At 68.0% G+C, this 57671-nt stretch carries 42 protein-coding genes (1 of these 42 cut by a window edge); 28 read left to right on the forward strand and 14 right to left on the reverse strand.

Going from position 1 to position 57671, the window contains the following annotated elements:
• The first annotated feature begins 168 nt into the window (after positions 1-168).
• The 4 genes from NM2_RS09725 (at position 169) to NM2_RS09740 (ending at position 22466) form a co-directional block, all read left to right on the forward strand.
• Complete coding sequence (locus tag NM2_RS09725) at positions 169-5340, forward strand: AMP-binding protein (RefSeq protein WP_084530649.1); 5172 nt, start codon at positions 169-171, stop codon at positions 5338-5340.
• Between the two features lie 284 nt (positions 5341-5624).
• Entirely contained in the window at positions 5625-19787 is a 14163-nt protein-coding gene (locus NM2_RS51480; protein ID WP_067666821.1) for an amino acid adenylation domain-containing protein, read from the forward strand.
• A 261-nt stretch (positions 19788-20048) separates the two neighbouring features.
• Positions 20049-21044: an alpha/beta hydrolase gene (locus tag NM2_RS09735; RefSeq protein WP_067666905.1), complete on the forward strand. Its 996-nt coding sequence runs from the start codon at positions 20049-20051 to the stop codon at positions 21042-21044.
• Positions 21045-21224: 180 nt separating this feature from the next.
• Positions 21225-22466 (forward strand): Nramp family divalent metal transporter, encoded by a 1242-nt coding sequence (locus NM2_RS09740; protein WP_245717934.1) that lies wholly within the window; start codon positions 21225-21227, stop codon positions 22464-22466.
• A 272-nt stretch (positions 22467-22738) separates the two neighbouring features.
• Here NM2_RS09740 and NM2_RS09745 read toward each other — a convergent pair whose 3' ends face one another.
• The 3 genes from NM2_RS09745 to NM2_RS09755 are packed head-to-tail and all read right to left on the reverse strand — an operon-like array spanning position 22739 to position 25394.
• Positions 22739-23578: an ABC transporter permease gene (locus NM2_RS09745; protein ID WP_067666908.1), complete on the reverse strand. Its 840-nt coding sequence runs from the start codon at positions 23576-23578 to the stop codon at positions 22739-22741.
• An 11-nt stretch (positions 23579-23589) separates the two neighbouring features.
• Positions 23590-24405, reverse strand: coding sequence for an ABC transporter permease (locus NM2_RS09750; RefSeq protein ID WP_067666823.1), 816 nt, complete (start codon positions 24403-24405; stop codon positions 23590-23592).
• Complete coding sequence (locus NM2_RS09755) at positions 24402-25394, reverse strand: daunorubicin/doxorubicin resistance ABC transporter ATP-binding protein DrrA (RefSeq protein ID WP_067666825.1); 993 nt, start codon at positions 25392-25394, stop codon at positions 24402-24404. The genes NM2_RS09750 and NM2_RS09755 overlap by 4 nt, the downstream gene beginning before the upstream one ends.
• A 420-nt stretch (positions 25395-25814) precedes the next feature.
• Here NM2_RS09755 and NM2_RS09760 point away from each other — a divergent pair, with 420 nt between their 5' ends.
• Entirely contained in the window at positions 25815-27329 is a 1515-nt protein-coding gene (locus tag NM2_RS09760; RefSeq protein ID WP_067666827.1) for an aldehyde dehydrogenase family protein, read from the forward strand.
• 14 nt (positions 27330-27343) lie between these two features.
• Here NM2_RS09760 and NM2_RS09765 read toward each other — a convergent pair whose 3' ends face one another.
• Positions 27344-28570: a TetR/AcrR family transcriptional regulator gene (locus NM2_RS09765; protein WP_067666829.1), complete on the reverse strand. Its 1227-nt coding sequence runs from the start codon at positions 28568-28570 to the stop codon at positions 27344-27346.
• 132 nt (positions 28571-28702) lie between these two features.
• Between NM2_RS09765 and NM2_RS09770 the strand changes: the two genes are divergently transcribed.
• Together NM2_RS09770 and NM2_RS09775 are read left to right on the forward strand one after the other, a co-directional pair.
• Positions 28703-29506 (forward strand): enoyl-CoA hydratase-related protein, encoded by an 804-nt coding sequence (locus NM2_RS09770; RefSeq protein WP_067666831.1) that lies wholly within the window; start codon positions 28703-28705, stop codon positions 29504-29506.
• Positions 29507-29859: 353 nt separating this feature from the next.
• Entirely contained in the window at positions 29860-30888 is a 1029-nt protein-coding gene (locus NM2_RS09775) for an SDR family oxidoreductase (protein WP_067666833.1), read from the forward strand.
• A 258-nt stretch (positions 30889-31146) separates the two neighbouring features.
• Here the strand turns inward: NM2_RS09775 and NM2_RS09780 are convergent, their stop codons facing one another.
• Together NM2_RS09780 and NM2_RS09785 are read right to left on the reverse strand one after the other, a co-directional pair.
• On the reverse strand, positions 31147-32361 hold the full coding sequence (locus NM2_RS09780; protein ID WP_067666835.1) for a lycopene cyclase family protein: 1215 nt from the start codon (positions 32359-32361) through the stop codon (positions 31147-31149).
• Between the two features lie 266 nt (positions 32362-32627).
• Positions 32628-33104, reverse strand: coding sequence for a hotdog fold domain-containing protein (locus NM2_RS09785; protein ID WP_067666837.1), 477 nt, complete (start codon positions 33102-33104; stop codon positions 32628-32630).
• 141 nt (positions 33105-33245) lie between these two features.
• On the opposite strand from NM2_RS09785, the gene NM2_RS09790 reads away from it, so the two are divergent.
• The 17 genes from NM2_RS09790 (at position 33246) to NM2_RS09870 (ending at position 45170) form a co-directional block, all read left to right on the forward strand.
• Positions 33246-33608, forward strand: a complete 363-nt coding sequence (locus NM2_RS09790) for a hypothetical protein (RefSeq protein ID WP_067666839.1) — start codon at positions 33246-33248, stop codon at positions 33606-33608.
• 212 nt (positions 33609-33820) lie between these two features.
• Positions 33821-35749, forward strand: a complete 1929-nt coding sequence (locus tag NM2_RS50650) for a hypothetical protein (protein WP_245717938.1) — start codon at positions 33821-33823, stop codon at positions 35747-35749.
• A gap of 211 nt (positions 35750-35960) precedes the next feature.
• Positions 35961-36431, forward strand: coding sequence for a FixH family protein (locus NM2_RS47330; protein WP_084530644.1), 471 nt, complete (start codon positions 35961-35963; stop codon positions 36429-36431).
• Between the two features lie 129 nt (positions 36432-36560).
• Positions 36561-37715 (forward strand): hypothetical protein, encoded by a 1155-nt coding sequence (locus NM2_RS09805; RefSeq protein WP_067666845.1) that lies wholly within the window; start codon positions 36561-36563, stop codon positions 37713-37715.
• A 65-nt stretch (positions 37716-37780) separates the two neighbouring features.
• A complete protein-coding gene (locus NM2_RS09810; protein ID WP_218025883.1) occupies positions 37781-38302 on the forward strand; it encodes a hypothetical protein in 522 nt (173 codons plus the stop codon).
• A 422-nt stretch (positions 38303-38724) separates the two neighbouring features.
• A complete protein-coding gene (gene rpsJ / locus NM2_RS09815; protein WP_003938093.1) occupies positions 38725-39030 on the forward strand; it encodes a 30S ribosomal protein S10 in 306 nt (101 codons plus the stop codon).
• A gap of 14 nt (positions 39031-39044) precedes the next feature.
• Positions 39045-39710: a 50S ribosomal protein L3 gene (gene rplC / locus NM2_RS09820; protein WP_067666847.1), complete on the forward strand. Its 666-nt coding sequence runs from the start codon at positions 39045-39047 to the stop codon at positions 39708-39710.
• Positions 39707-40393, forward strand: a complete 687-nt coding sequence (gene rplD, locus NM2_RS09825; protein WP_067666849.1) for a 50S ribosomal protein L4 — start codon at positions 39707-39709, stop codon at positions 40391-40393. The genes rplC and rplD overlap by 4 nt, the downstream gene beginning before the upstream one ends.
• Positions 40390-40695: a 50S ribosomal protein L23 gene (rplW, locus tag NM2_RS09830; RefSeq protein ID WP_067666854.1), complete on the forward strand. Its 306-nt coding sequence runs from the start codon at positions 40390-40392 to the stop codon at positions 40693-40695. The genes rplD and rplW overlap by 4 nt, the downstream gene beginning before the upstream one ends.
• Positions 40696-40728: 33 nt before the next feature.
• Positions 40729-41559 (forward strand): 50S ribosomal protein L2, encoded by an 831-nt coding sequence (rplB, locus tag NM2_RS09835; protein WP_067666856.1) that lies wholly within the window; start codon positions 40729-40731, stop codon positions 41557-41559.
• Between the two features lie 14 nt (positions 41560-41573).
• A complete protein-coding gene (gene rpsS, locus NM2_RS09840) occupies positions 41574-41855 on the forward strand; it encodes a 30S ribosomal protein S19 (RefSeq protein ID WP_025347177.1) in 282 nt (93 codons plus the stop codon).
• Positions 41852-42250, forward strand: coding sequence for a 50S ribosomal protein L22 (gene rplV / locus NM2_RS09845; RefSeq protein ID WP_067666858.1), 399 nt, complete (start codon positions 41852-41854; stop codon positions 42248-42250). Before rpsS ends, rplV begins: the two co-directional genes overlap by 4 nt.
• Entirely contained in the window at positions 42251-43054 is an 804-nt protein-coding gene (gene rpsC, locus NM2_RS09850; protein WP_067666860.1) for a 30S ribosomal protein S3, read from the forward strand. It abuts the gene before it with no gap.
• A 3-nt stretch (positions 43055-43057) separates the two neighbouring features.
• Positions 43058-43474, forward strand: a complete 417-nt coding sequence (gene rplP, locus NM2_RS09855) for a 50S ribosomal protein L16 (protein ID WP_067666862.1) — start codon at positions 43058-43060, stop codon at positions 43472-43474.
• The gene (rpmC, locus tag NM2_RS09860) at positions 43471-43710 is read left to right on the forward strand and encodes a 50S ribosomal protein L29 (RefSeq protein ID WP_040818715.1); all 240 of its coding nucleotides are present in this window, start codon (positions 43471-43473) and stop codon (positions 43708-43710) included. Before rplP ends, rpmC begins: the two co-directional genes overlap by 4 nt.
• On the forward strand, positions 43707-44003 hold the full coding sequence (rpsQ, locus tag NM2_RS09865; protein ID WP_067666864.1) for a 30S ribosomal protein S17: 297 nt from the start codon (positions 43707-43709) through the stop codon (positions 44001-44003). The genes rpmC and rpsQ overlap by 4 nt, the downstream gene beginning before the upstream one ends.
• Before the next feature lie 186 nt (positions 44004-44189).
• Complete coding sequence (locus tag NM2_RS09870) at positions 44190-45170, forward strand: DUF6585 family protein (RefSeq protein WP_174575623.1); 981 nt, start codon at positions 44190-44192, stop codon at positions 45168-45170.
• Between the two features lie 94 nt (positions 45171-45264).
• Here the strand turns inward: NM2_RS09870 and NM2_RS09875 are convergent, their stop codons facing one another.
• The 4 genes from NM2_RS09875 to NM2_RS09890 all read right to left on the reverse strand — a co-directional run bounded on the left by NM2_RS09875 (position 45265) and on the right by NM2_RS09890 (position 50372).
• A complete protein-coding gene (locus NM2_RS09875) occupies positions 45265-46509 on the reverse strand; it encodes an acyltransferase (RefSeq protein WP_067666868.1) in 1245 nt (414 codons plus the stop codon).
• 180 nt (positions 46510-46689) lie between these two features.
• The gene (locus tag NM2_RS09880; RefSeq protein WP_067666870.1) at positions 46690-47370 is read right to left on the reverse strand and encodes an SGNH/GDSL hydrolase family protein; all 681 of its coding nucleotides are present in this window, start codon (positions 47368-47370) and stop codon (positions 46690-46692) included.
• A 110-nt stretch (positions 47371-47480) separates the two neighbouring features.
• Positions 47481-49331, reverse strand: a complete 1851-nt coding sequence (locus NM2_RS50150; RefSeq protein WP_067666872.1) for a hypothetical protein — start codon at positions 49329-49331, stop codon at positions 47481-47483.
• 240 nt (positions 49332-49571) lie between these two features.
• Complete coding sequence (locus NM2_RS09890) at positions 49572-50372, reverse strand: CPBP family intramembrane glutamic endopeptidase (RefSeq protein ID WP_084530646.1); 801 nt, start codon at positions 50370-50372, stop codon at positions 49572-49574.
• Positions 50373-50612: 240 nt separating this feature from the next.
• On the opposite strand from NM2_RS09890, the gene NM2_RS09895 reads away from it, so the two are divergent.
• Complete coding sequence (locus NM2_RS09895) at positions 50613-51080, forward strand: EXLDI protein (protein ID WP_157121000.1); 468 nt, start codon at positions 50613-50615, stop codon at positions 51078-51080.
• 10 nt (positions 51081-51090) lie between these two features.
• Here NM2_RS09895 and NM2_RS09900 read toward each other — a convergent pair whose 3' ends face one another.
• Together NM2_RS09900 and NM2_RS09905 are read right to left on the reverse strand one after the other, a co-directional pair.
• The gene (locus NM2_RS09900; RefSeq protein WP_067666876.1) at positions 51091-52050 is read right to left on the reverse strand and encodes a pseudouridine synthase; all 960 of its coding nucleotides are present in this window, start codon (positions 52048-52050) and stop codon (positions 51091-51093) included.
• A gap of 109 nt (positions 52051-52159) precedes the next feature.
• A complete protein-coding gene (locus NM2_RS09905; RefSeq protein ID WP_245717935.1) occupies positions 52160-52969 on the reverse strand; it encodes an AraC family transcriptional regulator in 810 nt (269 codons plus the stop codon).
• 55 nt (positions 52970-53024) lie between these two features.
• Here NM2_RS09905 and NM2_RS09910 point away from each other — a divergent pair, with 55 nt between their 5' ends.
• Entirely contained in the window at positions 53025-53597 is a 573-nt protein-coding gene (locus tag NM2_RS09910) for a class I SAM-dependent methyltransferase (protein WP_067666880.1), read from the forward strand.
• A gap of 225 nt (positions 53598-53822) precedes the next feature.
• Here the strand turns inward: NM2_RS09910 and NM2_RS09915 are convergent, their stop codons facing one another.
• Both NM2_RS09915 and NM2_RS09920 read right to left on the reverse strand, forming a co-directional pair.
• On the reverse strand, positions 53823-55193 hold the full coding sequence (locus NM2_RS09915; RefSeq protein ID WP_067666913.1) for an amidohydrolase family protein: 1371 nt from the start codon (positions 55191-55193) through the stop codon (positions 53823-53825).
• Positions 55193-56365: a nitrate ABC transporter substrate-binding protein gene (locus tag NM2_RS09920; RefSeq protein ID WP_067666883.1), complete on the reverse strand. Its 1173-nt coding sequence runs from the start codon at positions 56363-56365 to the stop codon at positions 55193-55195. Before NM2_RS09920 ends, NM2_RS09915 begins: the two co-directional genes overlap by 1 nt.
• A 252-nt stretch (positions 56366-56617) precedes the next feature.
• On the opposite strand from NM2_RS09920, the gene NM2_RS09925 reads away from it, so the two are divergent.
• Both NM2_RS09925 and NM2_RS09930 read left to right on the forward strand, forming a co-directional pair.
• Positions 56618-57436, forward strand: a complete 819-nt coding sequence (locus tag NM2_RS09925; RefSeq protein ID WP_245717936.1) for an ABC transporter ATP-binding protein — start codon at positions 56618-56620, stop codon at positions 57434-57436.
• On the forward strand, positions 57433-57671 hold the 5' portion of the coding sequence (locus NM2_RS09930) for a hypothetical protein (RefSeq protein WP_157121001.1). The gene runs 28 nt beyond the window's last position; 239 of the gene's 267 nt are visible here — the first part of the coding sequence; its start codon is at positions 57433-57435; its stop codon lies beyond the right edge, outside the window. Before NM2_RS09925 ends, NM2_RS09930 begins: the two co-directional genes overlap by 4 nt.

Below are 57671 nucleotides of genomic sequence, written 5' to 3' on the forward strand. Positions count from 1 at the left end.
GTGCGAGCGGCCGATTCCATACGGTTCGTCGCAGGTTCAGGGTAGGTACATTCCGCAGCGGCAACACCGAGATCCGCAGCCGTATATGCTTTCTCGGACCGTGCGAGTGGGGCTCGACCTTTGTTCGGCGGTGCGGACCTGCCGACCGCGAGAGGTGACACCGCTCGAATGCATACAGCTCGTCGTACCGTACGGGGAAATCGTCGCCGACGTTCCGGCAATCCTCTCTTCGGTCAATTGCTCACCGCTGCAGTGGAATCGGCCGCCGATGCGGTGGCGATCCGGGCGGGTTCGAGTGGTGATCCGGCCGGTGCGCGCGAGCTGAGCTATCGGGAGTTCGACGAGGCGTCCTCGCGCCTGGCCCGCGAGTTGATCGCGCGCGGCATCGGGCCCGGCGATGTGGTGGCCGTGGGTATGGACCGCTCGATCGAATCGGTGCTGTCGGTCTGGGCGGTCGCCAAGTCCGGTGCGGCCTGCGTGCCGGTGGATCCGGCCTGCCCGCCGGAACGCCTCGCGCGCGTCCTCGCCGAATCCGGTGCGGCACTTGGCTCGACGATCACCGCATACCGTGCCGGCCTCGGCGACGACGTGGAGTGGCTCGAACTCGACGATGTGCGGACGAGTGAACGCATCGCCGCGCGCGCCGCGCATCCGATCTCCTATACCGATCGGGTGCGCCTGCTCACCGAGCAGCATCCGGCCTATCTCGTGGCGCCCTCCGGTTCGTCGGGGAGCGTCGTTGTCACCCACACCGGTCTGGCCACCGTGGTCAACGCGATGCGCGAACAGCTCGGGGTGGACGGGGAGTCGCGCGTGCTGCATCTGGGCGCGCCGGATTCCGACCTCGCGGTGCTGGAGTTGATGCTGACCTTCTCCTCGGGTGCGATGCTGATCGTCGCCCCGCCGGAGTCGTCCGGTGACGAGCTCGCGGAACTGCTGCGGCGCGAACGGATTACGCACCTGCTGATCACCTCGGACGTACTCGAGTCGGTGGACCCGTCGGACCTCGACGACCTCGAGGCCGTCGCGGTGATCGGCGACAGGTTCGATCCGGAGGCGATCGGGCGATGGGCCCGCGACCCACACGCGGTGCACACCGCGTACGGGCTTGCCGAGGCGACGATTCTGGATACCATCAGCGGCGTCGTGCAGCCGGGCGAGATCACGACGATCGGCACTCCGATCGCGGGAATCGGTGCGTTCGTGCTGGATTCGCGTCTGCGCCCGGTGCCCGCGGGCGTGGCGGGTGAGCTTTACCTGTCCGGACCGATTCTCGCGCAAGGGTATTCGGGCCGCCCGGGGCCGACCGCGGGACGGTTCGTGGCCAGCCCGTTCGGCGCGGAAACCGGACAGCCCGGCCTGCGCTTGTTCCGGACGGGAGATCTGGTGCGGCGCAACGACTCCGACGGTTCCATCGAATTCGTCGCGCGATTGCCCGAGCCGACCTCCGCGATGCGCGGGCCGGTCGCGTCCGCGTTGCTGGAGCGGACCGTCGCGGAGACGTTCGCCGCAATGCTGAGTCCCGCCGACGCCGAGCCGCGCCGAATCGAGACCACCGACGACTTCTTCGAACTGGGCGGGGATCCACCGCTGGCCGCCGTGGCCGCGGCGCGGATCGGCGCCGCGCTGGGGTTGTGGATACCGGCCCGGTTCGTCTTCGAGGCCTCCACGGTGCGGGGCCTGGCCGAGCGGATCGCGCGGCACGTGGACGCGGTGTCCGCCCGGGAGCTGCGGCCCATGCCGCGTCCGGAGCGGATCCCGCTCTCCTACGCGCAGCAGCGGATATGGTCCCGCAACCGGTTCGATCCGACGAGCGCGACCGACAACATCCCGGTGGCGATGCGGCTGGGCGGCCGGTTGGACATCGAGGCACTGCGCGCCGCCGTCCGGGATCTGGTGATGCGGCACGAGATACTGCGCACCGTATTCCCCGAATTCCGGGGCACCGGTTACCAACTCGTCCTGCCGATCGCCGACCCCCGTGCGACGCCGGATGTTCCGGTGGTCCGAGCGGCCGAGAGCGAACTGCTCGGTTCGGTATCCGAAATCGTCGGCGCCGGATTCGATGTGACCACCGAACCGCCGATCCGGCTGCGCGTGCTCACCTCCGGCGAGACCGATCACGTCCTGGTGTGCGTCCTGCATCGCATTGCGGGAGATGGCTTTTCGATCGGTCCGCTGACCCGGGACCTGTTGACCGCCTACCGGGACCGCGCCCGGGGCGAGCGCCCGGAGTGGGCGGCGCTGGAGGTGCAGTACGCCGATTACGCGCTGTGGCAGCGTGAGGTGCTCGGCCCCGACGACGATCCGGATTCGATTCCGGCACAGCAGATCGAGTTCTGGCGCGGGGAATTGACCGGACTCCACGAGCAGGGTGAGCTGCCCGCGGATCAGCCGCGACCGCCGATCGCCTCCCAGCGTGGCGCGACGCTGGAATTCGAGATCGACGCCCGGGTGCATACCGTGCTGAACCGGGTGGCGCACGAGCACGGCGCGACCCTGTTCACCGTCCTGCACGCGATGCTGGCCATCCTGCTGGCGCGATTGTCCGGCACCCGCGACATCGCGATCGCCGCCCCGGTCACCGGACGCGGTGCGGTCGCGTTGGACGAGCTCGTCGGCATCTTCGCCAATACGCTGGTGTTGCGCGCGAGTATCGATCCCGGGGTCGGATTCGCCGATCTGCTCACCGCGGTGCGCGATACGGACCTGGCGGCGCTCGGCAACGCCGATGTACCGTTCGAGCAGTTGGCGGAGGAGCTGGATCCGGTGCGTTCCGCGGCGCGGCATCCGCTGTGCCAGGTCGCGTTGACCCTGCGGAACACCGGTCACACCCGTCCGGAACTACCGGGCCTGACCGTCGACGATATCGAATTCGACACCGCGCGAGCCGAATTCGATCTACAGCTGACGATGACCGAACGCCTCGACGAGCACGGCGTCGCCGAGGGGATGACGGCCCGGTTCACCTATGCCACAGATCTTTTCGACGACGCGACCGTGCGTGATTTCGCGCATCGTTTCGGCCGGGTCATCGACGCCGTCACCGCCGACGACCGCGTCGTCGTCGGCGATATCGACGTGCTGATGCCGGGTGAGCGCGAACTCGTACTGCGCGAATGGAATACGTCCGGGGCTGCCGTGCCGCCGGTGACGCTGGTGGATCTGATCATCGACCGGGCACGCGAACGTCCCGGTGCGATCGCGATCCGGTCCGGGGAGATCACGCTGAGTTTCGGGGATCTGATGCGGCGCGCGAACCGGGTGGCGCGGGCGTTGATCGACCGAGGTGTCGGGCCGGAATCGCTGGTGGCCGTGATGGTCGAACGGACCGCGGAACTGCCGGTGGCGTTGCTCGGTGTGCTCGTGGCCGGGGCCGGATACGTCCCGATCGATCCCGACTTGTTCGTACAGCGGTCCCCGGGAACTGCCCCCGGGCCGGACTCGCTCGAGTTCGTGCTCGCCGATACCGCGCCGGTCTGCCTGCTGACCACGGGCGACTTGCGGGATTCGCTGCCGCACAACGGAACTACCGTCGTCCTGCTGGACGAGGCCGAGCGTTTCCCCGACACCCCGGTGACCGACGCCGATCGGATCTCCGCACTGCGTCCGGCGAATACGGCCTACCTGATGTACTCCGCCGGTGTGTCCGGGGCCGCGGCCGTCACCCATCGCAATGTGCTCGAGCTGTTCGTGAACGCCCGGCCGCTGTTCGACGTCGTCGAGACCGATGTGTGGGCGCTGTGCCATTCGTATGCGGTCGATCTCTCGGTGTGGGAGTTGTGGTGTGCCCTGGCGACCGGCGCGGCGGTCGTGGTGGTCGACCAGCCGACGTCACTGTCGCCGGAGACGTTCCGGGAGTTGCTGATTCGTGAGCAGGTGACGGTGTTGCAGCAGACGCCGGCGGAGTTCGACGGGCTGGTCGAGGCCGATCGGGCCGCGAGCGGCAGCGAATCGGGCGGCTCTGCCAGGCTCGCGTTGCGCTATCTGGTGCTGGGCGGGGTGGGATTGAATCCGTGGTCGGTGCGGCGCTGGTACGAGCGGCACATGTCGCATGCGCCGCAGCTGGCGAACATGTACGGACTCGCCGAGTCCACGGTGCACGCGTCGTGCCTGGCGGTGGACGAGCATCTGGCGGACGATCCGGTGAGCGCGATCGGGCGGGCGCTGCCGGGTCTGGCCGGTTTCGTGCTGGACGAGCGGTTGCATCCGGCTCCGATGGGTGTGGCCGGGGAGATGTACCTCGCGGGTGGGCAGCTCGCTCGCGGTTATCCGGGGCGCGCGGGGCTGACCGCGACGCGGTTCGTGGCGAATCCGTTCGGCGAGCCGGGATCTCGGATGTATCGCACGGGTGATGAAGGGCGATGGATCGGCTTCGGTGGCGAGGCCGTCCTCGAGTACGTCGGGCGCAGGGAGCGGATTCGGCCGGATGCGCCGGACATGCCGGTCGGATTCGCGGACGAGGTTCTCCTCGACATGCCCGAATCAGACGATTTCACAACGGAATCCATACCGAGGGACGGTTGGACGGCCAGTGGCGCCGGACCCGCGCTGTCGCAGACGCTGGCGACGATCGTCGAGAACGATCCGGATGGCCCCGCGCTGGTGTCCGGTGCGGCCCAGGTGTCCTACGCCGAACTCGACGCGCGGTCCTCACGGTTGGCGCGGCTGCTGATCGACCGCGGCTGCGGTCCGGGCGTCGGCGTGGCGGTCCGGTTCGATCGCGGGATCGATGCCGCGGTGGCCGTCTGGGCGGTGCTGAAAGCCGGTGCGGCAGTGGTCTTCACGGGAGACGCCGAGCCGGGGCCGGAGGTGGCGGTCGGGTTGTCGGACCTGCCGATGTGGGATCCTCGCATCGAATGGCTGGTTCCGGCGGAGCCGCAGGTCGCCGCCGAGATCGAGAGCCGATCCGCCCATCCGGTCACCTATGCCGATCGCACCCGTGCCCTGCGCGGTGGTGATCCGGCATTCGCCACCCCGGGCACCGTGCTCGGCTACGACGAATTGGCCGCGGTGGTGGATCGATTGCGTTCGGGCACCGAATTGGATATCGAATCGCGCACCTTTCATCGGGGGTCGCCGCACTCCCCGGCCGCATTGCTGGAAATCGTGGCGGCCGGTGTGGCGGGGGCCGCGCTCGCGCTGCCGGAGAATGAGGATGCCGCGGCGCTGGCCGCGGAATGGGTGACGCATCTGTTCACCGATCCGGCCGGGCTCGCGGGGCTGGATCCGCACCCCCTGGTGGATTTGCGCGCGGTCGTGCTGGACAATGGTCCGGTGCCGGTCGGGGGCTTCGGGGTCGTCCAGGCGTTCATGGTGCTCGACGAGTTGATCCGGTGAATTCCGGCCCACCGGGTGACCATCGGGGCTCCGTACTCCACAATGGTCTGGTTCCGCGGGCGGCTACCCTCCGCCACGGAATATCCGTACGACGGTGATTATCGGACGCCGTCGTGCTCGATTGATCGAGGGTGGCGTCCCAGCGGCGCATGAGCAACAACAGGCAGGGTGTGAGGCAACGTGCTTCGGGTGTTCGGACGGCGCAACGTGACCCGGCAAGGGATTCCGGCATGAGCGTTCCGAGTCGCCCCCGCCCCCGGCCGTCCCGCAGCCGCCGGACCCGCGTGGTCACCCTGCCCCAGCTGATGTCGACCGCGGTCGAGGCCGATCCGGACGGCATCGCGATCGTCCTGGCGGATGCGACGGGCACGCTCGCCGAGCTGACCTACGCCGAACTGGACGAACGATCCACCCGCCTGGCGCGACTGCTGATCGCCCGCGGGATCGGCCCGGAAGACCTGGTGGCCGTGGCTTTTCCGCGGTCGCTCGAGGCGGTGGTCGCGCTGTGGGCGGTCGCCAAATCGGGCGCGGGCTTCGTGCCGGTGGATCCGGACGACCCGGCCCAGCGCATCGCGCACATCGTCGTGGATTCCGGGGTGGTGCTGGGCCTGACCGTCGCCGCGATCCGTCCCGCACTGCCCGGCACGACGCCCTGGCTGGCCGTCGACACCGCCGGAATCGCCATCGAGCTGGAGCAATTCGCCGCCGACCCGGTCACCTACGCCGATCGGCTGCGGCCGCTGCGCGCGGAACATCCGGCCTACGTGGTGTACACCGTCGACGCGATCGGCGCACCGCACGGCGTCGTCGTCGCCCAGGCAGGACTATCGGTGCTGTCCGATGCGCAGCGGGCGCGTTATCAGGCCGACGGCGATTCGCGGACGTTGGCCTTCGCGGCCCCCTCGGACGACGCGTCGGTGCTGGAACTGCTGCTCGCCGTCGGCGGGGCTGCCACGATGGTGGTGGCCGCGCCGACCGTGCGCGGCGGCGAGGAACTGGCTCCGCTGCTGTCGCGCGAGGACGTCACGCACGCCTATCTGCCGTCCGAGGTGCTGGAGGCGATGGATCCGGACGGGCTGGACGAGCTGCGCGTGGTGATCTGCGCGGGCCGGGAGTATCCGCCGGAGCTGGTGGACCGGTGGACGCAGCCGATCGGTGCGGGCCCGTTCGGTGCGGCCGTGCGCCGTTTCCTGCACGGATACGGCTCCGCGGAGACCACTGTTCTGACCAACGTCGGCGCGCCGCATTCGCCGGCCGAGGCGCGGGGAATCGGTGCGCCGAACCCCGGGGTCACCGAATACGTTCTGGACGAACGGCTTTCACCGGTCCCGGACGGGGAAATCGGCGAGCTGTACGTCGCCGGTGCGCAGCTGGCGCGCGGATATCTGCGGCGACCGTCGCAGACCGCGGCGCATTTCGTGGCGAATCCGTTCCTCGGCGGTCCCGACGGTGTCGGGCTCTCCGCGGCCGATTCCCGGCTGTTCCGCACCGGGGATCTGGTGCGTCGCTCGTCCGACGGATCCGTCGAGTACATCGGGCCGGCCTCACCGGTGGTGGCGGCCGGCGTCATGCCCGGTGCGCGGAACCGGCTCGAGCGGGCGTCGGGCGGGGGCTCGTCCGATCCGAGCGTCGAAGGTGCGGGTGTCGGCGGGGAGAGTGTCGCGTCGGACGCGGTTTCCGGGGATGTCCCGTCCGATGTGACGGTTGATCGTCCGCGGACGGTGCAGGATTCGTCCGGCGGGTGGAATTCGGGCTTGCGGCTCGGGGATTCGGCTCAGGTCGGTTCGAGCGTGACAGGTGCGGGTCCTGCCGAGGCGTCGTCGGACGTGTCGGGGGTTGATCGGCCACTGACAGTGGAGAATTCACCTGCTGGGTGGGGTTCCGGTCGGGGGCTCGGTGATTCGGCTCAGGTCGGTTCGAGCGTCACGGGTGCGGATCCCGCCGAGGCGTCGTCCGATGTGGCGGTTGATCGGCCGTTGGCGGTGGAGGATTCACCTGCTGGATGGGGGCCGGATTCGCGGCTCGGGGATTCGGCTCAGGCTAAAGTTGCGCTCGCGGGTTCGGATTCGTCCGTTGGGGCGGAGAGCGATCGGTCGCTCGCCGTGCAGGATTCGCCCGGCGGGTCGGGGTCTGCGGATTCTCTGGGCGGCGAAAGTGCCGATTCGGTTGCGCGCACGGCTGACGTATTGCCGGAGGCGGAGAGTGGGATCGATCCGCTGCCGGTGGAGAGTGCGCACGACCAGTGGGGGCGGACTGCGGAAAGTGCCGGTGCGGGTTCGGTTCTCGCCGATATTTCATCGGGCGTGAAGTCGGAGAGCGATCGGCTCGCTGAAAGTAATTCGGTCGATTCGGAGGAATCGGGCGTGCGGCGGGAAGAAGTTCCGGACGGAGAAATCGCCGCTGCGGAAGGGAATTCCGCGAATGTTTCGTTCGAGGCGGCGGAAGGCGTTCAGTCATTGGCGGATCCGGCCGGTGCGCGGGAGCCGGTTTCGCGCGACGCGGTGATTCCGTTGACGGCGATGCCGCGGCCCTCGACGACCGTGGAATTCGAGGACGCGGTATGGCCCGGGGCGCCGTTGTCGGCGGCGCAGGAGCGGATGTGGCGGCTCAATCGGGCCGATCCCGAGACCGTGGCGCACAACGTGTGCTTCGCGGTGCGGATCAGCGGGCGGATGCGGGTGGAGGCGCTGCAGGTCGCGGTGGTCGACGTCATCGAGCGGCACGAGATGCTGCGGACGGTCTATCCGGTGGCCGACGGCCGCGGCTATCAGGTCGTGCTGCCGCTGGATAAAGTGCTCGCGGATCTGACGCCGGAACCGCTGGCCGAATCCGAGATCGAGGACTGGCTGGGCGACTACGCGCGGCTCGCCTTCGACGTGACCACCGAGATCCCGGTCCGGATCGGCGTCGCCCAGATCACCGAGGACGAACACGTGGTCGTCGTCGTGGCGCATCGCATCGCCGCGGACGAGGCCAGCGTGACGCCGTTCCTGCGCGATCTCGCGGTGGCTCTGCTGGGGCGGCGCAACCGGGCCAGGCCGTCGTGGTCCCCGCTGCCGGTGCAATATGCCGACTATGCGCTGTGGCAGCGGTCGGTGCTCGGCGATGCGGCGCAACCGGATTCGCTGGCTGCACGGGAGATCGACTACTGGCGAACGACTTTGGCGGGGATCGCGGACGGGCCGGATCTTCCGGCGGACCGGCCCCGGCCCGCGACACCGTCGGGGCGCGGTGCGGCATATGCCTTCACGGTGGATCGCGGAGTGCACGCCGGACTCCTCGAACTCGCCCGTGCCGCGGGCGGCACGCTGTTCACCGTTCTGCACGCGGGATTCGCCGCACTGCTCGGACGGCTGTCGGGCGCCGGTGACATCGTCGTGGGCGCCTCGGCTCCGGGCCGAGAGGCGCATGAACTCGACAGCGCCATAGGCCTTTTCGAGAATCCGCTGGTGCTGCGCGCTCGGCTGGACCCGACCATGTCCTTCGCCGATCTGCTGGCGGCGGTGACCCGCGAGGATCTGTCCGCATTCGAGCATGCCGAGTTGCCGTTCGGGCTGCTGGCCGAGGCGCTGGGAGAATCCGCGCGGGCGTATCCGTCGTGGTTGCGGATCGCGCTGACGGTACGGGAGCGGGAACTCACGCAGGTGAATCTGCCCGGATTGTTGGCTACCGCAGTCGAATTCGACAGCGGCGTCGCGGAATTCGAGCTGCGGCTGAACGTTTTCCCGCGTGAGCGGGATGGTGCGCCCGACGGTTTGTCGGCCACGTTCACCTATGCCACCGACCTGTTCGACGAGATCACCGTCGCCGGATTCGCCGAACGTCTCGTCCTGCTGCTCGAGGCGGTCACGGCCGATCCGCGCCGTCCGGTCGGGGACGTGGAGTTGTTGCAGCCGGACGAGCGGATGCGAATCCTCGGCGACTGGAACAACACTCGGTACGCGGTCGAGCCGGGGCTGCTGCTGGACGGTTACCGGCGCGCGGTGCGGGAGCATTCGGACGCGATCGCGGTGTCGAGTGCCGACCTCGAGCTGACCTACGCCGAGTTCGACACTCGGGTGAATCAACTTGCACGCCTGCTGATCTCGCGCGGCGTCGGGCCGGAGACCATGGTGGTCCTGGCGATCGCGCCGTCGCTGGATCTGCTGGTCGGCATGTATGCGATCGTGACCGCCGGTGGTGCGTACGTGCCGGTGGATCCGGATCATCCGGCCGAGCGGATCGGGTACATCCTCGAGACGGTGCGACCGGTCTGTGTGGTGACCACCGTCGCGGATTCGGTTCCGGTGCCGCCCGATACGCAGGTCCTGAAACTGGACACCATGGATCTGAGCGGCTTCGATCCGAGCCCGGTTCGGCCCGAGGAACTTTCGCGTCCGCTGCGTCCCGCGCACCCGGCCTACGTCATCTTCACCTCGGGGTCGACCGGGCGTCCCAAGGGCGTGGTGGTCTCGCATGCGGCCATCGACCACCAGCTCGCCTGGATGCTCGCGGCATATCCGCTGGCCGGCGACGATGTGTACCTGCAGAAGACCCCGCCGACCTACGACGCCTCACTGTGGGGATACTTCCTGCCGCTGCGGGCCGGGGCGCGGCTGCGGTTGGCCGCGCCGGATCGATCCGATCCGCTGTACCTCGCGGAATCCATTATCGCGCACGGCGTTACGGTCACCGACTTCGTTCCATCGCAGCTCGCGGGATTCACCGACCGCACCGCGCCGGGGATCTGCCCGACGTTGCGGGAGGTCTTCGTGATCGGCGAGGTGCTGCCCGCACGGACAGTCACCGCGTTCCAGCGGATCAGCGACGCGCGGGTACACAACCTCTACGGTCCGACCGAGGCCGCGGTCTCGGTGACGTACTGGCCCGCCGGGAGCGCGGACGGTGCGAATGTGCCGATCGGGTTGCCGCAGTGGAACACTCGGGTCTACGTGCTGGACAACCGGTTGCGCCCGGTGCCGGTGGGCGTCCCGGGTGAGTTGTATCTCGCGGGCGCGGCACTGGCTCGCGGCTATGCGGACCGGCCCGATCTGACCGCAGATCGGTTCGTGGCGGATCCGTTCTCGGATCGGGACGCCGGAGCGCGGATGTACCGCACCGGCGATCTGGTCGTCTGGCGGGAGGGATCGGGCGAGTTGCCCGCGCGTCTGGACTTCCTGGGACGCACGGACTTTCAGATCAATCTCGGCGGTCGCCGGATCGAACCCGGCGAGATCGAGGCCGCCCTGCTCGCCCAGTCCTCGGTCGGGGATGCGGTGGTCGTGGCCCGGGACGACCGGCTCGTCGCCTATGTCGCGCCGCGCCCCGAGAAGCGGATCGTCACCGAGCGGGTGGCCGCCTCGCTGGCGGAAGTTCTTCCGGAGGAACTCATTCCGGACGTCGTCGTGCCGATGGAAGCGCTACCGCGCACGGCCGCGGGGAAACTCGACCGTCGCGCGCTGCCGGATCCCTCACTCGGCGTCGAAACGTCGTCCTCGCTGAAGGTCGTGCGGGTCGAGTCTCTCGAGCCGCGTCGCACGCCCGATTCCGTTTCGCCGTCGTCGGCGCAGAGCGGGGCTTCGGTGCAGAGCGAGTCGGATCCCGCCGCGGAGTCGGGGTGGTTGTCCAAGCAGTGGAAGCTCGGTCCGCTGCCGGATTCGGACGCGTCGGCGGGATCGGATTCGACGGAGTCGGAGTCTCGTGCGAAACTTCCGCGCCGGTCACGGGGTGAGGCTCGCCGCCGAGCCGTCGCCGACGAGGCCGACGCCACATCAGACTCGGATCATACTGCGCTGGAAGCGAATTCGCCAGAGTCGGAGTCTCGTGCGAAACTTCCGCGTCGCTCTCGTGGTGAGGCTCGTCGCCGAGCTGTCGACGACGAGGCCGACGCCACGTCGGACTCGGATGATACTGCGCTGGAGGCGGATGCGGGCTCGGGGCCGGATGATTCGGATGTATCCGAGCTGCGGTCCGGAGTCGATCGAGGGGCGCGATCGCGGGCCGGTTGGTCGCCGCGGGTGGTGTCCTCGCCGAAGTCCGAGTCGGCGGATGATGATCGGACGGATTCGTCTTCGCATTCGGTGTCCGGTCGGTTGCCGCGTCGGGCCGCGGGATGGTCGCCGCGGGTGGTCTCGTCGCGGGTGACCGATGCGACCGGCGACGGGCGTTCGAAGTCCGAAGAGCCTGTGTCGGCCGTGGAGCAGGATTCGGTCAGGCCGCAGTCCGGGCTGTCATCGCTGCGGGCGGGGTTCGATCGTGGATTGCGTTCGGGTGGCGGATCGCCGTCCCCGGCGGACTCGGAGCCGACACCGGAATCGTTGTCGGACGACGATTCTCGGCAGGAACCACAGACGATGCTGCTGCCTCGGCCCTCGGCGCCGCAGGAGCCGGAGTCGGATGCGGCGGTGCGGGCGGATGTCGAGCCGGTGGCGTTGTCGCCCGCGCAGGAGTGGCTCTGGGCGCTCGAGCAGTCGGACCGTGGTGCGGGCGGGCATGTTCCGGCGGCCTACCACCTGCCGTTCGCGTTGCGGCTGGCCGGAAGCCTGGATGTGGACGCGCTGGGTTCGGCGGTGGACGACGTGATCGCTCGGCACGAGGTGCTGCGCACGGTGTATTCCGCTGCGGAAGAAGCTGATTCGGATGTCGTACAGCGAGTGCTGCCCGCCGAGTCGCGCCCCCCGCTGACGGCGCGGCGCATCGCCGGGGCCGAGGTGGCGGCGGCGGTGCGGGAGTTGGCGGCCGCGCCGTTCGACCTGACCACCGAGCTGCCGCTGCGGACGCAGTTGTTCGAAATCGGTGATCCGGCACCGGGTTCGCGCCGGGAATACGTCCTCGCGGTGGTCCTGCACCGCATCGCCGCGGACAGCTCCGCGCTCGGCCCGATCGTCGGCGATCTGATGGCGGCCTACGCGGCGCGGACCGCCGATCATTCGCCGCGCTGGGCGCCGCTTTCGGCGCAGTACGCGGACTACGTCCGCTGGCAGCGGTCCATGCTCGGCTCGGCGTCGGATCCGGAATCGGTTGCCGCCCAACAGATCGCCTACTGGCGAGATGAACTCGCGGGGCTGCCCGAGGTACTCGACCTGCCCGGCGGACGCCCTCGTCCGGCGGTCGCATCGATGGTCGGCGCGTGGACCGGCATCCACATCGATGCCGCCACCCACACGGCCCTGCTGGAACTCGCGCACACCCATGGGACGACCCTGTTCACCGTCCTGGAGACCGCGGTCGCGGCATTCCTGGCCCGCCTCTCGAACGGTGACGACATCGCGATCGGCGCGCCGGTTCCGGGTCGCGCCGCGGGCGAATTCGAGGATCTGATCGGGGCGTTCGTCAATACCGTGGTGTTGCGCACGCGCCTGGATTCCGCGGAGTCGTTCAGCGATCTGCTGATTCGCCAGCGGGACAGGCAGGAGCAGGCGTTCGCGCACGCGGACCTGCCGTTCGCCAGCCTGGTGGAGGCGCTCGACGTCCGCCGGACCGCCGCACACAACCCCCTGTTCCAGGTGGGTCTGTCGGTGCGGGCCCCCGCGCACATCACGGTGGACCTGCCCGGCCTGACGGTCGAGGACATCGATACCCAGCTGGAGGTCTCGCCGGTCGATCTGAACCTGACCGTCACCGAAACCTACGACTCCGACGGCAACCCGTCCGGCATCGATGGCCGAATCACCTATGCCACAGACCTTTTCGACAGCACCGCCGCCGAAGCCCTGACCGCCGACCTGACCGGCCTCCTGACCACCCTCGTCACCGACCCCGCCCGACCGTTGGGCGCCATCGGCATCGGCACCCTCGAACCACCCGCGGGGTCACGCGACGCGGCCACACCAGCAGACACCGCCGAATCCCTTGCCGCCCTGACGATCCCGGCCCCGGCCCCGGCCGACGCCGAACGTGTTCCATTCGTACTCGGCGCAACACCGGCCGACACCGGCTCCCAGGATTCCGACCCCGACCATCGCCCTACTGCGCCCGCAAACCTCCCACGGTTGGCCCGGCGTCGCGGGAACCCATCTGCCGCAACGGAAACCGACAAGCGCCGCGGCGTCGATGAGGCGCAGTCACCCGGCGGCTCCACTCCGGTCGCCGACAGCGATGCCGATTCGGCCGACCGGTCTGATTCGGGTCGGTCGTTCACCTTGCCTCGCCGGGGTGCGGACGCGGATGACCGGCGCGCGAGTGGTGGTCCGCAGTCGCCGCGTGGTTTCGCATCGGTTGGTGACAGTGATGCCGATGAGCGTCATCGGGATGTCGATTCGGCGAGCCGGGTTGATGCTGGTGGGCAGGTTGCGCTGCCTCGTCGGGGTGTGGATGCGGATGACCGGCGCGCGAGTGGTGAATCGCAGTCGCCGCGTGGTTTCGCATCGGTTGGTGACAGTGATGCCGATGAGCGTCATCGGGATGTCGATTCGGCGAGCCGGGTTGATGCTGGTGGGCAGGTTGCGCTGCCTCGTCGGGGTGTGGACGCGGATGACCGGCGCGCGAGTGGTGAATCGCAGTCGCCGCGTGGTTTCACATCGGTCGGGGACGGCGTTGGCGATGAGGGCGGCGGGGAGGTTGACTCGGCTGACCGAATCGATGCACTTCCGCCGCTGGCTCGGCGTGGTGGTACTCGTGCTGCCGCGGCGGAAGCTGACGAGGGGAGCGGGAGTGGTGAATCGCAGTCGCCGCGTGGTTTCTCATCGGCCGGTGCGAGCGATGCCGAAGGGGACCGCCGGGACGTCGGCGCTGTCGATCGGATTGGTACCGGTCAGCGGTTCGCGTTGCCTCGTCGGGCAGCGGCGGCTGCGGCCGCGGCTGAGCGGCGCGGAGATGTCGGAACAGCCGACGAGCCGGGACGTTCTCGTGGCTCGGCGGCGGCCGAGGGCGATGCTGGTGATTCCGGTACCGGACAACAGGAATCCGGGACAGCCAGGGGATCGGTCTTCGGGCTTCGCGGCCTGCGACAGAATTCCGGGTCGGGTGATGAAGCCGAGTCCGTGGATCAGATCGGATACGGGTCCGATGATTCGGAGCCGGTGGACGAGTCTGTGGATGAGATCCATCGCGACGAATCCGGCAGCGGGCGCTGGGATTCGGCGGGCACGAGTGACGCTGCCCACGACGATTCCGTGCTCGACTCGCGGGGCGGTGCCGTCGATGAGAGCGACATTGTCGCCTCGGGGAGCGAATCCGACAGGAGCAGTTGGGGTTTCGAGTCCGGCGATGACGGACGCGCAGATCTGGCCGAGCATGGGATCGTGGATTCCGGATGGCGGCGAGAGGCCGAAGTAGGCCACGATGCGAGCTTCGGCGGGGCCGGTGACGGTCCGACTCTGGTCTCGATGCTGGAGGAGGTCGCGGAGGCCGGTCCCCAGGCGGTGGGGATCATTACCTCCTCGGCCGAGAATGCCGGTGGGGCAACGGGGTTCACCATCGGGGATCTGGATGCGTGGGCCAATCGGTTGGCCCGGTATCTGATCTCGCTCGGCGTCGGGCGGGGATCGGTTGTGGCGCTGGCGGTTCGGCGCTCGTTGGATCTCGGCGTGGCCGTGTATGCGGTGGCGAAGGCAGGGGGTGCGTCGCTGCCCGTCGATCCGGAGGGCGCGGTGGAACGCAACCGGGAGATCCTGGCGGGCGCCAGGCCGGTATGTGTCCTGGCCGACGCGGAGTACCCCTTCGTCGCCTCGAATCGCCCCGGTGGGGACGGGAGTTTCGACGCGCCGACCGAGCTGCTGAGCCCGATCGGGCGCACGCCCGCGCATCGGCCCGCCACGGACGGACAGCCCATGGTCGTACGCGTCGACAAGCTGAATCTGGAGGGCATTCCGACCCATCGGCTCGTGGATGGCGAGCGGATCGAACCCCTGCGCGCGGACCATCCGGCATGGGTCATCCAGTCCGCCGGGGCCGAGCGGGTGGTCGTCTCGCATGCCGACGCGGTTGGTCAATTGACTGGCAGCACAACCGAATTCGGTCTCGATGCCGATGGTCGGGCATTGCTTGCGACGGCCTCGACATTCGATCTGTCGGTCTGGGAATTCTGGTCGGTCGCCCTGGGCGCGCCGGTTCAACTGGGTGAGCAGGCTGCCCGGCCGCGCACCATCCCGGAGGTGATGGCCGCCGCCGTGGCGGCGAATCCGGACGGTCCGGCGGTGGTGTTCCGAGGACGCAGCTTCACCTACACCCAGCTCGACCGCGCCTCGTCCAAGCTGGCGCGGCGACTCATCCAACTCGGCGCCGGACCGGAGAAGCCGGTGGCCGTGGCGATTCCGCGCTCGCTCGAGGCGCTGGTGACGCTGTGGTCGGTCGCCAAGACCGGCGCGGCGGTGGTGCCGGTCGAGCCGAGTCTGCCCGGTGATCGGATCACCGATCTGGTGTCGGATTCCGGTGCGATCCTGGGCGTGACGGTTCGCGCCGTGGTCGCGGGCCTGCCGCAGATCGACGGCGAATGGCTGGTCCTGGACCACCCGAATTTCGCCGCGGAGGTGGATTCGCAGTCGGGCGAACCGATTTCGGATGCCGAGCGAATCACCGGCCTGCTTCAGGACGACGGCGCGTACGTCTTGTACGGGGCGGCCGACATCGATCACAGCCAGGGCATCGTGGTGGCCCACGAGGACCTGGCCGATCTGGCCGAGCAGGCGAGTCACTATCGGCTGCACCATGATTCACGGGTACTGGCACTGGCCGCGCCGTCCTCCGACGAGGCGGTGCTCGAGCTGGTCCTGGCCCTGGGCGCGGGCGCGGCGCTGGTCGTGGCTCCCGCGACCATCGGCGGCGGACCGGAGCTGGCACGGCTGATCCGCTCCGAACGGGTGACGCACGCCTTCCTGCCCGAGGCGGCGCTGCGAACGGTCGATCCCGCATCCCTGGACGGCGTCGAGGTCGTGGTGACCGATCGCGCGGTGGCAGAGGAGGAATCGGCCGAACCAGAGTCGTATCTGCCTGATTACCAAGATCTTTCGGGATCCGACGACCCTGCGGACGAACTGTCGCATTACGGTTCCGGCGCCGAAGACCTGCCGTCGGCCGAAGGACGTTGGCACTCCGAGCAAGCCGAATATTCGGAGCAGACCGACTATTCGACGCATGCCGGGTACTCGAAACAAGCCGGGTACTCGGAGCAGCCCGCGTACCCGGAGGGCGCCGACTACTCCGAGCAGTCCGGCTATGCCGAGCAGTCCGGCTATGCCGAGCAATCCGGGTATGCCGACCAGTCCGGCGGCTATGCCGAGCAATCCGGCTATGCCGAGCAATCCGGGTATGCCGACCAGTCCGGGTATGCCGAGCAATCCGGGTATGCCGACCAGTCCGGTTACGCCGACCAGTCCGGTTACGCCGAGCAGTCCGGATACACAGAACAGCGCGATTACGCCGACCAGTCGGGGCAGCCCGAGCCCGCCGAATTCTCCGAGCAGTCGGAGCAGTTCGGTTACGCCGACCAGTCCGAATACCCTGAGCAGCCGGAGTACTCCGAACAGCAACACCCCGAGTACTCCGAACAACACGGGCTTTCCGCACCGCCCGAACGCTCCATGACCCCCGCGGAACGAATCATCGCCGAGGCCCGCGCGAGCGCCCCGCCCCCGGAGGAATTCGACAGCGTCACAGCCTTGTCCGCGCCGTTGCGCACCCGAACGCGACAGGCACTCTCGGACCACGGCCCACTCGTTCCCGCCCTCCCGCAGCGCGGCGCGCGGGCAGCCGAACCCACCGAACCGGATGCACCCGCCGGATCGATACCGTCGATCCCGGAAACCGAGTCGCACGAACACGGCTCACTCCCGCTACCGCCGCGAGCGGTGCGCCTGCTGGAGATCGACCCCTCCGGCCGGGAGAGTCGCGCCATCGCCCTGGACGTTCCGGCCGGAGTGCCCACGGAGAACATCCGTGCCGCCGTGCAGACGGTCCTGAACCGGCATCCGCTGCTCTCGGCCCGTCTGGCGGCCCCGGGCCGGTCCGGTGACGACCCGCTGCGCGCCTGGTCGCCCGTCTTCGCGGGCTCGGCACGCGAGGCCCGGCTGGTGCTCACGCAGACGCCCCCGGAAATATCACCGCGCCGTTTCGTGTACTCCGAGGGCGTCGCGGAGATGGCGGTGCGCACACTGGCCGTGGAGCTGGATCCCGGACAGGGCCGCAATATCGGCTTCGGCCTGATCGATCCGCCGGAATCGGCTGATCCACAGGACGATTCGCGCATCCTCGTGGTGGCGGCCAACGGCCTGGTCGTGGACGACGCCTCGTGGCGGATCATCATCGACGAACTGTCCCAGGCATGGTCGGGCGGCCACACGCTCCTGGGCGAGGCCGCACCCGACCGAGTCGCGCACGCGCTCGCCGGTCGCGCCGCCGACGATTCGGTGCGCGGCGAGGTGTCCTGGTGGCGGCGCGCACTGGCCGATCTGCCCGCCGAAGGTCCTTTCGACGGTGTGGATCTCACCGCTCGCGGGCGGGTGTCGCTGGTGATCACCGAGGAGGGCGCGGCGGCGGTGGCCTCGGTCGCGGCCGCGTACCACGCGGACGTCGAGGACGTTCTGCTGACGGCGCTCGCGTTGGCCATGCGGCCGGACACCCGCGCGGCCGAGATCCTCGGCCCGGTGGTGCAGCTGACCGTGGACGGCCGTTCGGTCGCGGGAGGCGAATCCGCCGGTGCGGTAGGCGGATTCACCGCCACCCATCCGCTGGCGCCGAATATCGACGGTGTCGACCTGGACGACGCCCTGAGCGGCGGTGCGGCGGCCGGTGCGGCCATCTCCCGGGTGAAGGAACAGCGTCGCACGGTGCCCGCGGGTGGTGCGCACTACGGGCTGCTGCGTTATCTCGATCCGGCGACCGTGCCCGAGATGGCGGCACTGGCCTACGGCCGCACGGCATTCCGCTATCGCGACCTGCGGCCCGCGCGCCCCTACCCGGACACTCCGGCCGCCGATCTGTTCCTCGACATCACCGTGGACGCGACCGCGGAGGGCTTCCGGGCCCGATTCGATTACGCGTCAGCGATTCTGGACGCGGATGAGGTCAAGGAGCTTGCCGGACACTGGGTTCGATCGCTCGGCGGCCTCGCCGAACACGGAACCCGGCCGGAGGCAGGCGGTTTCACACCTTCCGATTTCCCGATGGTGCCGCTCACCCAGGACGATATCGACCGGCTCCGGTACGACCACCCGGATCTCGCCGAGATCTGGCCGGTCTCACCCGGCCAGGCGGGCCTGCTCGCGACCGCGCACACTGCCGATGCGGCCCAGTTCGCCGTCGACCTGCGCGGCCCGCTCGACGACCGGCGCCTGCGCCTGTCCGCGCAGGCGGTACTCGATCGGCACGACGGGCTGCGCGTGGCCTTCGGCGAATGGCCGGGCGGACCGGTGCAGGTGGTTTCGGATCCTGTCGACATATCTTGGCGGACAGTCGATTTCACCGACCTGGCGACGACCGAGGCACGGGCCGAGGTGGAGCATTACCAGGCCGCGGAGCGACTCGCGCCGTTCGATCCGTACTCTGCGCCGCTGATCCGGTTCGCACTGCTGAAATCGGCGAGTACCACGCACCGGATCCTGCTCACCGCGCATCCGCTGCTGCTCGACGATCGGTCGTTGCGGCTGGTGATGCGTGATCTGCTCACCGTCTACGCGCGCGGTCCGCGCTCGCGGCAACTGCCCGCGGTGTATCCGTATCGCGCCTACCCGACGTGGCTGGCCGCGCAGAACGGCCCCGCGGCGCGGGCGGTCTGGCGGGAGGCGCTGTCCGGATATCGCGCGCCGGCGTTGCTCGGGCACGCTGACGCCGATCGCGAAATCTCTTCGGCCACTGCGGAAGTAGCGGTGGAACTGCAACCCGCCGACGCCGTGGAGCTCAGTGGTCTGGCCACCCGCCTCGGCGTGACGGTGCAGATGGTGGTGCAGGCGTCCTGGGGTCTGCTGCTCGGGCGGTTCGCCGATCGCGACGACGTGGTGTTCGGCGTCGCCGCGCCCGGTCGATCACCGCAGGTGCCGCATATCGACACCATGGTGGGCCGGTTCGGCGGCATCGTTCCGGTGCGGGTACGTCCGGAACCCGAGGAGTCCCTGGAGGAATTGCTGCTGCGGATCCGCGCCGAGTGGTCGGCCCGGCCCGGTTACTACTGCCCGAGTCAGGCCGATATGGCCCGGTCGCTGGGTGTGGATCGGCTGCTGGATTCGGTGGTGATGTTCCGGGACGACGCGGCCGACCTGGCCGAACTGTCCGGAATCGTCGACGGCATCCGCATCGACGAGGTCGATTCGGCGCCCGCGTTCGCCGATCGGGTCGCGGTGGCCGTGGTGCTGAACGGGCCGATCCGCCTGTCGCTGCGCTATCTGACCGAGGCGGTCAGCGAATCCGTGGCGAATGTTCTGGCCTACGGGCTTGCATCGGTGATCCGGCAGATCGCGGCAGCGCCGCAGACCCTGATCGCCGATCTGGACCTGCATATCGAGCCCGCGCCGAGCGATGCCGGGGTCGGCCGATAATGTTCCGCAATCCCGGCCGGATGCCCCGCGTGGCTGAAATCGCCTCGGACAGTGACGATCCGGCATGATAAGGCGGCTGTTCGTCACGTATCGTCGGGCGGGATGTCGTACGGCCCGCGGGGGAGTCGGCGCACCGGTTCCGACCGGACTGCTGGAAATTCGAACCGATAGTGAAGGTGTGCACAAGTGATTCGTCGACGTTTCCGGCGTGGCGTTCGAGCCGCCGCTGTCCTGGCGGCCACGGGAGTTCTCGCCGGTGTCCTGACCGGGGTCGGCGCGACGACCGCCTCGGCCGGCGATCCGATCATCACGTCCAAGGCCCTGCTGGCCGATCCGAAGGCGCCCGACGGTTCGCGCATCACCCGGGCCACCTACACCGACAATCGCAACATTCGCCTGTACGTGTATTCGGCGGCGATGGACGAGACCTTCCCGGTGGACGTGCAGCGTCCCGCCGACGCGTCCAAGGCGCGCCCGACGCTGTACCTGCTCAACGGCGCGGGCGGCGGTGAGGACGACGCGTCATGGGTGAAGAAGACCGATATCGTCAAGGGCTTCCTGAGCGACAAGAACGTCAACGTGGTTCAGCTCATCGGCGGTAAGTGGAGCTATTACACCGACTGGATCAAGGATGATCCGGTTCTGGGCCGCAACAAGTGGAAGACCTTCTTCACCCGGGAGCTGCCGCCGCTGGTCGATGCCGCGCTGGGCACCAACGGCGTGAATGCCATTGCGGGCCTGTCCACTTCGGGTACCAGCGTGCTGAATCTGGCGATCGCCAAGCCGGGCTTGTACAAGTCCGCCGCGGCGTATTCCGGGTGCGCGCAGACCTCCGATCCTACCGGCCGCGAATTCGTCAAGCTCACCGTGGACGTCTGGGGCGGTGGCGATGTGAAGAACATGTACGGTCCCGACGGCGCACCGGCCTGGGCCGAGAACGACCCGTATGTGCACGCCGACAAGTTGCGCGGGCTGAACCTGTACATCTCCTCGGGCAACGGTCTGCCGGGCGTCTACGACACGATGAACAACAAGTACGCCCTGCCCGGCGCGTATGGCCTGGCCAACCAGCTGCTGATCGGCGGCGTCATCGAGGCCGGCGTCAACTACTGCTCGCACAACCTGCAGACCAGGCTGAGGTCCCTCGGCATCCCGGCCACCTACAACTTCCGCAACACCGGCACCCACTCCTGGGGTTACTGGCACGACGATTTCCTGAGCTCCTGGCCCGTCCTGGCCAAGGGCCTGGGGCTGTAATTCGGCCTCCGCTCCGCTACTGCGGGCCGGGGCCCTCGTGACCCCGGCCTTGGAGTCGGCGTTGTTCAGAGTGGGGGGAACTGGGTTGACCTCGGGGGCTGGTGTTCGACCGAGAGTTTGCGTGGTCACATTTTTCGGGTGTCCTATGGACGAAAGTTCGGGTAGCCGTAAACTGAGCATGTGAGCATCGCGATCGTTGGTCCGGCTGCCGCGTTCCGGCGGGCGCGGTCGGCATCGATACTGCTCGGGCCCGCGTTCGTCGCGGCGATCGCGTATGTGGATCCCGGGAATGTGGCGGCAAACGTCAGCGCGGGTGCGCAGTACGGGTATCTGCTGGTGTGGGTGGTCGTGCTGGCCAATGTGATGGCCGCGCTCGTGCAATATCTCTCGGCGAAACTCGGGCTGGTCACCGGACGCTCCCTGCCGGAACTGGTGCGTGCCGCCGCCGGGCCGCGCACCCGGCTCGGGTATTGGGTGCAGGCCGAATTGGCAGCCATGGCAACCGATCTCGCGGAAGTCGTCGGCGGCGCGATCGCGCTGCAACTGCTGTTCGGGCTGCCGCTGCTGCTCGGCGGGCTGATCACCGGCGTGGTCTCGATCCTGCTGCTGACGGTGCAGAACCGGCACGGGCAGCAGCGGTTCGAGCGGGTGATCATCGGATTGCTGGCGATCATCTCGATCGGCTTCGTGGCGAGTCTGGTGATCTCGCCGCCCTCTGTCGCGGACACCGCGGGCGGGCTGGTGCCGCGCTTCCAGGACACGCACAGTGTGCTGCTGGCCGCGGCGATGATCGGCGCTACGGTCATGCCGCACGTGATCTATCTGCACTCGGGAATGTCGCGCGATCGGCACGGCCACAGCGAGCCCGGTCCGGCTCGCACCCGGCTGCTGCGCGCGAGCCGATGGGACGTCGGTATCGCGATGCTGATCGCGGGCGTGGTGAATCTATCGATGCTGCTGATGGCCGCGCACACCTTCGCCGGACACGGCGACGTCTCGACCATCCAGGACGCGTACCACGCGGTCGATCACTCGCTGGGCGCGGTCGCGGCGCTGCTGCTCGCGATCGGGCTGCTCGCCTCGGGCCTGGCCTCGACCTCGGTCGGCGCCTACGCGGGCGCGATGATCATGGAGGGGCTGCTGCGCCGCCGCATCTCACTGCTGTTGCGGCGCACGGTCACCCTCGTGCCCGCGCTGCTGATCCTCGCCGTCGGATTCGATCCGACGCGCGCGCTGATCGTCTCGCAGGTTGTGCTCTCGTTCGGCATCCCGTTCGCACTCGTGCCACTGGTGCGTTTCACCGCGAACCGCACTCTGATGGGCGTCGACGTCAACCACCGCAGCACGACAACACTGGCGTGGCTCATCGCGATCCTGATCAGTGCTTTGAACCTGTTCCTGATCTACCTGACCTGCGTCTGATTGCTGTGTTTTCGGCCTCCGCTTCGCTCCGGCGGGTTTGCCGTGTTTTTGGCCTCCGCTTCGCTCCGGCGGGTTTGCCGTGTTTTTGGCCTCCGCTTCGCTCCGGCGGGTTTGCGGCGCTCTGAGGCTCACCGCCCGGTCCCGTGTCGGGTACTCGTTCCTCGCACCCGCCACGCGTCCGGGCGGCGAGCCGCGCCGCAAACCAGGTGTTGGTGTTGTCCGGGGTTGAGGGAACGAAGGTGTGTGAGGGAACGAGGTGTATGGGGCCTCTCCTAGCCGCTCGTTTCCGCGGCGCGGCGATAACCCCGGATAGCCGGGTAGGCGAACACGACGATCGCCCCGATCGTCCAGGCGAGGGTCTTGAGCAGCGGCAGTGTGACCGCGCCGTCCCAGCACAGGCCGCGCATGGCGTCGATGGCCGTGCTCATCGGCTGATTCGCCACGGTCGACTGCAGCCAGGTCGGGTAGACCGTGGTGGGCACGAATCCGGAGTTGAAGAACATCAGCAGGGTGTTGACGATGGCGACGATGTTCACCAGCATCACCCCGCCCGAAATCGTCGCCAGCGCGGTCACCAGCACCGCGAACGCCACGCCGAACAGGACCGGGATGCCGATCATCGCCAGGGCGGCCAGCGGGCCGTTCCAGAATCGGAAACCTATGCAGAACCCGACCGCGATCACGAACAACGTGGTGATCAGCACGCGAATCGCCTCGGCCAGCAGACGTCCGGTGAGTCCGGCGGCCCGATGCACCGGCATCGTCCACATCCGGCCCAGCAGCCCGGTGTACTGCTCGTTCTTGAACCCGAGCGCGCTGACCACCGCACCCGACATCGCCGCGACCAGCGTGATCATCGGTACGGTTCCGTACTGGCTGGGCATGCCGGTGGCCGAGGTGATCGAATCGCCGAGCACGATGCGCAGCATCAGCAGCGTCAGCGCGGGATAGATGAGGGTCTGAATGGTCGTCGCGGGATCGCGCACCCACACCAGCAGAAGCCGTTTGCATTGAATCAGGCTGTGCCGCACCCATGCCGAAAGCGCGCGTTCGGATTGCGGCGGCACGATCGGCAGCGGGGCCTGTCCGCCGGGGGTCTGCGCGGACTCCATGACAACAGAACTCATTCCCGCCTCATACTCGCCCAGACCGCCAGGGGCACGAAGCAGACCGCGAGCCCGCCCAGCCACACCAGCGGCACCCACAGCACATGCCAGCTCACTCCGCTCGCGGCGGCCATATCCCGCAGGGCGAAGGAGAATTGCGAAATCGGCTGATTGCGCACGAACGGCCGAATCCAGGCCGGAAAGCCCGTCTCCGGGACGAATCCGCAGGAGAGCATGCCCAGGATCAGGGTGGGCAGCGTCAGCGCCTGGCTCAGCGACTCCGGACTCTTGGTCAGGCAACCCAGCGCATCGGCCCCGATGGCCAGGACCGTGCCGACGCCCAGCGAGAAAACGCAGAACAGCGCGGATTGCCAGACACTCGAATGCAGCCGGAATCCGATCGCGTAGCCGAACACCAGCGCGGCGATCAGCGAGGTCACCGATCGCACCAGGCCCGCCGACAGTCGCGACAGCAGCGGAACCAGACGCCCGACCGGCATGGTCTGCATGCGCGTATTCAGGCCGCTGGCCGTTTCGAACGCCGCGATCTGCGCGTTGGACATCATCGTGAACGACATGGTCTGCAGCACGATGATCGGCATCACGAACTGCTCGTAATCGATGCCCTGCACCTGCATCACCCAGCGCAGCGGCAGATAGAACCCGAGTGTGAAGACCAGCGGCGTGATCACCGCGACGATCAGTTCGCCCTTGGTGGCCATGGTCCGCACGATCCGCCCGGTCAACGCCCGCCACTGGGCGAATCCGGACGGGCGCACCAGGGTCACCCCGGTGAACAGACCACTGCCGGGCTCGGTGAGCTGTTCCGTCACTCGTGCCCGCCCGAATGGCCGGTGATGGATAGGAACACGTCGTCGAGGGAGGGCCGTCGCAGGCCGATATCGGCCAACTCCACCCCGCCCGCGTCCAGGCGGCGCAGCGCCTCGGACAGGGTGGCCGCGCCTTCGGGCGCGGGAATCGAGACCCGGTCGGTTCCGGCGGGCTGCTCGGCGAATTCCTTGGCGATCGACTCGGGGACCAGATCGCCCAGCGCGTCGATGGCCTTCACGACCTGGGTCGGATCCAGCGGGACGATCTCGCAGTAGCTGCCGCCGGTCTTCTCCTTGAGTTCGTCGGCGGTGCCCTCGGCGATCACCGTGCCGCGGTCGATGACGATGATGTTGTCGCTGAGCACATCGGCCTCTTCGAGGTACTGCGTGGTCAGCAACACCGTGATGCCCTGGTTCTTCAGGGCGATGACCAGATCCCAGACGCCCTGCCGGCTGCGCGGATCCAGGCCGGTGGTCGGCTCGTCGAGGAAGACCACCTCGGGCCGTACGACCAGCCCGCAGGCGATGTCGACGCGGCGGCGCATACCGCCGGAGTAGCCGCGCACCGCGCGCTTGCCCGCCCCGACCAGGTCGAACTCCTCGAGCAACGTATCGGCACGGTCGCGGGCGGCCTTCTTGGTCAACCCCATCAGCCGCCCGAACAACTCCAGGTTCTCCCGCCCGGACAGGTTCTCGTCCAGCGCGGCGTACTGGCCGGTCATCATGATCGATCGCCGCACACCGGCCGCATCGCTCAGCACGTCGTGCCCGGCGACCTCGGCCGTGCCCGAATCGGGGCGCAGCAGGGTGGACAGGATCTTGACCATGGTGGTCTTACCCGCGCCATTGGGTCCCAGGACGCCCAGGACCGAGCCGCGTGCGGCGGTGAAGCTGACGCCCTGCAGCGCATGGACGTCGCCGAAGGACTTGCGCACGTCGGCGACCATGACCGCGGTTTCGGGCGGCGACTCTGCGTTGTCCAAGCTCGGCATCGACTCTCCACTATGGCCGGGGGCGGCTATCGGATTGTCCGGATCGCCGTTCGTGCGTCCCGGATTGGTGATCCCTTCCACCGGGGGCGATGTTACTGGTTGGGAGTGGGGTCATGGCGGGGCCGCACGGGTAACGCGCGGATCGGGGGTGGGGCGGCCGCGGTTCGAGCGGTCCGCGAGACTTGCCGGTAATTGTGGCGTTACTCACAATTCGGGAAACCGACCGGTACGGCCTTCGTGTCGTCGCAGGTCCGGGGACGAACCGGCCGGTACGGCGAGTGCGACGGAACCTTGTCGCATTGGCCCGGCCGCCCATACTCTGACGGCAAGGGGAAGAGACGGACACTCACTTGTCCGCGGCAACCTCGTCCGGGCGGGACGTCGGGCTGCCGTGGACTCACGTCGGCGAGAGGTTGACCGATGGCAGAGTCTGCCCGAGGTGTGCACAGCGGGCCCACGGCCCGCTCCCGCGTCCTGACGTCCTTCGACCCGCGCACCGGCGAATCCGTCGGTGACTACGCGGTGATGGGCCGGGCCGAACTGACGCGCGCGGTGCGGACCGCGCGGTCCTCCGAGAAATGGTGGGCGGCACTGGGATTCGCCGGACGTAAACGCTGGTTACTGGACTGGAAGCGGATCATCGTCCGGCGCGCGGGCGAACTGGTGGACCTCATCTGCGCCGAGACCGGCAAACCCGAGGCCGACGCGGCCATCGAGGTGATGCAGGCGGTGGAGAATCTGGACTGGGCCGCGCGCAATGCCGAACGGGCACTGGGCCGTCGGCGCCTCGGCGGGAGCTGGTTCACCCGCAGCGAGCGCGCCTCGGTCGGCTATCTTCCGCTCGGCGTGGTGGGTGTGCTCGGGCCCTGGAACAATCCGGTCTACACGGCGATGGGTTCGATCGCCTACGCCATGGCCGCCGGTAACGCCGTGATCTTCAAACCCAGCGAACTCACCCCGGGCGTCGGGGTGTGGCTGGCCGAGAGCTGGGCCCGGCTCGCCCCGAATCAGCCTGTGCTGCAGGTGGTTACCGGGGACAGCACGACCGGCGCCGCGCTGTGCCGCGCGCGGGTGGACAAGATCGCCTACGCGGGCTCGGATGCCGGTGCGCGCGAGGTGATCTCGCTGTGCGCGCAGACCCTGACGCCGGTGGTCGTGGAACGTTTCGGCAAGGGCGCCATGGTCGTTCAGGTCGACGCGAAACTCGATGACGCCGCCGATGCCGCGGTCTTCGGCGCGATGTCCAACGCCGGGCAGAGTTCGGCCGGAATCCAGCGCGCCTACGTCGCCGAATCGGTGTACGAGCCGTTCCTGGAGCGGGTCGCCGCGCGTGCGGGAAAGCTGCGACCCGGTGGCGACCGCCGCGCCTCCTACGGCCCGATGATCCTGGAGTCGCAGGTGGAGGTGGTGCGTCGGCAGGTCAAGGATGCGGTCGCGCAGGGCGGGCGGCTGGTGGTCGGCGGTCTGGACTCGATCCGCGAACCCTATGTCGAGCCGATCGTGCTCGCCGACGTGCCCGAGGACTCCCAGGCGATCACCGGTGAGGCCGCGGGGCCGGTGCTGATCGTGAATCCGGTGGCGAGCATGGACGAGGCCGTGGAACGCATCAACGCCGCCGAGCACGGCGTCGCGGTCGCGGTGTTCACCCGCGATGTGCGGATGGTCCCCGAATTCGCCGAACGCATCAGAACCGGTGTGGTGACGATCAATTCATCGATGGCCTACGCCGGAATCCCCGCGATGCCCTTCGGCGGCGTCGGCGAATACGGCCAGGGGCACACACACGGCGAGGCGGGCCTGCGCGAATTCAGCCGCACCCTGTCCATCGCGCAGAAGCGTTATCGCGGCATGGTCGATCTGACCACGTTCGACCGACATCCGCGAAATCTGCGCCTGGCCAAGGCGATCTTCCGAATGCGGCACGGGCAGGGGTGACCGGGCGCGCGGTCTCAGCCTTCGGCAGGCGTGCCCAGCAGTACCGCGCGCATGAGTTCGTGGACGCGAGCAAGGCTTTCCGGGCGACGGTCGAAGCGCAGGCGGCGGCCGACGTCGACGACCTGGGCGATCGCGGCGTGTACGCGGAAGCGGGCCTCGGCGGGGTCGCCGTCGAGCAGATTCGCCCACTCGAGGACGTTCTGCCGCTGTATCGCGCGCAACCGATGCTGTTCGGCTGCAGGGAGATTCGAGAATTCGGCGAAGTAGACCGGGAGGATTTCCGGCATCGCGAAGGTGAATCGGGCGAAACGGTCGGCGATGCGCAGTGCGGCGTCGGCGCGATCGGTCGCCTCGGCCAGCGCCTCGGAGTTGGCGATCGCGACGCGCTCGCCGGTGCGGTGGAAGGCCGCGGCCAGCAGATCCGATTTGCTCGGGAAGTAGCGGTAGACGCTCGAGGCGTTGATACCGACGGCCGCGCCGATCTCCTCGATACTGGCCTCGTGATATCCCTGGCGGCCGAAGATCCGGATCGCCTCGGTGAGCAGCTGTTCGCGTTTGGAGCTCAGCGGCACGCCCCGCACGGGCGTCTCGGGTGCGGGCTCGGTCGGCGCCGGGGTCAGTTCGGTGCGCACGATCGACCAGCAGATTTCCTGCAGCAGATCGGTCAGCCGAGCGGTGGACAGGGTGGTGCGGTGCAGGGTGATGCTGCCGATCACGCCGAGCATTCCGGTGCCGATCACGTTGATGTCGGTCGGACTGTCCTCGGGGCGCAGCGCGGTGATGGCCGATTCCACCGTCGCGTGCAGTTCGTCGTAGATCTTCCGGATGCGGCGGCGGTCCTCGGGCTCGAGATACCGGCGCTCCCAGCGGTACAGCCCGCCTTCGCGGCGTACTTCGATGGTGTGTTCGGCCAGTGCGCGAATCTGCGCGGTGAGCCGGGCCTCGGGTTCGAGTGCGGGATCGTCGGCCGCCTGCGCGGCGTCCAGCAGCAGTTGCGCGCCACCCTCGGCCGCGGCGACGAGCAGCGCGTACTTGTTCCGGAAGTGCCGGTACAGGGCGGGGCCGGAGATGCCGACCTCGGCCGCGATCTCGTCGACACCGACCGGGTGGTAGCCGCGCTCACTGAACGCCTGGGCCGCGACGCGCACGATTTGTGCTTTCCGGTTCTTGGGCCGGCGCCGGACCGTCGTGCCGTCCTCTCGCGCGGAAGCGAGTCCGGACTCGCTGCGATCCGCGACCATGCACCTCTCCTTCTCTCGCACCGCCGCCTGGTTGACAGCGCCGCACAACTCATCTTAAGTTAACCACAATTCGCAATGTTAACCGTCATTCTCGCGCCGCCGCTCGCATCGACGGCCTACCTGGGAGTTGTTATGAGCAACGTCGAGCAGACCACCGCCCCGACGGGCCTGCGTGTCGTCCACGACGGCCCGGTGCTGCGTGTCACCATCGCCAATCCCAAGCGCAAGAACGCCATCAACTACGACACCATGGTCGCGCTCGGTGACGTGTTCGAGGCCGTTGTCGAGGATCGCACGGTTCGCGCGATCGTGCTGACCGGTGAGGGTACCGATTTCTGCACCGGCGCGGACCTGTCCGGGGTGGCATCCGAGGCGCAGCGCGGCATCACTTCCGATATGACCATGGATGCGGCGAACCGGCTGGTCAAGTCCATCGTCGACGCGCCGGTCCCGGTCATCGCGCGGATTCGCGGCGCGGCGGCGGGCGTCGGCGTCGCGCTGGCCCTGGCCGCCGACCTGACCTACGCGAGTGAGGACGCCTATCTGCTGCTCGCGTTCATCAACATCGGTCTGATGCCCGACGGCGGCGCGGCCGCCATGGTCGCCGCCGCGGCCGGACGCCCCCTCGCCGCGGAGATGGCGCTGCTGGGCGAGCGTCTGCCCATCGCCGAGGCGGTCCGCCACGGCCTGATCACCGGCGTTCTGTCCGCCGACGAACTCGACGCGAAGGTCGAGGCCGCCGCCGCGAAACTGTCCACCGGCCCGCGCCGCGCCCTCGCACTCACCAAGCGTGCTCTCAACGAAGCCACGCTGACCTCGCTGGACGCCGCCCTGGCCGCGGAGAAGACCGGCCAGGGCGAACTGCTCCAGTCGCCCGATTTCCTGGAGGGCGTGACCGCCATGCTCACCAAGCGCAAGGCCGTTTTCGCCGACTAGGGCCGCCGCGTCACGGTGCCCACGTTCGTCATACGCAGGGACCACCTGGGTTCCGCCTATCCGGGACACGCCAGCTCCCATGGCCCCGTCTTGGACCGAAGGAAGCGGGAATTGGCCGAGTTCGTTTCGCCTTGGGCGGCATCGGAACACCTCATATCATCTGCGTTTCGCCCACACCGGGACACTCCAGCCCCAAGACTGGGGCCCGCTCCGGTCCTGGACTGACCGGAGCGGAGGGAGGGAAGGACCGGAGTCGCGAGGGCCTCGGCCCGCCGTAGCGGAGCGGAGGCCATGGGCAGAGCCGCGCAATATCCGGGTGATGCTCATCGGCAGGTAGGCGCTACTGTGACTACATGAATTACCTGGTTACCGGGGCAACTGGGTGTATCGGTCGGTATCTCGTCCCAGAGTTGCTGAAACATAGCGGTGATATTCATGTTGTGGTGCGTCCCGGGGCCGATCCGGCGTACCGATTCGATCGGTGTGTGCGGGAGTGGGGCGCGGGCGAGCGGGTGCGGCGGGTACGCGGAGATCTCGGCGCGCCCGGCCTCGGGATCGACTCCGATTGGATTGCCGCGCACCGCGGTTCGATCGATCATGTGATTCATCTGGCCGTCGGGTACGACGCGGCGGGGCTCGGCGCGGGGACCGGTCACGTCGTTGATCTCGCCGAGCGGTTGGAAGCCGGTGCGCTGCACCACATGTCGACCGTCGAGGTAGCCGGTGCGGCCGAGGGACTGTTCGGCGAGGACATGTTCGACGTGGGGCAGGTGCTGCTCACCCCACAGCAGCGAGCCGCGTTCGAGGCCGAACGGATCGTGCGTGAGCGTTCGGCGGTGCCCTGGCGGATCTACCGGCCCTCGATCGTGGTCGGCCATTCCCGCACCGGCGAGATCGATCGGATCACCGGGCCGTACTACTTCTTCCGGCTGCTGCGGATGGCCGCGCAGTTACCGCGAATTCTGCCGTTACTGGTGCCCAAGCTCGGCGAAACCAATATGGTGCCAGTGGATTTCGTCGTCCGGGCGCTCGGACATATCGTGCACCTGCCCGTCGCCGCCGGGACCACCTACCACCTGGTCGATCCGCGCCGCCAGAGCGCCGCCGACGTGCTCAATCTGTTCGCCCACGAGGCAGGGGCTCCCCGGCTGCTGGAGGTCATGCCGCGCCAAACCTTGGACATGATGCTGCAACTCCCAGGCGTGGGCTCGATCCTGCCGCACCTGGGCGTGCCCCGAGAAGTGCTCGAGCAGAACGAATTCGGTTGCTGGTTCGACTGCCGCAATACGACCGCGGCCTTGGCGGGCACCGATATCCGGGTGCCGCCCCTGGCTGGTTACGCCCCCGTCATCTGGAAATACTGGATCGAGAACTGGGTGTGAGCCCGCCCGCTGAGTGAGCCCCGCCGGTCGGATGTGGTTGTCAGGCTGGGGTTTACGGCATGCGCGAGGTGCGCCAGGGTAAATGCGCCGTCGTTGGTGGCCCGTCGGCCGTCGTGGTACTTCGCCTCGCTCCGGCGCTCTCGGACCGGGGGTTCGTGGAATTGCGGATGCGGCCGTCGATCGGGTGTTGTGGTGCGGCGCTGTCGGTTGCGCGCCATTGTGTGGGCACGTGGCGGTTGGGGCTGTCGATGCGAGCTCTCAGATTTCGTCGAACGCGGCATCGGCACGGTCCTTCGCAGGCGCGTATTCGTAACCGAGCCAACGGTTTCGGTTGGTCCAGCCGACCAGGTCGTAGCGCCAGTGGAACGGCCAGGTGCGGGCGACGGTCATGAACAGGACCGTGGCCAGGGGCAGGTAATCCGCGTGCTCGGACAGCAGTGCGCGCTGCTCCCGGGGCGAGGCGGTGAAGAACGCCTCGAACATCGAGATCGATTGTTCGGTAGTGAGTCTGCCGAGGCCGTGAACCCCGCGCATCCGCATCCAGTAGACCAGGCGCGCCTGCCATGGCCACAGGTCCCGCACCGGGTCGCGGCCGGCCCGCAAGGCGTCGATCGCGGTGTCCGCCAGGGCGAGTGAATCCGCCACGCTGTATCCGGTGCACGGGTGCATCATTCCGCCCCGGGAGCCGAAGGGCACCGCATCACCTGCCCGTCCGGCGGCGCGGATCGCGGGCGGCGGCTGATCCAGGGGATAGTGCGCGGCCTCGCTGGGCTCGTCGCCGCGCAATGTGATTCCATGCGCGGCGAGACGATTGAGTGTCCGGCGACGCAACTCACGTTGTGGCATACCGCCGCGCAGCCCCAGGCTCGTCTCCTCGAAGATCACCGTGCCGTCGCCGAGCGGCACCGCGTACAGGAACGAGGGCGGCTCATCCGGTCCGGCCCCGTTCTCCGGGCGCCAATCCAGCAGCAGCCCTTCGCCATCGGCGACCATCGGCGCGGCGCGTTCGGCGTCCACGAAGATCCCGTGCGCACTGGCGGTCCGCCGCGCACCGGGAGAGGGAAGGCCACGCGTATCGAAAACCGTTGCGGCCGTGACGGTCGTACCGTCATCGAGTTCGACCCGATGCGCTCCCACTGAGGTCGCCCGCGCGGCCAGCACGGTCGCGTCGTCGAGCGGCAGCGCCTCGCGCAGACCGGGTTTCGACAGCACGCAATACGGCCGCTCGATCCGATGCGCGGACTGCGTCCACACCGTGGGTGCCTCGATCCGCTGCGCGATCGTGCTCTGCGGCAACCACTCCGGCAGCTCGTCGATCCAGCACGAGAACGTCGGCGGCCACAACCGCTCGGGCCGCGGATCCACCGCCACCACCCGCATCCCCGCCCGCACCGCCCGATGCGCCAGCCCCCGCCCGGCAGGCCCCAACCCCACCACGCAGAGATCCGCCTCCCCGACACGTTGACCACTCATATCTCTCATTCAATCAGTCCCGTGCCGATCATCCACACCGGTCCACAGGATCCGTCGAACGTGTCGTCCGGTGAACGAGACCCCGCTGTTCAGAGCGCTGCGCGGCTGGTCGCACCCACTCTCGGCGGTCGTGCTCGAGGCGATGCGCCTCGAATCGAAATACACAGGGTAGTTCAGTCGTCGGTTGCCAATTGTCAGGCGACGTTCCACCCTGTTTATCAGTACGAATTCGTGGAACTCGGTGTGAATGTCTGAGCGACGCCCGATTACTTCGGAGTGATCCAGGTGGTGATGTCCGCGTGGACTACCTCGATGCCGTTCTTGTCGTAGATCGAGACGGGGACGGTGAGGTCGCGGCCTTCGGTTATCTGGGTGAAATCGGGGATTTCGGGGAGTTGGGCGACCGCGCGGAGGCCGGATTCGGCCTTGGCGAGGTATTGGACGTTCATGGCCTTGGGGATCCAGCGGTGTGTGGTCGGGACGGTGGCCTCGCTGAGCATGCCCATGGCCACCTCTGCGAGGTTGCAAGCGGCGATCGCGTGGAAAGTTCCGAGGTGGTTGTGGATGCCGAACCATTTGGGTGCGGTGACCTCGCATACGCCCGGTTCGAGACGTACGACGTTCGGTACGACGGTGCCGAAGTAGGGCACTCGGGCGACCATGCCCAAAGAGAACAGCGCATGCCCGATGCGGTTGTCGGGAAGCTTCTTCCAGCCGCGGAAGGTGGCGGTCTCGTTCGTCATGCCCCTATCTTACTCGATAGTAAGTTGTGGTGGGCGTCTGTCGGTGACTGCGCGTTGGCGGGGTGGAGTCTGGTGCGAGTCCATTCTAGTTGCTTTCCTTTTGGAAAATTCTATTTCGATATCTGCCCAATATAAGTGGCGATGGTCTTACCCGATCTTGTCCCTGACCTGCGCGCCCTTCTGGAAGGCCCCGATGCGAGGGAGGATTTCCAGGCGGTCGTGACGTACATTGAGGGAGTCGGCGAATTGCTGCCCGGTGAACTCGAATCCTTCGCCGAACCACTCGGCCCCATCGCCAAGGAGGTCATCGTGACAACAGCTGAAATGCGAGAAGCGCGCGGTCGCGCGGCAACACTGATCGACCAGTTGGTCGAGAAGTTCGGTGACCTGGATTCTGTGGTTGAGCAGGCTGTGTACGCGGCCGATGTCGAACAGTTGAGGGTGTGGTCGCGGCGAGTGCTGAGGGCTGCCACTCTCGAGGAGACGCTTTCGTCGAGCAGCTGACGTGTGTTGGGGTGGGCGAGTGTTGCGGGCGACCGCGCTGGATTAGATGTTGGCCTGGGTATTTCGTGACCTGGGAAATTCGGCGGCGGGCCGTGCTTCGCATCGGGGTGGGTACACGGGGATTTCTCGGGGCGCATCACTCGTGTGGGGAGGGCGGATCAGCTTGCGAGGTGATGGAATTGGGGGCGGGGGATTTCTACGATGGGCCTGTGATGGCTGTTGGGCGGATGAGGCGGTGGGGCCTTTTCACGCTGGTGGGGGTGTTCCTGCTGGTGGGGATGAGTGGGGTCGCGGGTGCTGATGCGCCGTCTTCGGGTGGGGATGTGGCTGTTGCGCAGACGCTGGGGGATCGGGAATTGACCGTTGTGTTGCGGCGGGTGACGTCGGTGCCGGGGCCGTTGCAGGTCGAGGTGGTTACTCATGCGGGGAGTGCGGGTGGGCGGTTGTCGTTGGCGTTGACGTCCACGGGGGCATCTTCGAAGGCGTCGTCGCCTCCGCCGGGAGTGCCCACCGATCGGGGCGCGGTGCAACTCGGTAATGCGCCGGGGATGTATTCGACGACATTGCGGGTGGATCGCCCGGGGCCTTGGGAGTTGGCCATCGATGACGGGCGGCAGGTCGCGCGGATACCGTTCGTTGTGTCCGAGCAGGTGACCACGCCGCCGGAACGTTTCGTCTACGGCGGATTCCTGGCTGCCGGTGTGCTGCTGCCGGTTTCGATTCTGGTGGCGGTTCGGGCTCGGCGCAGTGCGTGGGCACTGTTGCCTGCCGGGGGGATGGTGGCGGGGCTCGCGGTGGCGATCACCGCCGCGGTGCTGTCCGCCTCGTTGCCGCTGCCACCGCAGCCCGGGGTGCAACTCGATCCCGACGTGGACAACGTGAGCAACCCGTATGCCCTTGGGCAGCCGTTGGTTTCGGACTTCTCCCGGCCGCCGGTGATGCTCGGCCTGTCCGGCGCGCCGCTGAGTGCCGGGCAGCCCGGCGATCTCGACCTGAATCTGACCGATGCGGCCACCGGAGCTCCCGTGGACGATCTGATCATCGAGGACGGCGCGCTGATCCACCTGCTGGCGGTCGGCCCCGGCGGTGAGCTCTGGCATCTGCATCCGATCCGAATTGCCCCGGGCCACTTCAGGATTCAATTCACCCCACCCGAAGCCGGACACTATGCGCTGTCCGCCGAACTGGCCCGGCGCGGCGGGGGCGTGCAAATGGTCCGCGCCGCAAGCGGTTTCACCGTCGCGCCGGGACGGGCCACCGGCACGGCACCGCCACACACCGCGAACCCGGTACATCTCGGCCACGGTGTCACGACCACGTCGACCACGGTGGACGCCACCCCGATCACCGTGACCACCACCGCGGCAACGGCGGGCACCCCCATCACCCTCACCGCGACCGTCGGCAACACCTCCGACCTGCAACCCTGGCTCGGCATGGTCGGGCACATGATCGTCGCCGGACCGCTACCCGATTCCGACACCGACATCGGCACCGCCGTGCAGAACGCCCCGGTGTGGGGCCACGCGCACTCGATGGGCGGCATGTCGATGCCGGGAATGAACAACCAATCCGGAAGCGGAACAACGACTTCCGGCATGGCAACGCCCGACGTGCATTCCGAGCCGGGGCCGATTGCAACGCCTCAGGCCCGGTCGACCACTCCGAACATGCCTGGAATGAACGATGGTTCGGCCACGAGCACTCCACCCATGCCCGATATGCCGGGGATGAGCAGCAGTTCTGGCACGAGCAATCCGGTGATGCCGAACATGCCTGGAATGGACAACAGTTCGAGAAAGAGCACTCCGAACATGCCGAACACGCCCGGGATGAACGACAATTCCGGCACCAGCACTCCGGTGATGCCGAACATGCCCGGTATGAACGGTGGTTCGGATATGAATGCACCGAATCCGGGGATGAACACAGCGAATCCCGGTGGCGCGATGCTGATGTTCCCGGTGAACGGCGACAGCGCTCCCGACGAGACGGTCGCCGCCTACGGTCCGGCAGTGCCGTTCACCTTCACCTTCCTGGCCCCGGGCCACTACCGGGTCTGGATCCAGGTCGAGCGGAATTACAGCGTGATCACCATCCCGGTCGTTCTCGATGTCGAGCCCTCGGGAGCATCGCGATGACAGTCGGAATATCTCGTTCGTGGTCACCGAAATCGGCAGCGGCACAGATGATTACGCAGGTGGATGCGGGGGGTTTCAGGCGGTCGGAAGGTCATCGTGAACCCGCCGCCGGGTCGGTGACTGCCCGGGGTTCGGAACGAATGCCCGGCGAGCGGACGGTATATCGCGGTCCGGCCCGACATGCGGTGCCGAGGGATGGCGAGGCTGTGCGATGACGACGAACCCGAAGGCTGTTGCGGAACCAGGCGAGCCCGTGGTCCGCGAACCCCGCGCACGATCGGTGCGGGTGGCCGGGGTTCCCGTACTGGTGGTCGCGCTCGTTGGTCTCGTCGGATGGTTACTGTGGCCGACGCCTCCGGGGCATCTCGTAATGCACAGCGGCACAGCGGATCACATCGTCACTGTGACATTGGGCAGTTCTCGGATGGGGGACACCGGAGTCGATATCGAACTGACCGATCGTGCGGGTCGGTCGGTGAACAACGCCGTTGTCCAGGTGCAGGCGGTGGAACCTCGGATGGGGTACTCGGATGCGCCTGTCACCGCGACGGTGAGTGGGGAAGGTCGTTATCACGCACCGGACGTGTCGTTCATGATGACCGGGCCGTGGGAGCTGCGGTTGTCCGTCGTTGCCGGTGACGCGACCGATCACCTGTCCGTACCGCTGTGGATCAGCGGATGAGAAACATCGCGGTGCGGCAGCACCGGATGGGAGGATCACGATGAGTGAGTACAGGGAGCGACCGGTCGGATCGCTGTCGGATACTCGGGAGAGAACGACCCGTTCGCGGGAGAATGCGGGGGAGACGTTGTGAGCGCATCGATTCCGTTCGACGCGGCGCAGGGCGAGCGGGCGGTGCCTGCCAGCCGCATCGCCGTGGCCGAGACCACCGGGACGGCGGCGCGGGCGGGAGCCTGGGTCGTTCTGCTCGGCATCGTCGTCACAACGGTCGGGACGAGCTGGGATATCCAGTGGCACACCGACGTCGGGCCGGACACCTTCTTCACCCTGCCGCATCTGTTCCTCTACTCCGGCAGCGCGATCTCCGGATTCGCCAGCCTCGCCGTCGTGCTTCTGACGACCTCGGCGCAACGGGCGGGCCGGGAGGCCCCGCGTGCGGGCGGCACGCCGATCCGGGTCTTCGGCGGGACGCTCACCGCACCGATCGGCTATATGGTCTCCGGCGCGGGCGCGGCGTTGTTCCTGCTCTACGGCCTGTTCGATCTGGAGTGGCATTCGATCTACGGATTCGACGCGGTACTCAACACCCCGTCGCACGTGGCGCTGTTCCTGTCCATCGCGACGACCATGATCGGCAGCATCATCGTGTTCTCGGCGCATCGCGACGAGCTGTGGGGCCGGGTCGGGCTGGTGTTCGCGACGGTACTGATGATCTCCTACGCCCCGATCCCCGCCGACGGGCTGAACAATCTGCGACTGCCGGTCGACGCCATGGTCGCGGCCACCGTGCTGTTCGCGCCGATGCTGCTCATCATGGGCGCGCTCGTCCTCGGGCGCGCCGGATCCGCCCTGGCCATCGGCGTGGCGATGAGCGTCACGCAGGGGCTGCTGTGGTGGTTCTCGCCATGGGCCGCGCACGTGTACGCCTCGGCCGTCGGCCTGCCCCTGCGCGACAGCCTGCTGCCGCTGCCGCCCTCGTTCCCGAGCATCATGCCGATGTTCCTGATCGTCGCCGCGGTCGCCGTGGAGGGAATGTTCGCGCTGGCCAGGGCCCGGAATCTGGATCCGCATCGCACCGTGCTGGCGACCGGCGTGGTCGCGGGCGTCATCCTCGGCGTCGGCCTGCCGCTACAGACGATCCTGACCGATCCGGTCGCGCAGATCACAGCGTCGATGTTCACCGTCATCGCGGTCCTCGGGATCCCGTTCGGGCTCGTCGCCGGATTCTTCGGCGGACGTTTCGCCGCCGTGCTGCGCACCCTGGTATCGCGGGAGACCTTGTGACCGAACGTATTACGGGTGATCGCAGCAGTATCGCGATCGCTGGCACCGCCCTGCGCCGGCTGACCGTGCTGCTGCTCGCGGCGGCCACGCTGGGCCTGATCACGGCCGGTCCGGCCGCCGCCTACCAACCTGTGAACATCGTGCACACCGAACGGGTGCAGGTCGGCTCGTACGGCGTCACCGTCGGATTCACCACCTGGCCGATCCGCGCCATGCAGTCGCTGGACTTCACCTTCCTGCCCGACGGCGGCATCGCCGGAAAATCCGGAACCCTGAAGATCAACGGACCCGATCGCCGGGCCACCCGCCGGGTGCAACCGCTCGTGCGACACCCGCGCAAACGCGACTCCTGGGGTCTGGACGTCAAATCCCTCAACGTCTCCGGCGACTACGGCTTCACCTTCGTCATCGACGGTCCGCAGGGGCGCGGCGAAGGAACGCTGCAAGGGGTCCGGGTCCTCGAACAGCCCGGCCCGCCGTTGCCGCTGAGCTGGACGTTGGGTCTGCTGCCGCTGGCCGGTCTGCTGGTATTCCTCGTGGTCGTGTGGCGCAGACTGCGCCCCGGTAAGCTGCCGCTGACGATCTGAAGCAGGGAGAACGCGGGGTCATCGGTCTCACAGGACCCCGATTTGGAGTCGCCGCCGGGGCTCGTGCATACTTGTCGGGTTGCCTTCACCGGGTGGCCTGTGTCTGTATCGGTGGAGGCGGGCAGTACCCACAGTATCGGTGTCGAGTCCGGCGCGGATACGTCCGGGACAGCGTTCTACCGGCCCAATGGAGAGTTATCCGGGGCCGAAGAATGAGCGGAAAGGCGACACGCCCGACCGCGTGGACCGGAAGAACCATGACAGATGAACAGCGGCGATGGATCGGGCAGCCTCTCTCGAAGAGATCCGGTCGTAGGTAGTACGGATGCGTCTGCTGTCTTCGTAGGTTCGGGCATGCAAATGAGGGTGCTTCGGGAGGCGACTCCCGGATCACGACGAAAGCGGAGAAAAGGACACTCAGCGTGGCGGGACAGAAGATCCGCATCAGGCTCAAGGCCTACGACCATGAGGCGATCGACGCGTCTGCGCGCAAGATCGTCGAGACGGTGACCCGCACCGGTGCCCGCGTCGTCGGGCCGGTGCCGTTGCCGACCGAGAAGAACGTGTACTGCGTCATCCGTTCGCCGCACAAGTACAAGGACTCGCGCGAGCACTTCGAGATGCGTACGCACAAGCGGCTGATCGACATCCTCGACCCGACGCCGAAGACGGTGGACGCGCTCATGCGCATCGACCTCCCGGCCAGCGTCGACGTCAACATTCAGTGACGGGGACTTCGAATATGACTGACAACAAGAGCCGTCCGGCCGCGGGCATCCTGGGCACCAAGCTCGGCATGACCCAGGTCTTCGACGAGAAGAACCGCGTCGTTCCCGTGACCGTCGTCAAGGCGGGCCCGAACGTCGTCACCCAGATCCGCACCGTGGAGCGCGACGGCTACTCGGCCGTTCAGGTCGCCTTCGGCGCCATCGACCCGCGCAAGGTGAACAAGCCGGAGTCCGGCCAGTTCGCCAAGGCCGGTGTCACACCGCGTCGCCACGTCGCCGAGATCCGCGTCGCCGACGCCTCGACCTTCGAGGTGGGCCAGGAGATCAGCGCCGACGCGTTCGAAGAGGGCGCGTTCGTCGACGTGACCGGCACCAGCAAGGGCAAGGGCTTCGCCGGAACCATGAAGCGCCACGGCTTCCGCGGCCAGGGCGCCTCGCACGGTGCGCAGGCCGTGCACCGCCGCCCGGGTTCGATCGGTGGCTGCTCCACTCCCGGTCGCGTGTTCAAGGGCATGCGGATGTCGGGCCGGATGGGTAGCGACCGTGTCACCACGCAGAACCTCTCGGTCCACAAGGTGGACGCCGAGAACGGCCTGCTGCTGATCAAGGGTGCGATCCCGGGCCGCAAGGGCGGCGTCGTGATCGTCAAGAGTGCAGTGAAGGGTGGTGCCCGGGCATGAGCACCGAGACAGTGACCGCTGAAAAGAAGACCAACCTGACGCTTCCGGTCAAAGAGCCGGGCGGCAAGACCAACGGCACCGTCGAACTCCCCGCGGAGATCTTCGACGTCACCGCCAACGTCGCGCTGATGCACCAGGTCGTCGTGGCCCAGCAGGCCGCGGCTCGCCAGGGCACCCACGCGACCAAGACTCGCGGCGAGGTCCGCGGTGGTGGCAAGAAGCCGTACCGGCAGAAGGGCACCGGCCGCGCCCGCCAGGGTTCGACCCGCGCGCCGCAGTTCACCGGCGGTGGCACCGTGCACGGCCCGCAGCCGCGCGACTACTCGCAGCGCCTGCCCAAGAAGATGAAGGCCGCCGCGCTGCGTGGCGCGCTGTCGGACCGGGCGCGGAACGAGCGGATCCACGTGATCACCGAACTCGTTGCGGGACAGACCCCTTCGACCAAGACCGCCAAGAACTTCCTGGCCGAGCTGTCGGAGCGGAAGAACATCCTGGTCGTCGTCGGTCGCGAGGACGCCACCGCGTGGAAGAGCGTGGCGAACCTGCAGGGCGTGCACCCCATCGCTCCCGACCAGCTGAACACCTACGACGTCCTCAAGAGCGACGACGTGATCTTCTCGGTCGAGGCGCTCAACGCCTTCGTGCACGGCCCCGCCGAAGCTGCACAGGAGGACAGCAAGTGACCACCATCGCCGATCCCCGCGACATCCTGCTCGCGCCGGTCATCTCCGAGAAGTCCTACGGACTGATCGAGGAGGGCACCTACACCTTCCTGGTGCACCCGGACTCGAACAAGACGCAGATCAAGATCGCCGTCGAGAAGGTTTTCGGCGTGAAGGTGACCAGCGTCAACACCGCCAACCGTCAGGGCAAGCGCAAGCGGACCCGCTTCGGTTACGGCCAGCGCAAGAGCACCAAGCGCGCGCTCGTGACCCTCTCGGCCGACAGCAAGCCCATCGAGATCTTCGGAGGCTCTGTCGCGTAAGCGGCGGAGAATCCAGAAAGCAGAGAAGAACTCATGGCAATCCGTAAATACAAGCCGACGACGCCGGGCCGTCGTGGCGCGAGCGTCTCGGACTTCGCCGAGATCACTCGTTCCACCCCGGAGAAGTCGCTGCTGCGTCCGCTGAGCAAGTCCGGCGGTCGTAACGCGCACGGCCGGATCACCACCCGGCACCGCGGCGGCGGCCACAAGCGCGCCTACCGTCTGATCGACTTCCGCCGGTTGGACAAGGACGGCGTGCCGGCCAAGGTCGCGCACATCGAGTACGACCCGAACCGCACCGCCAACATCGCGCTGCTGCACTACGCGGACGGCGAGAAGCGCTACATCATCGCTCCCAAGGGCGTGACGCAGGGCACTCGCATCGAGTCCGGCACCGGTGCGGACATCAAGCCCGGCAACAACCTGCCGCTGCGCTCGATCCCGACCGGTACCACCGTGCACGCGGTGGAGCTGCGTCCCGGCGGCGGCGCCAAGCTGGCCCGCTCGGCCGGTATGAGCATCCAGCTGCTGGGTAAGGAAGGCGCCTACGCCGTCCTGCGTATGCCCTCGGGCGAGATCCGCCGCGTCGATGTGCGCTGCCGCGCCACCATCGGCGAGGTCGGCAACGCCGAGCAGTCGAACATCAACTGGGGCAAGGCCGGCCGCATGCGCTGGAAAGGCAAGCGCCCCACGGTCCGAGGCGTCGTGATGAACCCCGTCGACCACCCGCATGGTGGTGGTGAGGGCAAGACCTCCGGTGGTCGCCACCCGGTCTCGCCCTGGGGTCAGCCGGAAGGCCGTACTCGTAAACCCAACCGTCCGAGCGACAAGCTCATCGTCCGCCGTCGCGGCAAGAAGCGCTAAGAGGAGGTTAAGACATGCCACGCAGCCTGAAGAAGGGCCCGTTCGTCGACGAACACCTCCTCAAGAAGGTGGACGTCCAGAACGAGAAGAACACCAAACAGGTCATCAAGACCTGGTCGCGGCGTTCGACCATCATCCCCGATTTCATCGGCCACACGTTCTCGGTCCACGACGGCCGCAAGCACGTGCCGGTGTTCGTGTCGGAGAACATGGTCGGGCACAAGCTCGGTGAGTTCGCACCGACCCGCACGTTCCGGAGCCACGTCAAGGAAGATCGGAAGAGCAAGCGGCGATGAGCACTGAAACTCAGAATCCGACCGCACGCGCGACCGCCAAGCACGTCCGCGTGACGCCGATGAAGGCGCGCCGCGTCGTGGACATGGTTCGCGGCCAGCGGGTCGAGGACGCGCTGAACATCCTGAAGTTCGCGCCGCAGGCCGCGAGCGAGCCGGTCGCCAAGGTCGTGGCCTCGGCCGCGGCCAACGCCGAGAACAACCTGGGCCTGAACCCGGCGACGCTGGTCATCTCGACCGCGTACGTCGACGAGGGCGCGACCATGAAGCGCTTCCAGCCGCGGGCCCAGGGCCGTGCGTTCCGGATCCGTAAGCGCACCAGCCACATCACCATCGAGGTCGAGAGCGTGCCCACTGCCGCCCCGGCTCGTAGCCGCCGGAAGGGAGGGGCCAAGTAAATGGGACAGAAGATCAATCCCCATGGCTTCCGACTCGGGATCACCACCGACTGGAAGTCGCGCTGGTACGCGGACAAGCAGTACGCGGACTACGTGAAGGAAGACGTCGCGATCCGCAAGCTGCTCGCCACGGGCATGGAGCGGGCCGGCATCTCGAAGGTCGAGATCGAGCGCACTCGTGATCGCGTCCGGGTGGACATCCACACCGCGCGTCCGGGCATCGTGATCGGCCGTCGTGGTGCGGAGGCCGACCGCATCCGCGCCGAGCTGGAGAAGCTCACCAAGAAGCAGGTGCAGCTGAACATCCTCGAGGTCAAGAACCCCGAGTCCGATGCGCAGCTGGTTGCTCAGGGTGTCGCCGAACAGCTCTCGAACCGTGTGGCGTTCCGTCGCGCGATGCGTAAGGCAATCCAGTCGGCCATGCGTTCGCCGAACGTCAAGGGCATCCGCGTGCAGTGCTCGGGCCGCCTCGGCGGCGCGGAAATGTCGCGCTCGGAGTTCTACCGCGAGGGTCGCGTTCCGCTGCACACGCTGCGTGCGGACGTCGACTACGGCCTGTACGAGGCTCGGACCACCTTCGGCCGCATCGGCGTGAAGGTCTGGATCTACAAGGGCGACATCGTCGGCGGCAAGCGCGAGGTCACGGCCAGCGCCGCCCCGTCGGGTGAGCGTCGTGAGCGTCGGGAGCGGCCGAACCGTCCGCGGCGGTCCGGATCGTCCGGTACCACCGCGACCAGCACCGAGGCCGGGCGTGCCGCCACCGCTGTGGCGGATACTCCGGCGCAGACACCTCAGGAGGGCTGACCCATGCTGATGCCTCGCAAGGTCAAGCACCGCAAGCAGCACCACCCGGGCCGCTCCGGCATGGCCAAGGGTGGCACCTCGGTGGCGTTCGGCGAGTACGGCATCCAGGCTCTGGAGCCCGCTTACGTCACCAACCGGCAGATCGAGTCGGCGCGTATCGCGATGACCCGCCACATCAAGCGTGGCGGCAAGATCTGGATCAACATCTACCCGGACCGCCCGCTGACCAAGAAGCCCGCCGAGACCCGCATGGGTTCCGGTAAGGGTTCGCCGGAGTGGTGGGTCGCGAACGTCAAGCCCGGCCGGGTGATGTTCGAGATGAGTTACCCCAACGAGGAGACCGCTCGTGAGGCGCTGCGCCGCGCGATGCACAAGCTCCCGATGAAGTGCAGGATCGTGACGAGGGAGGAGCAGTTCTGATGAGCGGAACACCGGCCGCAGAGCTGCGGGACAAGGATCAGGACGAGCTCGTCGCCGCACTGCGTGAGGCGAAGGAAGAGCTGTTCAACCTGCGCTTCCAGATGGCGACGGGTCAGATGACGAACAACCGTCGGCTGCGTGTGGTCCGCCACGAGATCGCGCGCATCTACACGGTCATGCGCGAGCGTGAGCTCGGTCTGGCCACCGGTCCCAAGACTGAGGGAGACGCCGCATGAGCGAGACCAAGGGCCCGGCCAAGACGCCGGCCAAGCAGGAGGAGCGTGGCAGCCGCAAGGTTCGCGTCGGCTACGTCGTCTCCGACAAGATGAACAAGACGATCGTCGTCGAGCTGGAGGACCGTAACCGGCATCCGCTCTACGGCAAGATCATTCGCACCACCTCCAAGGTGAAGGCGCACGACGAGAACGAGACCGCCGGTGTCGGCGACCGCGTTCAGCTGATGGAGACCCGTCCGCTGTCGGCCACCAAGCGCTGGCGTCTGGTCGAGGTCCTGGAGCGGGCCAAGTAGGCCCTCTCCACGTCTGAAAGCCGAAAACCGAAGGCCCGCTTCCCATTTCCGGGAAGCGGGCCTTCGGTATATCAATGGACGCGGATATGGCCGCGACAAATCGGATCTCCAGGCGCCCACTGGTAGAAAGATCGGGGCGAGTGGAATACGCTTCGCGCGGAGAAACCCCGCGTATGGAGGGATGATGTGACCACCCCGAGCACGGTCCGGCAGGGGGCCGGGGGAGCTGGCGAGCGGCCCCCGGTGCCACTGACGAAGCTGGTTCATTTGATGGCCGAATACGAGAAGCTGGGCGTGCATCGCCAGACTTTTCTGCCGGCCGCGATGAGTGACGACACTTTCGTGCGTGCCTGCGGGTTGATCGCGGGCGGCCTGGCGATCGTCGCGGGGATCTGCGCGACCGCCTCGTGGTGGACCGGCACGATCGTGTTCGCGGTTCTCGCGCTGATTCCGTTGGTGGCGGCCTGGTTGCGCGGCAGCCTCACGGGTGCGGTGCGTACGGCCCGGATGGACGTGTTCGATCACGGTCTGACGGTGTATCGGTCGGGTCAGGAGATCACCGCGTTCCGTTGGGACAGCGCCGAAGTGCGGCAGTCGGTCATCCCGTCGCAGGGGTCGGCCGCCGAATACTCGATGACCCTCGACGGCCCCGACGGATCGCACGAATCCTTCGACGAACGCCAATTCGACTGTGCGCACGAATGGGGTCCGGTGATCCAATCCGCGGTGACCGCAACACAACTCCCGCGCACGGTGGCCGCGATCGATGCCGGGCAGAGCGTGCCGTTCGGCGAAATCGCCGTGGATCTGGCCGAATTGACCTTCGCGGGCACGAGTTATCCCTGGGAACAGGTCCATACGATCGATGCGCAGGGCGGTCTGATCCGATTCAAGTCCGGCGCGCGATGGGTCACGTTGCCGCCCATCGAATCCATTCCGAACTTCTATATCTTCAACGAGGTCGCCGAGCGATTGCGGATGGCGGCGGCGGCCGAGTTGGCCGAGCGGAATGCGGTACGGCCCGAAATCGCCGATCCGCCCGCGGATCCGGCGCCCGCCGCTGCCGACTCGCCCGCGTCCGGGGAGGATGAATCACCCGGCGAGGAGCTCCCCGAGGAGCGGGCTCGATCGCGGAAAGCCGATACCGCGGGTGTCGAAACCCGCTGAAATACCGTGATTCGCTGATTCGTAGATCTCCTCGACCGTGCCGACGCGCGATCCGCCGTCGGGACGGCGGGCCGCGCTGATACCGGAGGACGATTCAGTGTGCCGGCGTACGCGTCAGTTCTTCGGCGGATTCGGGTGCATCCGTGCGACGCAGGCGCCCGGCGAGGGCGCGCGGATCGCTGTGCAGCATCGGCCGTCCGGTCAGCCACAGGCTGCCCGGAATGCGTCTGGCCACCTCGGTGATGCCGATCGCCATCGCGACGACGGTCAGATACAGCACCACCGTGCCCCAGAACAGCCCGAGATGGTTCTGTAGCGCCGGAATGACCGGTGCGAGCACCTGCAGTGCGATCGGGTGCGACAGGAAGATGCCGAACGATCGGTCCGAGCCGTAGCGCACGACCCGGGAGAACACGTCGTGCTCACTTCTGCGCGCGGCCCACCAACTGCTCACCGTGTAGAGAGCGAAGATGATCAGCACGTAGCAGAACAGCAGGTGCGGCATGAACACGTTGTTGGCCTGCCAGGCGGGCATCTGCCGCGTCTGCCACAGGAAGTACACCTCGGCCAGCGCGAGCCCCACGATCGCACCGGCCACGAACAGCGGGCCGAACCGGCGTACCGTGCGGGCCACCGAGTCGATGTGCCAGGCCGCGATCGCGCCGAGCAGAATGTAGAGCTGGTACGGGATCACCGTGGCGTACAGGTGGTTCCAGATGCCGAGCGGTCGTCCGGTCAGCGTCGGCGGATGCACCAGCCACCACAGGACGCCCAGTTGCAGGGTCGCGCTCGCCGCGAGGACCCACCGGTGATTTCCCTGTGTCGCGCGCAGCAGGCGCATTATCAGCGGGAACAGCAGATATGCCTGCATCGTCACCAGCAGGAAGTACAGCTGGTACCAGGCCCCGCCCGTCGCTGTCTCGAACACCAGCCGCCACAGCGCGCTGTGCAACGATTCCCCGGGATGCAGCCCGGCCACGACCGAATACCCCCAGTAGATCACCGACCAGGCGAGATAGGGGATGCCGACCAGTGGAAAACGTTTACGCCAGAACGCCCGGGTGTCCAGCGACTTGCCGCGATACTGGTAGACCAGCACGAATCCGGTGAGCGCGAAGAACGCGTCGCGGGTGAAGTGCAGGGGCATGACCACCGCGTTGGACGCGGTGTTGCCCGCATCGATCGAATTGCCGACCACGTGTGCCCCGATGACGCACGCGAAGGTCAGAATTCGGAACAGGTCGATCTGATGCAGATGCGGCCGTTTGCGTCGTGGAGCGGGGGCGTCGGACTTCTCGGACTTTGCTGTTACGGAGGGGGGTGCGATGTCGATAATCATCAGGCCACCGCAACCTGGGCAATCAACGCCGTCACCTCCGTCATGGACCCCCGGTCTACGCTCTGCCTCATATACTTCCCTCGGTCGGCCCTTCTCGCCATCGTTCCCACCGACCCTGTGAACCGACTGATCGATTCCTCCGAATCGACTGTGCCGGTCGAGGAGCCCGTCGTCCGACGGTCAGCGGGTCAGACCGTAGTGCCGGAAATCCGAGGCAAGGCGGTTGGCGATCCACTGATGACCGGCCGCGGTGGGATGTAGCCGATCTGCCACTGTAGGGAATACCCAATGTGACGACAAAGGATCGAAGACGTACACCTTCGGGTAGGCCGCCCTGGCCGCGGTCACGATGACCTTGTCGGTTGCCCATGCGGCCGGAGTCGCCTGCCCCTTCGGGAAGACCGTGATCACGCCGACCGCCGCGTCCGGGGCCTGGGTGCGGATCGCGCTTATGACCTTGCGCACATTGGCGGCCAGCTGGGCCTCGGGTTTACCGATGTCATTGTATCCGGCCTGCACGATGACGACCGTCGGGTGGTCGGCGGTGAGCTGTAACTTGCCCAGCAGCCGTTCCATGGGGCCGAGCTTGTGGTAGCCCGTCGCGACGTATCCGGCGCCCGGATCGGCGCTCACCGTCGAACGCCAGCCGAGTTGGTGGGCCAGCAGGACGGGCCAGCCCTTCTGCGGGGAGCCCGCGCCGACCCCGTCACTGATCGATGCCCCGACCACGGCCAGCGTCGGGCGATCCTGCGCTGCTTCGGGTCCGGTGGCCCCCGCGTGGCCATGCTGGGTACCAAGTCCGATTACGGACGCCGCCGCGACCACAGTGGCGTAGATGCCGAATCTCGAAACGCGCTTCACGTAGTCAGTGTTATTTGGTTGAAACCTGGGGTCAAGCTGTGAATCGTGGTGACCTACGCCACCTGGGCATATCGGGAGGTCAGTGGGGTGCGTGTCGGTCCGGATTTCGATCAACTGCTGACCGCGTACGGGCGAGCGAGGCGGCGCGCCGCCTCGAGGATGCCGAGAATACGCGAGCCGGGCAGGCCGATCGACGCGCCGATGGCGGCCGGGGTCCAGGATTCGTCCGCGAGGGTGAGGACCTCGGCGAGCTGTTCGACGGGAAGTTTGGACAGCCGTCGCGCGGAGATCTCTCGTGCCACCGCCCAGACTCCGGTCTCATCGCTGTCCGGGTCGATCTCGTCGCCGTCGTCCCACGGGTCGTGCGCCTCGGGGACGTAGCTCTGTGCGCGGGTCTCCGGTTCGGGGTTCGGCACGATCCGCGGCCGCGTCCGTCGCACCGGAGCCTCGGCCATCGCCTGCTCGTCCAGTGCGAGCTGGGTGCCCTGCTCCGCCCTCGCGGCCGGGCGGGTGGCTTCGGCGGACTCGGTCATCGCCGCCGCGCGCCGGGCGGGATGCTGGGCGGGTGTATCGGCGCGAGGTGGGGTCGCGGACCGCTGCGGCGAGACGGCAGACGACTGGCTGCCGGAGGGCTCGTCGGTTCGGCTCCCCGTGAATTGTTCGGTGCCATCGGCGGGTTCGGGGTCGTCGACAGTCGCAGTGGGACGGGATGCGGCTTCCGCCTGGGCCGATGCGGATGCGGTTCCGGGAATCGTGTCGTGCGGCGTCGAGGCCGCTGCTTCGTACACGGATCCGGCGGCTCGGTCGCCAGCGCTGAATGAGGTCGGAACCGGTGTGGAATTCACGGATTCGGTGTTCGCGGCCTGCTCGGACGCGATCGCGGCCGCGCTGACATCGTGAGCGGCTGTCGCCGAATCGGCGATCATGTTGTGCGGGACCACGGTCGGTGTGGAATTCGTGGCACCGCTGTCGGTGAACGAGGTGGACCCGACGTTCGTCGGCGCGACTTCGGATTCGGGGGTGCGGTAATTCGTGGGGAATTCGGCGGGAGCGCACTGCGGGGACGCAGTGGTGTTGGCGACGGATGCCGCGGCGGGAGTCTGCTGCGGTGCTGCTGCGGGACCCGCGGCCGGATGCTGCGGTTGGCCCGCGGCGGTTCCGTTGTGGTTGTCGTGGATTGGGGACTCGCTGGGAATCGGGGGTTGCTGCGGAGTCGCGGTGGGCGATGCGACGCCGTTCGGGGCGGCGGGTGCGCCGTGCGGGTGCGCGGTGGGCGGCGGCGCGACGTTCGTTCGGGCGAATTCGCCGTTCCCGGCCGACGTGGCGAAAAAGGCTGCGGCGGGGTCGAATCGGGCGGCGAAGGTGTCGGGGCGCGCGGTGCGACCGATCGGGAGGGCTACCGAATCGGTTGGCTCGGGAGTGAATTCGGGAAATGTGGCGCTGCGGGGTTCGCCGAACTCGACGGTGGTGCGGGTGACGCGGCGGGGCGGCTGGTCGGGGGCGGCGTCGTTCTCGACGGGGATGGCATCGATGAGCTGGGCATAGCGCGCGGAAACCCAGGCGTGCAACCAGATCACCACGCCGACCATGACTGGTGCGACCGCGGATTCGGCGGCGCGGGCCAGCTCACCCGCCACCACATGCGGGCCCGCGTTCAGGGCGATGGTCACGCCCAGCAGCGCCGCCTCCAGGAAAACGACCTTGCCGCGGGCGATTTCGCGGCCCCAACGGGCGGCGGTGGTCGCCACGACCATGATGGTGATGATCGGGATCGAGATCATCGCCTCGAAACCGTAACTGAGCCAGTACAGCGGGTCGGCCATATCGCCGCTGGGCACCAGATTGTGCTGCACGTTCACCCCGGCCCACAGCATGCCCAGCACGACGACGCCGATCAGTGCCCGCGAGGACCATTCGGCGCGGCGATACAGCTGGGCCAGGCGCGCGTCGGGACTGGACACCCGCCGTCGCGGGGTCGGAGGGTTCGGAATTGCCGGTCGACCGGTTGTCGAGCATGGCGCGCCTTCCCGGGTGCGGATGCGGTTGCGGCAGCAGCCGAACCGATTACTCGAACGTATGTGTGACCGCAGTGAGAGTAATGCCCGGCCTATCCGAGGTCAATGCTTCCACCGAACATCCGTTCGGGTGGATCTCGAAAAACCTCGTCCACCGGCAACTTTCGAGATATCGGCGGGAAGGCGTCAGTGCAGCGCGGTGTGCCAGAGCAGTGCCGCGGCGAGCGCGCCGGCACCGTTGAGCGACCAGTGCAGTGCGATCGGCGCGAGCAGGCTGCCGCTGCGCCGCCGCAACCAGGTGAAGACCGCGCCCGCCGCGCCGGTCGCCAGGACCGCCAGCGCGATTCCCGCGATCTGTGCGGCCGGGCCGTTGCCGAGAACGCCGCTCAGTCCGCGATTGCCGCTGGTGAGGCCGAGTGAGGAGGCGATATGCCAGAGCCCGAAAAGCAGTGAGCCCGCGGCGAATACGCCGCGCACGCCATAGGCGCGGTCGAGTGCGCCGTGCAGGACGCCGCGGAAGGCGAGTTCCTCGGGAATGACGGTCTGGAGCGGGATCACGATCATCGACGCGATCAGCGCGCCGGAGATGGTCGCGTAGCGATCGGCGAGGAAGAACGGCCGCGTGATCGGCAGCGCCGCCCCGATCGCCACCGCGCCGAGCACGATGCCGATCGCGCCCAGCGCGTACAGCGTGCCGCGCCGCCAATGTCGCGGCGACAGGCCGAGTTCGGCCCAGCCGAGCCCGCGTCGGCGCATCAGTAGCACCAGGACCACGGCGGCCACCGGGACGGTCACGATATTGGCCCAGGCCGAGGTGAAGTGGGCGATCAGATTCGTGCCGGCCAGGGTGAGGACGACGACGGCCACGTCCACGTAGGCGTGGATCCGGCGAACCGGTCCGGCTGCCGCGGGCGGTTCGGCGAGGGCGTGCGCACTCGCGCCGGAGCCGCTCACGTCCGGTGTGCCGTCGTTATCGTTTCGAGACATCAGGCCCAGTTTACTTTCGTTAGCTGAGAGTTCGCCATATTCCATCGATCACGCAATCGGAAACAGCCTTGCGCTATATGTATACGTCTACGTATAGTGATGACGAGGCAAGGCGACGACCCGACGATGGGTGGCCCTCGAGGTTGCGGGCGGTCGCCGGAGCCTTGATCGCACGGTTCCCCGTGCATCGAATGAATTACTTGATGCGCATCTGTGCATCAATTCAGGAAGGCGGAAGTCATGACCATCGATTCGCAGCAGACTGTCCCGGTCGACTCCTCGGATTCGGCCGAGCGCGGCGCCGAGGCCGGATTCACGACCATCGAGCTGGCCGACGGCCCCGCCGGTGCGCGGACGAAACGTTTCGAGGGCCGATTCGTGGTCCAGGGCCGCGAATTCGGTAAGCGTGAGGTCGAGGTGACCAAGGTCTACCAGGGGCGCTCGGGCAAATTCGTGGTGCAGCGGCAGCGGTTCGACTGGGCCGAGATGGCGTCGCGCGCCAATTTCCAGGGCAACTGGAAGAACTGGCTGAGCATGCTGGGCGGCGGCGGATTCGGCGTGGACACGGACGCCGATCCGAGCTGGGGCGATTACGAGGTCGAGGTCGTGGACACCCTCGACGGCCTGCACGCGGTGCTCTCGCCCAAACTCCACCGTCGCGTCGTCGCCGTGGTCGAGCAGCCGCGCGTCGAATACCTCGACATCTGAATAGCCGAGATCAGTTGTCGCGGTGCGGTTCCGGGGGCAGTCCGGCCGACCATCCGGCGGGGTCGGTCCAGGCCTGCAGGGTTCGGGTGGTCTCGAAGCGGCGGGCTGCCCTGGTAACCGGATCGGCGAATTCCAGTGTGGCGGCGAGCAATTGCAGGGGCCGGGTGAAGTCGTCGATGGGCCGCTCGGTCAGGACGGGGAAGAAGTCGTCGCCGAGGATCGGGATGCCGAGGCCGTTCATGTGCACTCGGAGTTGATGGGTGCGGCCGGTGTGCGGGCGCAGACGGTAGCGGCCCAGTCCGCCGCGCTGGTCGAGCAGGTCCACGCGGGTCTCGGCATTCGGCTCTCCCGGTACCTCGAACGCGCGAATGATGTTGCGCTCCTTGATGATCCGGCTGTGTACCGTCCTCGGCAGCGATAGGTCCGGATCGTACCGGGCGATCGCCTCGTACTCCTTGCGCACGCGGCGCTCACCGAACAGTTTCTGGTACGCGCCGCGCTGGGCGGGGGTGATCACGAACAGCACCAGTCCGGCAGTGGCCCGGTCGAGGCGATGTGCCGGAACGAGATCCGGCAGTTCCAGCTCCCGACGCAGCCGTACGAGGGCGGTCTGCAGGATGTGCCTGCCGCGCGGAATCGTGGACAGAAAATGCGGTTTATCGATCACCAGCAGATGTTCGTCGCGGTGCACGATGGTGATCCGGAAGGGCACCTCGGTCTCCTGCGGCAGATCCCGGTGGAACCACACCGCCCCGCCCGGCACATAGGGCGCGTCCGGCGCGATCGGGCCGTCCAGATCGACGATGCCGCCCTCGGCGAGCAGTTCATCGATGCGCGCGGGCGCGACTCTGGGCAACCGCTCCACGAGGTGATCGCGGATGGTCGCCCAGGAACCCTCGTCCGGCAGCCGCAGCCGCGCCGGGTCCAGTCCGTGCCGCTTCGGCAGCGGCGGCTTCTGCCTGCGTCTCATCGGGAATGAGACTAACCGCACGTGCCGGTTCGCCGTTCGCCCGCCGATCTCGGCACGGGAGGCATGCCCCGGCCGCGGCATCGGGTTCGTGGAACGGCGATGGCGGCGATCACCGCGCGAAGTACCGGCCCGGCGAGATGCCGACCGTGCGGTGGAAGGCCGCCACATAGGCGCTCGAGGTGCCGTAACCGACCCGCTCGGCGATGCGGGCCACCGGCAGCCCGCTGGCGAGCAGCGGTAGTGAGGCCGCCAGCCGGATCTGAGTTCGCCACTGCCCGAAGGTCATTCCGGTCTCGGCGAGAAACAGCCGGGCAAGCGTGCGCGGGCTCGCGGCGGCCGCGTCGGCGAACTGATGCAGGGAGCGGTCGTCGGCCGGATCTCGCGCCAGAGATTGCGCGACCGACAGCGCGCGCGGATCGGTCGGCAGCGGCGCGCCGACCGGTATCACCTCCACGGGTTCGAGCAGGTCGAACACGACCGCCTCCGCTCGTCGGCGTGGCCCGGCCGCACCGGGGTCGGGCCGGGCGGCTGCGCAGTCGTCCGCGATGTGGGCGGCGTCCGCGGCGAGGTGGTCGAACAATTCGTGCAGCAGGCGGCCCACCCGTAACAGCGTCGGCGCGGTGAAGGCGACGGGGGTGTGGTCCGGCTCCACGAAGATGCCGCGCATCGCCGCGCCCTGGGAGGTGCCCGTGCGGTGCGCGATGCCGCCGGGAATCCACAGCGCCCGGGTGGGTGGCAACACCCAGCGGCCGACGCCGGTCTGGACGGCGAGGACTCCCCGCGATGCCCAGGCGATCTGGTGCTGGGGATGTTCGTGCGTATCGAACCAGTGGCCGGACGGGAGGTCGCCTGCCCCGACGATCATCGTGGTCGACCCCGGCGGCGGTGTGAGCAGCTGAGCATGACCGTTTTGCGACACAGTCTGTCACCATAGCGTCTGGTTGCCATCGCCCTGGCGTCCTACCGTCGGGGTCATGGGAATGAACTACCTACATCGAGTGCTGTGCCGCTCCGCATTGTGGGAGCGCACGAGTGCGAAGAAGATCGTGCCGTGGGCGCTGGCGGGCCTGGACCTCGGCGACTCCGCACTGGAGATCGGTCCCGGTTACGGCGCCAACGTCAGGGCGCTGCGCGACCGTGCGGCGACGCTCACCGGGGTCGAGATCGATCCCGAGCTGGCTGCCGGTCTGCGGGTGAAGCACGACGGGAGGCTGCGGGTCGTCGAGGGCGATGGTGCGGCAATGCCATTGGCGGACAACGAGTTCAGCTCGGTCGTGTGTTTCACGATGCTGCATCACGTCCCGTCGCCGTCCCGGCAGGACGAGCTGTTCGCCGAGGCGCTGCGGGTGCTGCGCCCCGGCGGAGTGTTCGCGGGCAGCGACGGTCTGGATCAGTTGCCGTTCCGGCTGATACACGTGGGCGACACCTGTGTGCCGGTTCCGCCGGAGACGATCGCCGACCGCCTGACGCGCGTCGGGTTCACCGACATCGAGGTCGACAAGCGGTTGTCCAGCTTTCGTTTCCGCGCGCGACGTCCGGGGAGCTAGCCCTTCGCGAACTGGTGCGGGTCGGCAACCGAACCGTCCTGGCGGCAGTCGGGGTGAACCCGTCGCGGACTGCGTCGGCCGAGCGGACGGAGCGGCGTACAGGTCGGGTGGTGGCGGACTGTGTCGGTTAGGCGGACAGAGCGGCGTACAGGTCGGGTGGTGGCGGACTGTGTCGGTTAGGCGGGCGGAGCGGCGTGCGGGTCGAGTGGTCGCGGACTGCATCGGTTAGGCGGACGGAACGGCGTGTGGGTCGAGCGCCAGCAGCGCCGCGGTGAGCGCGTCGACGTCGATCCGCGTGCTGCGGCCGTCGGTCACCACGACATCGCCGCCTACCAGCACGGTGTCCACGATGCGCGGCGTACCGCAGGTCAGCAGCGTCGCACCGGGGTCGCTGACGGGTAGGCAGGCGAAGTCCCGGTCGAATCGCAGCAGGGTCAGGTCGGCGAGACGTCCGGCGCTCACGCCGCCCGGCGAGAGTGGGACGGGCAGCCCGAGCGCTCGCGCCGCGCCGTCGCAGGCGATCGCGAGCATCGACCCGATGTCGAACAGGTCGGCTCGGCGCGCGTGCGCGCGCTGGACATATGCGCCCGCGCGCAACGTCTCCAACATGTCCTGCCGGTCGTTCGACCCGGCGCCGTCGACGCCCAGTCCGACCGCGACGCCGTCCGCGAGCAGTTCGGGGACGGGTGCGACCCCGGATCCGAGTCGCATGTTGGACACCGGGTTCCACGACACGGCGGCCCCTCCGGCGGACAACGCCCGGCGCGCGTGCGCGTCGAGTCCGACGCCGTGCACCGCGAGCAGGCGTTCGCCGATCAGCTCTCCCTCGGCGAGGTAGTCGATCGCGGACAGACCGGCGTGCGCACGGCACATCTCGTCGTCGGTGCCCGTCTCCGACAGGTGGATCATCACCGTGAGGTCGCGGTCCCGGGCGAACGCGGCCGTGGCGCGCATGCCCTCGACCGTCAGCGAGCGGGGATTCGGGACGGCCAGCCCCAGTGTGACCCGGTCGCCGGCGGCCGCGGCGAGCCGGTCGGCGTCGGCGAACGCGGTGTCCAGCGGCTGCATCAGCCGCGGGTCGAAACCCCAACGGCGAGTGGGATCTTCGCGGTCCGCGACACCCCGGCCGAGGACTGCCCGCACCCCGGCGTCGGACAGCGCGGCGAGTACGGCGTCGTGTACCTCGGGCGCGGGATGCGGCCACATGTGTTCCACGAGGGTCGTCGTACCGGACAGCAGGCCCTCGACCGCGGCGGCCACGGTGGCGACATAGGCCCGCTCGGGGGTGACGGCGTTCATCGCCTCGCCCACCGCGAGCAACCATTCCAACAGCGGCCGGCCCTCGCCGACACCGCGGCACAGCGACTGCTGCGTATGCGTGTGGGTGTTGACGAAGCCGGGGATGAGGTGAGCGCCGGTGCCGTCGAGCACGCCGGGCCCGGTGACGTCCCGGACATGGTCGCGAACGTCGGTGATCATGCCGTCCGCGATCGACACGTCGGTGTGCGGACGCCAGGTCGCGCCGTTCCACACGGTCACGTCGGCGACGGTGTGGATCCGGGTCGGTGCGGCATTCGACCGCAGAGCGCGGGGCATCACCGGATGCCGATCGAGCGGTCGCCGAACTCCGGGTCGAACAGTGTGGCGGGATCGACCTTCGGGTCCACCTTCGCGCCCTGCGCGGCGAGCAGCGGCGCGAGGTCGGTCACGAACGCGTGCGCTCGCGCCGGGTCGTACGTGCCTACCGAGCCGTTCTCGTTCGCGATGAGGTTCTCGGACTTCAGGATTCCCGACGCGTACCGCGCTTCGGCGAGGGAGTAGGTGGCGTAGGCCGGGTCCTTCGCGACCACGTCGGCGATCAGCTTGTCGGTGGCCGTCGGCGCCGTGACGAAGTCGGCGTCCGCCTGCTGCACGATCGGTACCAGCTTCTTCAGGCACGGCGTCAGCTGCGCGAGCCGGTCGGCCCGGACGGACACGTTGGACGCGTACGGGTCGAAGCCCAGCTCCGAGAGGCGACCGGAGGCGACCGGCTTGTTCCACGCCGGGGTGTCGTGCTCGTACTCCCACGGCTCGGCGTCCGCGTAACCCTGCTGCACGATCGACGGGTCGCCGACGAACCGGGCGGGGCTGCCGTCATAGCTCGTATCGAGCTGCGATTTCGTGACGTAACCCTTGGCGAGCAGCCAGGTCGGGAAGGTCTGCTCCTTGGACACCACGACGGTGGCGTGCGACGCGGCCAGCCCGCGCAGGTTCAGGCCGGGGTGCGCGGCGGAGTCCCACATGAGGATCGCGGGGTTGTGCGTCAGCAGCGGCGTGACTCCCACGACCCGCTGGCCCGCGCTCGCCGCGACGATCTGGTCGCCGTGCACCAGCCCGAGATCGATCGACGAGTCGACGTACATCTGGGAGGCGACCGACTGGAATCCGATGGCCGAGCCGCCCGACTTCAGCCGCAGCTTGATTCCGGTGTTCTTCCCTTGTGCCACAAGGGTTCCCGTGACCGACTTGGTGTTGGTGTCCACCGTGTAGTCCGGTCCGAGCAGCTGGAACATCGCGCCCATGTCCGCCTGCGGCTGCCACTGCAACTGCACGGTGAGGGTGTCGGGGCAGACGCCGGCGAGGCGCTGCGCGGCGGGTGCCGGGGCCAGCGAGACCGACGGGGCGGGAGTGGTCGACGAACCGCATGCGGCGAGGGTGCAGGCACCGATGGTCAGCGCGGCGGCCAGCGCGACCGCCCGTCGCGTGATATGGGCATGAAAGAGTGACATCTGTTCTCCTGCAACGGAATCGGGAGCGAAATCGCGGGACCGGGAGTGGTCGCGGGTGCGGCGGCCCGGACAAGCCGGGAGTGTCGGGGGCGATTACACGGTCGCGCACCGCGCGATGGTCCACAAGCCCAGAGGATGCATGTAACAAGATGTTCACGGCGACGTTCACGTGATGATTACATGCAATCGAGAGTCTGGATGCACACCGCGAGCCGAATCCGCTCGCAGATCGTTCCGATATCGGAGGTTCTCTTGCCATCCTTCGCACCACTGGTCGACACGCGCGGCGATGTCGACGCACGGCATCTGAAAGCGGACGACCAGGTGTCGTTCCACGAGGTGTCGATGACCTACCCGACCGGAACCACCGCGCTGTCGTCGGTATCGCTGTCGGTGCGCCGCGGCGAGTTCGTCGCGATCGTCGGGCCTTCGGGCTGCGGCAAATCCACCCTGCTGCGCCTGGCCGCCGGACTGGAGCGACCGTCCGCGGGCGCGGTCGCCGTGGGCACGCCGTCGGTCGCCTTCATCTTCCAGGAGGCGACGCTGTTGCCGTGGGCTTCGGTGCGCCGCAACGCATCCCTGCTGGTCGAGCTCGCCGGCGTGCCGTCCGCGGCGCGCCGGGCGCGGGTGGATGCCGCGCTGGCCGCGGTCGGGCTGGAGGACTTCGCCGACCAGCTGCCCAAAGCGCTGTCCGGCGGCATGCGGATGCGGGTGTCACTGGCTCGCGCCCTCGCCCTCGAGCCCGAGCTGATGCTGCTCGACGAGCCCTTCGGCGCACTCGACGAACTCACCCGGCAGGAGATGCAGCTGCAACTGCTGGGCCTGTGCGAACGCGGCGGCTACACCGCGGTGTTCGTGACGCACTCGGTGTCCGAGGCGGTGCTGCTCGCCGACCGGGTGATCGTGATGTCGGCCCGGCCCGGCCGGATCGCGGCCGAGATCGAGGTCGATCTGCCACGGCCGAGGGGTGAGCGCGGCGACGGCGGATCCTGGGGAGCCGAGCTGCGATTCGCGCCCGAGTACACCGATACCGTCGCGCGCATCTCGGGACTGCTGCGAGGTGTCGCATGAGTGAGCGACCGATGGCCGCAGCCGAGACCTCGCTCGTGCCGGAGTGCGGTGGGCGGGTGGTCGACACGGCTACGACTGTGCTCGTGCCGGAGTGCGGTGGGCGGGTGGTCGACACGGCTACGACTGTGCTCGTGCCGGAGTGCGGTGGGCGGGTGGTCGACACGGCTACGATTGTGTTCATGCCGGAGTGCGGTGGTCGAGTGGTCGACACTCCGACGACCCTGCTCGTGGCGGA

This window comes from Nocardia miyunensis NBRC 108239, assembly GCF_001613065.1.
In the GTDB taxonomy this organism is placed as follows: Bacteria; Actinomycetota; Actinomycetes; order Mycobacteriales; family Mycobacteriaceae; genus Nocardia; species Nocardia miyunensis.

What these genes read in the sequence shown, in the direction of transcription:
- NM2_RS09725 (WP_084530649.1), top strand. Translation starts at nt 169, where the DNA reads ATGCATACAGCTCGTCGTACCGTACGGGGAAATCGTCGCCGACGTTCC.
- NM2_RS09745 (WP_067666908.1), bottom strand. Translation starts at nt 23,578, where the DNA reads ATGGAGTCCGCGCAGACCCCCGGCGGACAGGCCCCGCTGCCGATCGTG.
- NM2_RS09755 (WP_067666825.1), bottom strand. Translation starts at nt 25,394, where the DNA reads ATGCCGAGCTTGGACAACGCAGAGTCGCCGCCCGAAACCGCGGTCATG.
- NM2_RS09760 (WP_067666827.1), top strand. Translation starts at nt 25,815, where the DNA reads ATGGCAGAGTCTGCCCGAGGTGTGCACAGCGGGCCCACGGCCCGCTCC.
- NM2_RS09765 (WP_067666829.1), bottom strand. Translation starts at nt 28,570, where the DNA reads ATGGTCGCGGATCGCAGCGAGTCCGGACTCGCTTCCGCGCGAGAGGAC.
- NM2_RS09770 (WP_067666831.1), top strand. Translation starts at nt 28,703, where the DNA reads ATGAGCAACGTCGAGCAGACCACCGCCCCGACGGGCCTGCGTGTCGTC.
- NM2_RS09775 (WP_067666833.1), top strand. Translation starts at nt 29,860, where the DNA reads ATGAATTACCTGGTTACCGGGGCAACTGGGTGTATCGGTCGGTATCTC.
- NM2_RS09780 (WP_067666835.1), bottom strand. Translation starts at nt 32,361, where the DNA reads ATGAGTGGTCAACGTGTCGGGGAGGCGGATCTCTGCGTGGTGGGGTTG.
- NM2_RS09785 (WP_067666837.1), bottom strand. Translation starts at nt 33,104, where the DNA reads ATGACGAACGAGACCGCCACCTTCCGCGGCTGGAAGAAGCTTCCCGAC.
- NM2_RS09790 (WP_067666839.1), top strand. Translation starts at nt 33,246, where the DNA reads ATGGTCTTACCCGATCTTGTCCCTGACCTGCGCGCCCTTCTGGAAGGC.
- NM2_RS50650 (WP_245717938.1), top strand. Translation starts at nt 33,821, where the DNA reads ATGGCTGTTGGGCGGATGAGGCGGTGGGGCCTTTTCACGCTGGTGGGG.
- NM2_RS47330 (WP_084530644.1), top strand. Translation starts at nt 35,961, where the DNA reads ATGACGACGAACCCGAAGGCTGTTGCGGAACCAGGCGAGCCCGTGGTC.
- rplC (WP_067666847.1), top strand. Translation starts at nt 39,045, where the DNA reads ATGACTGACAACAAGAGCCGTCCGGCCGCGGGCATCCTGGGCACCAAG.
- rplD (WP_067666849.1), top strand. Translation starts at nt 39,707, where the DNA reads ATGAGCACCGAGACAGTGACCGCTGAAAAGAAGACCAACCTGACGCTT.
- rplB (WP_067666856.1), top strand. Translation starts at nt 40,729, where the DNA reads ATGGCAATCCGTAAATACAAGCCGACGACGCCGGGCCGTCGTGGCGCG.
- rpsS (WP_025347177.1), top strand. Translation starts at nt 41,574, where the DNA reads ATGCCACGCAGCCTGAAGAAGGGCCCGTTCGTCGACGAACACCTCCTC.
- rplV (WP_067666858.1), top strand. Translation starts at nt 41,852, where the DNA reads ATGAGCACTGAAACTCAGAATCCGACCGCACGCGCGACCGCCAAGCAC.
- rpsC (WP_067666860.1), top strand. Translation starts at nt 42,251, where the DNA reads ATGGGACAGAAGATCAATCCCCATGGCTTCCGACTCGGGATCACCACC.
- rplP (WP_067666862.1), top strand. Translation starts at nt 43,058, where the DNA reads ATGCTGATGCCTCGCAAGGTCAAGCACCGCAAGCAGCACCACCCGGGC.
- rpsQ (WP_067666864.1), top strand. Translation starts at nt 43,707, where the DNA reads ATGAGCGAGACCAAGGGCCCGGCCAAGACGCCGGCCAAGCAGGAGGAG.
- NM2_RS09875 (WP_067666868.1), bottom strand. Translation starts at nt 46,509, where the DNA reads ATGATTATCGACATCGCACCCCCCTCCGTAACAGCAAAGTCCGAGAAG.
- NM2_RS09890 (WP_084530646.1), bottom strand. Translation starts at nt 50,372, where the DNA reads ATGTCTCGAAACGATAACGACGGCACACCGGACGTGAGCGGCTCCGGC.
- NM2_RS09895 (WP_157121000.1), top strand. Translation starts at nt 50,613, where the DNA reads ATGACCATCGATTCGCAGCAGACTGTCCCGGTCGACTCCTCGGATTCG.
- NM2_RS09900 (WP_067666876.1), bottom strand. Translation starts at nt 52,050, where the DNA reads ATGAGACGCAGGCAGAAGCCGCCGCTGCCGAAGCGGCACGGACTGGAC.
- NM2_RS09910 (WP_067666880.1), top strand. Translation starts at nt 53,025, where the DNA reads ATGGGAATGAACTACCTACATCGAGTGCTGTGCCGCTCCGCATTGTGG.
- NM2_RS09915 (WP_067666913.1), bottom strand. Translation starts at nt 55,193, where the DNA reads ATGCCCCGCGCTCTGCGGTCGAATGCCGCACCGACCCGGATCCACACC.
- NM2_RS09920 (WP_067666883.1), bottom strand. Translation starts at nt 56,365, where the DNA reads ATGTCACTCTTTCATGCCCATATCACGCGACGGGCGGTCGCGCTGGCC.